This is a genomic window from Nocardia sp. NPDC004604 (genome assembly GCF_040609795.1).
GTDB lineage: Bacteria > Actinomycetota > Actinomycetes > Mycobacteriales > Mycobacteriaceae > Nocardia.
The window spans coordinates 1-57671 of sequence record NZ_JBEXLC010000003.1; the positions used below are offsets into that span (position 1 = coordinate 1).

The following is a 57671-nucleotide window of genomic DNA, read 5'->3' on the forward strand; positions in this document are numbered from 1 at the left end:
CGCAAGGGCGTCAAGCCCGGCACCGAGGTGCCGCCCGTACGCGACGGTGCGATCTGGGATGCGCTTGCCCGCTGCGAATCCACCGGTAACTGGGCCATCAATACCGGCAACGGCTACTTCGGCGGCATCCAATTCGACCAGAGCACCTGGGAACGCCAGGGCGGATTGAAATACGCGCCCCGCGCCGACCTCGCCACCCGCGAAGAGCAGATCGCCATCGCCGAAGTCACCCGCGCCGGCCAGGGCTGGGGCGCCTGGCCCGCCTGCACCAGCCGCCTCGGCATCGGCTGAGCCCGACTCGCAACGGGTTGATACGTTGTCGGACGTGTCCGAACCCGATATTTCCGCTCGTGGGAGCGCTGCGCTACTCGGACCCGCCGAGGTGCGGGCACTGGCCGAACGGCTGGGCGTGCGCCCGACCAAGCAACTCGGGCAGAACTTCGTGCACGATGCCAATACGGTGCGGCGCATTGTCGCGGCCGCGGGGGTCGGGCGCGGGGATGCGGTGCTCGAGGTCGGGCCCGGGCTCGGCTCGTTGACATTGGCACTGCTCGATGTGGTGGATTCGGTTGTCGCGGTCGAGATCGATCCGGTTCTCGCGCGGCATCTTCCGGTGACCGTCGCGGACCGTGCGCCGGAACTGGCCGGGCAGCTGAGCGTCGTCGAGGCCGATGCGCTGCGGGTGCGCGCGCGGGACCTGCCGGTATCGCCGTCCGCGCTGGTCGCGAACCTGCCCTATAACGTGGCAGTGCCGGTGCTGCTGCATCTGCTGGCCGAATTGCCCAGCATCACAACCTCATTGGTAATGGTGCAGGCGGAGGTGGCCGATCGCCTGGCCGCCGAGCCGGGCGGCCGCATCTACGGCGTTCCCAGCGTCAAGGCGGGCTTCTTCGGCACCGTGCGCCGCGCGGGCGCGGTCGGCACCCAGGTCTTCTGGCCGGTGCCGCGCGTCGAATCCGGTCTGGTCCGCATCCAGCGCTACGCCGAACCGCCATGGCCGATGGATGAAGTGCACCGCCGCCGCGTCTTCGAGGTCATCGACGCCGCCTTCGCCCAACGCCGCAAAACGCTGCGCGCCGCACTCGGCACCTGGGCAGGCTCCCCCGCCGAGGCCGAACGCCGTCTACTGGCCGCCGGAATCTCCCCGACCGCCCGCGGCGAAACCCTCGACACCGCAGCCTTCGTCCGCCTCGCCGCCCAGGTGTAATTCCGTCATGGGCAGTGCGTTCGGTTGATCGGATGACGTTCGGCCGAATCGTAATGGGCGGACTGGTCGGTTTCTGTTGCTGGTGTGCAAGAGGGTGCTCGGTGCGACCGACGCCGCCAGCTGCATATCAGCTGCCCTGTCGAAACAGATTGTGGATAACGAACTTTTGTCTTTGCTGGGGCGAATGTGGTAGCCGCCGTGACCCATCGAATTCGGCCAAGCCGTCACACCGCATACACCGCATGCGCCGCACAGATTGCGCAGGTCAACGCACCGATTGTCGGCTCGATCGAGGCCGGTCGGCAGCTGCGGTCATGGGTGACCGCCATCCGGATGGTGTGCACCGCTGGATGTGGATGGCGCTGTGGATGATTCGACGCGCACGGTGAATTCCGCGGTGTGCACGACGCCGCCGTGGGAGAAGTCTAGATACAGCCGATATGGGCCCGCGCTCGGGGCCTGTGCATGGAAGGTGACCTCCGGACCGGCTGGCGTGCGGCCGATTTCGCCTTGCGGATGGACGTGCAGGTAGGCGAGGTCGTTGGCGCGCAGTGCGACCAGATGTGCGTACGCACCGAGGTACGGTTCGAGATCGGTCACCGGCGCGCTGTCGCGCGTCACGGTGAAACGCAGTTCGCTGCCCGCGGTGCGCAGCTCGCCGGTCATGCGCACCTGGTAGCCGTCCACCGTGGCCGACCGCGATTCGGGCGGAAGCGGTTGTGTCGTAGCCGCTCCCGCGACGGTGAAGGTGCGGCTCAGAACCAGATCGCCCGGACCTTGTTCCGGGACGAAATCGGCGAAGACGCGATAGGCGCCGGGTGCCGCCCAGGTCCAATCGATCGACCAGGTGCCCGTGTCGTCCATGGTCGGATGCACATGCCGGTATTCGGTGGCGTCCGACCGGACCACGATCAGGTGCAGCTTCTTATCGTGCTGTGTGGTGAATCGGGTGACCGGCGTCGCGTCCGGTCCGGTGATCCGAAAACGCAGGGCCCCGGCTCGATTCGGCTCCGCGGGTGCGGTCAGGTCGGCCAGGGTGTAGCCGGATCGTGAATCCGACAGCCCGGTTTCCTGTTCGGTGTGTGCCATCGCGCCGTGGTCCGGTGCCGACCCGGTCGGCTCGCCCACCAGGGCGCCGATTCCGAGTGCGACACCGAACAACGCGACCAGTCCGCCACCGACCGCGGCGAACCTCAGCCGGTCCTGCATCAGACGGCGACCTCGTACCCCGCCTCGTCCACGGCGGCGGCAATATCGGCGGCGGCGAGCGGTGCGGCGCTGTCCACCCGGACGGCACCGGTGGCGAGGTCGACATCCACGCTGGTCACGCCATCGATCTTGCCGATCTCCGTCTTGACCGAGCTGACGCAGTGTCCGCAGGTCATCCCCGTGACGGTGTAGGTGCTGGTGGCCATGTCCGACTCCTTCGCTCGCATTCGATCATACGGTGTGGGGGTATCCCCGACGCAAATGAAACATACCCCCCAAGGGTATTGGGCGCAAGTGTGGATCGTCCTGCCATCGACTGGTCGTTCCGGAAGTTCGGATAGTTCCCATCGTCCAGCTGTTTTCGGAATATGCCCGTGACTCGGATGTCGACGAGCTCCACGGCAGATCTCGTTCCCTATGCCGGCGACGTGTTCACGCGCGAACGGTGGAAGGCCAACCGTGCATGGCCATTTCGGCGACCTGCTCCAGCTGTGCGGGACTCGCACCGTCTCGGGCTGCCTGTGACATGCCCTGCATGACCGTGCCCACATAACGCGCGAGTGTGGTCGCATCGGTCTCGGGCGACAGCAGGCCCGCATCGATATCCGCCTGAATGTGCGCCGCGAAGCCTGCCACATTCCGATTGCGAATCGTGCGCAGCATCTCGGCGATCTCGGTGCTGGTGGTGTTGAGTCCCGCGCTCATCACCAGGCAGCCGTGCGGGCAATCGGGCCGGGTGTACTCCGTCGCCGCCTCGTGCAGCATGCGGCGCACCGCCGCCTCGGCCGTCGGCTCCTCGGCGAGGGCGCGCGGGATGAATCCGCCGTAGCGGGTGCCGAAGACCTGCACCACCTCGTTGAACAGCGTCGCCTTATCGCCGAATGCGGCGTACAGGCTCGGTGCTCCGATGCCCATCGCCGCGGTCAGATCGCCGATCGAAGTCGCCTCGTAGCCGCGCGCCCAGAACAGTCGCAGCGCCTTTTCCAGTGCGGCATCCCGGTCGAACGAGCGGGGGCGTCCCCTGGTCGGTGCACTCACCCGGTCATTCTATAGCGGTCGCTAGATAATATGCTAACGTCAGTTCTGTAGTGATCGATAGAGAAAGGACTCATGATGGGTGCACAGCTGCAAACCGGTCGGCTCGACGGCAAGACGGCACTGGTCACCGGTGGCAGTCGCGGTATCGGCCGGGCGATTGCGCAACGGCTGGGGCAAGAGGGTGCGCGCGTCGCCGTGCACTACAACGGCAATGAGCAGGCGGCGAAGGAGACCGTCGCCGCCATCGAGGCGGCGGGCGGTTCGGCCTTCGCGATCCGGGCCGAACTCGGCGTGCCCGGCGATGCCGCGGCACTGTGGTCCGCATTCGACGCACATGCCGACGGTGTGGACATCATCGTCAATAACGCGGGCATCGACGGCATCCGCGAACCGATCGGCGGTACCGATGAGACAGCCTTCGACCGGCTCTTCGCCGTCAATGCGAAGGCGCCGTTCTTCGTTACCAAGCTGGGGCTGGAGCGACTGCGCAGCGGCGGACGCATCATCAATATCTCCACCGGCCTCACGCACGGGGCGAGAATGCCGCAGCTGATCGCCTACACCATGACCAAGGGCGCCATCGACACGTTCACCCAAACGCTGGCAAAGGAACTCGGCGCGCGTGGCATCACCGTGAATGCCGTCGGGCCCGGCGTGATCGATACCGATATGAACGCGAGCTGGCTGCGCAATGACGAGACCGAGGCATTGGTCGCCGGGTGGTCGCCGTTGAACCGGGTCGGTCAGCCCGGCGACGTCGCCGATATCACGGCCTTTCTCGCCTCCGACGATTCGCGCTGGATCACCGGACAGTGGATCGATGCCACCGGCGGGGCCCTGTTGTAACCGTCCGACACATGGCCGGTGAATGTCTCATCTCCAGCTGAGCACCTGTCGGACCCACCCGATAGGCTTGAGCACCGTGTTGTCGGTAGTGCCAAGTCCCGTCATCGTGCGCGCCCCGTCGAAGGTGAATCTGCATCTCGGCGTCGGTGACGTGCGCGCGGACGGCTATCACGATCTGACCACGGTGTTCCAAGCGCTATCGCTCTGCGATGATCTGGAACTCGCGCCCGCCGCCGCGCTGTCGGTCCGGGTCAGCGGCGAAGGCGCCGCCGATGTGCCGACCGATCGCACCAATCTGGTCTGGAAGGCCGCCGTGCGCGTCGCGCATCTGGCCGGACGCGCGCCACTGGTGGAAATCGCCATCAATAAGGGCATTCCGGTCGCCGGTGGTATGGCGGGCGGCAGCGCGGACGCCGCGGCCGCGCTCGTCGGCCTGAACGAGCTGTGGGACGTCGGGATGACTCGCGATGAATTGTTCGCGGTCGCCGCCGAACTCGGCAGTGATGTGCCGTTCGCGCTGCACGGCGGCACCGCGCTCGGCACCGGCCGTGGTGAACGGCTGCTTCCGGTATTGTCCCGCAGTACTTTTCACTGGGTGCTCGCGCTGGCCAAGGGCGGGCTGTCCACGCCCGCCGTCTTCGCCGAACTCGACCGACTACGCGAGAACGGCACCCCGCCCCGGATCGGCGAGCCGCAGGCGCTGATGCAGGCGCTGGCCTCCGGTGACCCGAAACAGCTTGCGCCCCTGCTGGGTAACGACCTGCAGGCGGCGGCCCTATCGCTGAAGCCGGAGCTGCGTCGAACATTGCGCGCTGGCGTCGGCGCGGGTGCGCTTGCCGGATTGGTCTCCGGTTCCGGTCCGACCTGCGCGTTCCTGTGTGACAGTGAGGATGGCGCGGTGGCGGTCGCGGCCGAACTCGCCGGTGCGGGTGTGTGCCGCAGCGTGCGCACGGCCAGCGGACCGGTGCCCGGTGCCCGAGTCATCAGCAGTGACACGCCCGGAAAGCGCTGACCTTGGTGAAAGAAGCGTGCACTTCCCGCTGAATCCTGCGATCGCCGGACTCAGCTGGAAAAGTGCGCGCCTGGTTGGGCTGGCGCGGGGTTATGCGATGACGTCGGCGAGGCGGTCGACCTGGTCGGCGTCGCGGCCGTAGCAGTAGAGCATGACCTCGGCTGCGCCGAGATCTTCGAATTGGCCGATGGCCGTGCGGATCTCGTCGGGGGTGGTGAGCATGCCCGCGAGCATGTAATCGGCGCGACCGCTGAATTCGTAGTAGTTGCCCATCGAGGTGCGGGCGTCTTCGATCAGGTCGGGTGCGCCGAGTGCGACATTGACCTGGGCGACGATGCGCGGCTCGCCGTCGCGGCCGTATTCCTTCCATGAGCGACGGGCGGCATCGAAGAGATCACCGGCCCAGGACGGTGCGGCGGCGGCGAGAAATCCACCGCCCCAGCGTCCGACGCGATCGATGGCGGCGGGCTGGAAGCCGCCGAAAAGGATTTCGGGGCCTTCGGGACGCAGCGGCGCGGGGCCGACCGGTCCGCAGTCGGCACCGTGCGGCTGACCGGACCACAGGCGGCGCATGATCGCCATCTGTTCGTCCAGGCGGCGACCGCGAGTACGCAGGTCGGTGCCGGAGGCAATGTGGTCGTCCGCGCGACCGCCGACACCCAGGCCGAGCACGAAGCGGCCACCGGACATGCGGTCGAGGGTTGCGGCCTGTTTGGCGAGCAGCGTCGGCTCGCGCAGCGGTGCGATGAGCACCTCGGTCTGCACCTTGATGCGGTTGGTGGCGCCCGCGATCATGCCGAGCGCGATCAGCGGTTCGGGATTGTCGTAGACGAGCCGGTCGAGCAGGCCGAGGGTGGAGAACGGGCCCGCATCGGCGCGGCGGGCCCAATCGAGCAGAGCCGCGGGATCGGAAATGGGCAGACCGAGACCGATGTGCATGAGAAACCTCCAGGTAAGGGGTAGTTGATCGGTGCCGCCCCTGGCACCTCGACGCGAGGTGGGGCTCCCATTCTGCGGCTGTGCTTCGGAAGCGCCGTCGCTAACGTTGTTCGTAACGAACGCTGTTCGCTGAAGCTACTGTAAACGAACGTTGTTCGTTTCGCAAGTAATGGCGGATTTGGGTATGTGACCACTGATTTCGCGAGGTCACGGGTAACTCGTCGGGTACGCCCAAAACCGGGGTCCGGACCGCGACCGTCGGGCCGTGCGGGAAGGTGGGTAGGCTCTCTCGACGGGAAAATTGCGCGGAGAGGCGGGCTAGCGGGATCCATGTCCAACCTGATCAACCTCGAGCAGGTCTCCAAGAGTTTCGGTATCAAACCGCTCCTGGACAACGTGTCGCTCGGTATCCACGCGGGCGAGCGGATCGGCGTCGTCGGCCTCAACGGCGGCGGTAAGACCACCCTGTTGGAGGTGCTGACCGGTCTCGAACCGCCCGACAGCGGCCGGGTGAGCCGGGTCGGCGGGCTGCGGATGGCGGTGGTTACCCAGCGCGGTGTGCTGCCGCCCGGCGCGACCGTCGGAGCTGTCGTGCTGGCCGGACTCGCCGATGATGCGATGACCGACGATATGGCCGAACACGAATGGGCCTCGAACCCGCGCATCCGTTCGGTGCTGGCGGGTATCGGAATCGACGGCCTCGGCCTGGACACATCGGTCGACAATCTGTCCGGTGGCGAGCGCCGCCGCGTCGCGCTGGCCGCAGCGCTGGTGCGCGAACTCGATCTGCTCGTCCTCGACGAGCCGACCAACCACCTCGATGTCGAGGGCGTGCAGTGGCTTGCCGAACATCTGCTCAACCGCCGCAGCGCGCTGGTGGTCGTGACCCACGATCGCTGGTTCCTCGACACCGTCGCCACCGATACCTGGGAGGTTGTCGGCGGCAAGGTGGAGAGCTATGAGGGCGGTTACGGCGACTGGATTTTCGCACGCGCCGAGCGGGCCAGGCAGGCCGACGCCGCCGAGGCCAGGCGCGCGAACCTGGCGCGCAAAGAGCTGGCCTGGCTGCGGCGCGGCGCGAAGGCGCGCACCTCCAAGCCGCGCTATCGGGTGGAGGCGGCCGAGGCGCTGATCGCCGATGTGCCGCCGCCGCGCGATAGCGTCTCGCTGGCCGCGTTCGCGCGAAAGCGCCTGGGCCGCGTCGTCATCGAACTCGAGGACACCACCCTCACCACACCGGACGGCAGAGAGTTGGTGCGCGACTTGACCTGGCGCCTTGCGCCGGGGGAGCGGGTCGGCCTGGTCGGGGTGAACGGATCCGGTAAGACGACCCTGCTGCGCACCTTGGCCGGTGCGATCGAACCCGCTGCGGGCAAACGCATTCAGGGGCAGACGGTCCAGATCGGCTGGCTGCGTCAGGAACTCGACGATCTGCCGACCGACCTGCGGGTACTGGAGGCCGTGCAGCAGGTGGCGCAGCGAATCGTGCTGGGCGACAAGGAGATCTCCGCAGGGCAGCTGGCCGAGCGGCTCGGCTTCACTCCCGCCCGTCAGCGCACCCCGGTCGGCGACCTATCCGGCGGTGAACGGCGCAGGCTGCAACTGACCCGCATCCTGATGGCCGAGCCGAATGTGCTGCTGCTCGACGAGCCGACCAATGACCTGGATATCGATACCCTGCAACAGCTCGAGGACCTGCTCGACAACTGGGCGGGCACGCTGGTCGTGATCAGCCACGACCGCTACCTGGTCGAGCGCATCTGCGACTCGACCTGGGCACTGTTCGGCGACGGCAAACTCACGAACCTGCCCGGTGGCATCGACGAATACCTGAAAAAGCGTGCCGTATCGAACTCGGCCGCAACACGTTCCGGCACCGACACCAAGCCCGCCGAAACGTCCGCCACCGATTCCGCCGCCTACCGCGCCGCCCGCAAGGAACTGGCCAAACTGGAACGCGCCATCGATAAGCTCACCGAACGCGAGCAGCGCCTGCACACCGCCTTGGCCGACGCCGCCACCGACCCGGAGAAACTCATCACCCTGGGCACCGAGCTGAAACAGGTATTGTCCGAAAAGGAAACTGCCGAGGAGCGCTGGCTCGAATTGGCCGATGGCGCCTGACGTGTAGGCAACGGCGCCTGATCCCTGGGCGACGGCGCTTTAGGCTTTGGCCGATTGCGTCTGCCGTCGGTCGGGCTGCCCCTAGCCGACGGGAGCCTGCCCTCTGGCCGACCTCGACTCGGCCTCGCAGACCGTCCGGTACCAGCGAACCATTAAGGAGCGCACCTGATTCGGTGGGCGCCGCACCACGCGCGACGGATTGTTCGCTGCATCGAGCGGAGTCGAATGGCGCCTCGGTCGTGGGGCAGCCGGTGCGAGAGACTCGGCCGTTCGGTGGGCGCTGCACCACGTGCCCGACTTGGCGCCGCATCGAGCGAGTCGAATCGCGCCCCGATCGTGGGTTAGCTGGTGCCGGAGACGCGACCGTCTTGCACTACGACAGGCAGGCAGGTCTGTACGAAGTCGGCGCCGAAGCCGGTGAGGGTAATGCTGCGGTAGTAGACCTTGGTGCCGAAGCCGGAGCGCTTCAATACTTCTCGGACCGAGGATTGGGCCTCGAGGATCTGGTAGCGGTTCGGGTTGCCGACGGGTTCCTTGACGAATTCGATCAGGCCGAGGCGACGCAGGTTGGGCAGATATTGCTGGATGCGGTTCGGGAAGCGCAGACCCGCGTGTTCGCCGATCAGGTTGAGGCCGGAGATGATCCGCTCGACGCCGAGGCCGCGCGGACGTCCGGTGCGGATGTCGATCGAGGGCTGCGGGCCGTCGAGGTGGAGAAAGCGCAGGATGCGTGCCTCGTCGGGGGTGAGTTCCTCGAGCATGCGGGCGAAGGCGGGATGGGTTTCGGCATGTTCGCCGTGCGTGCTCGCCGAAAGGCGCAACAGCGCGGCACCCTGTTCGCGCAGCGTGGGAACGGCGTCGGAGGTGGGCTGTTCGGGTGTGGCGGGCAGTCGCAGTGCGCGGCGCACTGCGTCACGGACCCCCGCCTCGGCCTCGGCCAGAACCTCGCGCGGTGGATTCCCGGCGATGCTGCCGCGCACCACGGTCGCGCCGACACCGAGTGCGGTATCGATGCCCCAGGCGGTCACCTCGGCGGCGGCGGTCACCGCGACCCGGGCGACGCCGGTGGTCGCGCGGACGGTCTTGCGCACCGACCCGGGCTCCCGCTTGCGGGCTCCGACCTCGGCCGAGCTGATCGGCAGCCGCGCGATTTCCGTTGAGAGCTGGGGTGTTTCGGCCACCTCGGAGTGCTCCGCCGACGCAGAGCCCTGCCCGGCGGCCTGCAGATCATCGCCGCCAGATTCCGTCATAGCCATGATGTCGCCACTCCCGTCCCGAAGATCAGGATGTGAGCGTATCCGGCGAAGAGCCCCAACACGCCGCCATGCAGAAAAAGGAGCCATTCGTCCTGTTTGATGGCCGATCGCAGCATATCCACGAAGTCCGGAGGCTTCAGCGCCGACATCTGTTTGGCGATGTAGTCATTGATTTGCCTACCCTGCTGGACATTGAAGTCCGGATCGGCGAAGGCGATCGGTGCGATGGACATCGCCTCGGTGGTCAGCGTCGATTGCAGCGAGTCGTACTCCCGGCTGCCGAGCATGAACTTCACCGCGGGTCTTGCGGGTCCGAGCGCGCGGTCCGCGGCCGGGCGCAAGGTGTCCTCGAGCATCTGCATGGTCCGGTCCGAGCGCGGGCCGTTGAGCAGTTCGTCACCGATATTGGCGACGGTCATCACCTGGCTGGAGACCAATTCGGCGTAGCCATCGGTGATCTCGGACTGCCGCTTGATCAGCAGACCCTGCCGCCATGGGCACCACCACTTCGGGTAGGCGGGCGCGAAGATCATATTCAGGCCGATCCAGTTGACCACCCAGCCGATAATGACGCCGCCGATCGGCAGCACCACCAGTGTTGACCAGCCGGTCACATGCAGAATCCCGACCAGCACCACACCCATCGGCGCGCCGAAGTAGAAACCGAAGTTCTGCATGAAACGCAGTTCCTTGGCGCCGAGCACCTGGAAAAGGGTGTTGAGCAGGTGCGGGCGCGCCTGGAAATAGCGGATGACCATCTGCTTGACGTCGAGCAGTTGATCGATATTGGCGCCCAATTCCTCGGTCAGCTCACGCAGAATATCGGGCAGCTGCTGGCGGACCCGCGCATGAATCATCTCTCGCACACCGGTCGGCAGGTTGTACCAGAGTTGCGGGTGCTCGCGGCGCAGGATTTCTTCGACGATGTCCTTGATCTGTGCGTCGGCGATATTGGCGAGGTGTTCGGCGAGCTTGTCCGGTTCGAGTTCGCGATAGAAGTCGGCGACGCTGCCGAGTTTCGCCAGGCCCTTGTCGACGGCGATGCTCGCCATTTTGTCCGCGCGTGAGGGCACGATGCCCTGCCAGCCGATTCGGCCGTCGTAGCTCAGTAGCGGAAGCACCTGAATTCGCTTGGGCAGGAAGGGAAACAGCGCGCGCAGCCCCGGTAAATGCACACCGTGGAAGGCGACCGGCTTGAACAGCATGAGGATGCCGGTCCAGTTGGTGATGTAGCCGATGATTCCAGTGAAAAGCGGGATAGTCACTAACTCGAGGAGGATCGTCGGGTGAATCCCGAAAACACTCTCCAACACGACACCCTCCTGCCGATATACCGGTGACCGCCGCCTCACCGGCATCCCAAACTAGCACCCAGTCGGCAGACGGACCCTACTGTGAGATCGAGAAGCCGGTCCACCGCGAGTGTCTCGAGCCACAGCGGATTGTCTGAGACATCAGTCACACTGTGTGTCCAGAATGTCGTACTGTCAACCGGCGCCGGAGACAATGACGACCACCACACGTTCGACAGCAGGGGTCGGCGTGCGTGCTGGCCCACTCGGCTCACGGTTACGCATACCTGGAAAGCTCGAGGGCAATAATCTGTGGGCGTATTCGTTCACTAGGCAATACATCGGAGTAGACGTGACAGACGACAGGACCGGACAGGACCTGGCCCGGGCCGGTTCCCGCTCGGTGGAGCGCAGCTCGGATGTCGAACAGCGGCAGATCAGCAATGAGGCGAGGCTGATTCGCGGCGTGTTCCGGGCGGCGGGACTCGCCGCGGGCTCCGTGGTGCGCGGCAGTCAGTGGGCCGTCGAGACGACCTATGAGGTGACCAAGGAGATCACCCAGGCCGCGCTCGACGGTGAGTCGTCGGCCGATATCGCCGAGCGCACCGGCAATGCGCTGCGCTCCATCGCGCGCAGCGCACTGGGCGTCACCGAGGGGTCGGTGCGCGAAATCGTCAGCTATGTACCGGCTTCCAACGGTGCGTCGCAGCAGCAGGCGATCGGCATCGGCGCGCCGCTGCACTCGGCGAGCAGTGAGGAGCTGCGCCGCCGCGGCGATGCGCTGCTGGCCCGCTCGGCTGATGTCTACTTCACCGATGATGTGCATCCCGCCTATGACCGGATCCTCGACGAGTTGGCGCCGGACGAGGCGCGCATTCTGCGGTTCATGGCATTGAACGGTCCGCAGCCGACGGTCGATGTGCGGACCAATCGTCCGCTCGGCATCGGCTCGGAGTTGGTGACCGGTGATCTGACCTCGGTGCCGGAACAGGCCGGAGTCCGCTACTCGGACCGCTCCCGCACCTATCTGATCAATCTGAACCGTCTGGGGCTGACCCAGGTCTCCGATGATCCGGTGGTGCTCAGCCGGTACATGGTGCTCGAAGTGCAGCCGGTAGTGGAGGCGGCGCTGAAGAAGGCCGGGCGCGCGCCCAAGATCGTGCGCAAGAGTCTGCGGCTGACGGAGTTCGGCAGCGACTTCTGCAATACCTGCTTCACCATCGGCAACTGAGCCGCGCGCCGGGGCGGATTATCGACCACCGGTGATAGCAATCTGATACAAATCTCCCAATTCGTGTAGCGCGGCGGCTTCGAATGGGATTGTTGAGGTTATGGATCAGGATGCTGTGTCAGCGATCAGTCGCCTGAAGTTCCGGTATCTGCGCACCCTCGACACCAAGTCGTGGGATGAATTCGCGGATACGATGGTTCCCGAGGCGACCGCCACCTACAGCGAATACCTGCAGTTCGAGTCGCGGGATGCGTTCTTGGCTTTCATGCGCAACACCCTCGGTCCGCATGTCATCACCGAGCACCGATGTGATCATCCGGAGATCGATGTCGTCGGTGATACCGCCACCGGCACTTGGTATCTCGCCGATACCGTGCTGATACCGGCGCACAATATGCTGCTGCGCGGCGCCGCGTTCTACTCCGATCGCTATGTGCGCTGTCAGGACGGTCTGTGGCGGATCGCGCACACCGGCTACGAGCGGACCTATGAGGTGGTGCTCTCGCTCAGCGATCTGCCCAGCCTGCGACTGACATCGAGTCGCTGGGGGATGATCGCGCGCGAAGATGGCATCGCGGACATCGAACGCGAGCCCACTACTCCGCTGCGCCGCGAGCCCGAACCGGCGACGGAAGCCGAACCCGAAGCCGGATAAGGGCGGGCGTTCAGTCCGCAGCCGCGACCAATGGCTCGAGTGTGAGCTTCGGATGCTCCTTCTCGATGTACTGCAGCCGCCACTTGTCGCCGAACAGCGCGAGCAGCACTCCGTCGGAGCGGGTGAACACCTCGACCCCGCGCTGCCGGTCGAGTTCGGCCATCGACTCCGCATCGGTGCGCCGGGCCAGCGTGTACGGCAGGTGCTCCATATGGGTTTCGACGTTGAACTCCGCCAGCATTCGCGCGGTGACCACCTCGAACTGCATCGGGCCGACCGCCGCGAGCACGGGGGAGGCATCGCCGCGCGTGTCATTGCGCAGCACCTGCACCACGCCTTCGGAATCGAGCTGATCGATGGCCTTGCGGAACTGCTTGTACTTGCCCGCACTCTGCGCGCGCAGCACCGCGAAATGCTCCGGTGCGAAGGACGGGATGGGCGGGAACTCCACCTTCTTGTCCACGAACAGGGTGTGCCCCGGCGCCAGCGCGGTCGCGTTGACCAGGCCGACCACATCACCCGGGTAGGCGGTGTCGACGGTCGAGCGCTCCCGGCCGAAGACGGTGAGCGCGTATTTGGTCGCGAACGGCCGACCGGTCTGGGCGTGCGTGACGACCATGCCGCGCTCGAATTCGCCGGAGACGATCCGCATGAACGCGAGCCGATCCCGGTGTGCCGCATCCATTCCCGCCTGCACCTTGAAGACCACCGCGCTGAACGGATCGGTGGTGTCGCGCGGCGTGCCGCCCATATCGGCACGCGAACCGGGCGCGGGCGCCAGCGCAACCAAGGTCTCGAGCAACTGCCGCACACCGAAGTTCAGCATCGCCGAGGCATAGATGACGGGGGAGGTCTGCCCGGCCAGGAACATTTCCTGATCGTGGTCCTGTCCGGTGGCCGAGAGCAGTTCGCTCTCCTCGGCGGCGGTCGTCCACGCCTCGCCCTCGCGAGCCTCGGCGGCTTCGGGGTCGATCGATTCCTCCGGCGCGATGGTCGCGCCGCCCGCGGTGCGGGTGAAGTGGATGTATTCGACGGCCTCGCCCTCGGCGCCGCGACGCAGCAGGCCACGGAAGTCGCCGGCGATGCCGACCGGCAGGAACAGCGGCGTCGGGGTGAGTCCGATCCGCTCGTTGATCTCGTCGAGCAGTTCCAGCGGCGCGCGGCCGGGGCGGTCCCACTTGTTGATCACCGTAATGACCGGGATGCCGCGGTGGCGGCACACCTGGAACAGCTTCAGTGTCTGCGGCTCGAGACCCTTGGCGGCGTCGATCAGCATGACCGCGGCGTCGACGGCGGTGAGTACGCGGTAGGTGTCCTCGGAGAAATCCGAGTGGCCCGGGGTGTCGACCAGGTTGATGACGTTATCGATATCGGAGCCCGCGGCGCGGTAGTTGAACTGGAGTGCGGTCGAGCTCACGGAGATTCCGCGCGCCTTCTCCATTTCCATCCAGTCCGATACGGTCGAGCGGCGCCCGGCCTTACCGTGGATCGCGCCCGCCTCGGAGATCATTTTTGCGTGCAGCGCGAGCGCCTCGGTCAGCGTCGACTTGCCCGCGTCGGGGTGGGAGATCACCGCGAATGTGCGCCGCCGAGCGACCTCGGCGGGCAACCCACGCGGGGCGGGCGCGACGACACCCTCAGTGGAGGCGGTCAACTTCAACAACCTTTCAGACAGCCGATCGGCAACCGCTCCAGCGTACGCGACCCGGGTGACGACAATTCGGCGAGTACGACGACCCGATTCAGGGAGAGATAGACAGTTGCGCTATGGTGTTCGGGTTGTCTCGGCGAGGGTGACCGCAGACTTGATGCGTTCACCGTGATCGACGCGGCTCGGCTCTCTGCCGTCCTCGTTCGGTCTTCGCCCGACGAATAGACCAACCTTTGCCAGGGCGGAAAACAGTTCCTGGCGCACTGTTGACAGCCCGGAAGAGCCGTAGGGAGTACATCCAGTCATGTCCGACGCCAACCTTCTCGAAGCCGCCGTCCGCACGGAGTTCGGCAAGGGCGCGGCCCGCCGCACCCGCCGCGCGGGCAATGTCCCCGCCGTGCTGTACGGCCACGCCGCCGACCCGCAGCACCTCTCGCTCAACGCCCAGGCCTTCGCCGCCATCTTGCGCGAGCACGGCACCAATGCGGTGCTGAACCTCGTCATCGACGGCAAGAAGCAGCTGGCGCTGACCAAATCCGTTGTGGTGCACCCGATTCGCCGTTACATCGAGCACGCCGACCTGCTGATCGTCAAGCGCGGCGAGAAGGTCACCGCCGATGTGAACGTGACGCTGGCCGGTGAGGCCGGTCCGGGCACCCTGATCACCCAGGAATCCACCACGCTGTCCATCGAGGCCGACGCGTTGAACATTCCGGAGGCCATCGAGGTCTCGATCGAGGGCGTCGAGGCCGGCACCCAGATCACCGCCGGTGCGATCGAGCTGCCGAAGGGCGTCACCCTGGCCGGTGACCCGGAGGCCTTGATCGTCAACATCATCGCCGCCCCGGCCTCCGCGCAGGAGACCGAAGAGGCCGCCGCGGCCGCCGCCGCTGCCGAGAGCGCCGAGTAGGAACTCTTCGGGTCGGTTATCCGCATGACCGAATCCTCGACCGGGCCCGCGCTCGTGGTCGGACTTGGCAATCCTGGTCCGGAATACGAGCGCACCCGGCACAATATCGGCTTTCTGGTCGCCGACGTGCTCGCACAGCGCGTCGGCGGCCGTTTTGCCGTGCACAAGAAGTCCGGCGCCGATCTGCTGCAGGCCCGGCTGGACGGGCGGCAGGTGCTGATCGCCAAGCCGCGTTCGTTCATGAATCTGTCCGGGCGTCCGGTCGCGGCGCTGGCGAAATTCTTCTCGGTACCGCCGACCGAGGTGATCGTCGTGCACGACGAACTGGATCTGCCATTCGGTCAGGTTCGGCTCAAGCGCGGCGGCGGTGAGGGCGGGCACAACGGGTTGCGCTCGGTCTCCAGTGCCTTGACCACCAAGGACTATCTGCGCACCCGCATCGGCATCGGCCGCCCGCCCGGCCGCCAGGATCCGGCAGACTATGTGCTCAAACCGTTTTCGTCGATGGAGCGCAAGGAAGTTCCGGTCATCGTCGAACAGGCCGCCGACGCAGTCGAATTGCTACTGCGCGTCGGGCTCGAACCGGCCCAGAACCAGCTGCACTGATCGGCACGGATTGGCCGAGGCGGCCGTCCTGATCACGAAACATAAAGCCGCCGAACACAATTGCACTCACCACGGTGCCGCGAATCGGTTGCCGATCTCCGCTCGGTCGCGGGTCGCGGTGCGCAAAGACCCTGCGCCCGAGCGGAATTCGTAGGTTCAGCGCAGGTGGATGGCGGTTGCAGCGCGGCGGAGTTTGCCGGAGGAGGTCTTCGGGAGGGCGCCGGGGCCCAGCACGGCGACGGTGCGGGGGCGGGCACCGACCTCGGAGAACACCGAGTGCACGATCTCGCGTTCGATGCGTTTGACCTCATCGGCGTTCTGGTGGTCATTGCTTTCCACCACCACGGCGAAGCTTTCGCGCTTTTCCCCCGCGTCCAAACGGACCGCGACGGCATTGCCGGGGCGCACACCTGCCACCCGCATCGCGGCGCGCTCGATATCGGTGGGATAGATATTGCGGCCGCCCATGATGATGACGTCCTTGATCCGGCCGCACACCACGATCAGTCCCTCGTCGGTGAAGTAGCCGATGTCACCGGTGTCGAGCCAGCCGTCCTGGTCCTGCGCGCTACGGAACCCATTGACCGTGACATAGCCCGAAGTCACTGCGGGACCGCGTAATTCGATCACACCGACGGAACGGGTGGGCAGCGGTTGGCGCTCCGAGTCGACGACCCGGCCCTCCAGATTGTCGACCAGATAACCGAGTGTGGGCAGGCGGCGCACATTGCCGTGGTGGCCGTGCGGATCGTGGACCGGCACCGCCTTGCCGAGGGCCTCCAGCAGGTCGGCATCGATGACATCGAGTATCTGCCCGAGTCCGGGATCCGGAATCGACACCGCCAGTGTGGTTTCGGCCATGCCGTAGACCGGGGTCAGCGCCATCGGATTGAGCCGGAAGCGTTTTCCGGCGGCGGCGAGTGCCTCCATGGTGTCCGGGTCGACGGGTTCGGCACCGTTCCACATGTACCGGACGCTGCTGAGGTCATAGGCGCCGTCCTCGGCCTGCTTGAGCCTGCGGGCCAGCAGCGAGTACGCGAAATTCGGTGCCGCCGTGACGGTTCCGCGATATTTATCGATCAGCTCGGCCCACAGCAGCGGGCGCATGAGGAAGTCGATCGGCGTCACGCAGACCACTTCGGCGCCGAATTGCATAGGGACGCTGAGGAAGCCGACCATGCCCATATCGTGGAACAGGGGCAGCCAGCTGATCATCACATCCTCGTCGAGCTGGAACTTCACCCGATCGAACATGGCGTAGGCATTGACGTAGAAGTTGCCGTGCGTGATCCGCACCGCCTTCGGCGATCCGGTCGATCCCGAGGTCAATTGCTGCAATGCGATATCGGTCTCGACGGTCGGCACCGGATCGGCCTCCGGGCCGTCGCGGAGCTGGTCGATGCGCACCACGGTGATGCCGCGTTCGCGCAGCAGCGGTTCGGCGGCCTCGAAGGGCGCGCCGAGCACCACTGCCCGCGCATCGATCATCGACAGGACGGTCTCGGTATCGCGGGCCCAGACCACCAGATCGGTCCGCGGCGTCGGCTGATGCAGCATGGTGATGGATGCGCCGCGCATCCAGATGCCCTGACAGGCCGGTGCGATATCGACCGGCATCCCGGCCAGCACGCCGACCGCGTCGCCGTGTCCGATTCCGGCCGCCGCGAGGCCGCCCGCCATGCTGCGGGCGATGCGGTGGATCTCGCCCCACGTCTGCCGCAGCGGCGCATTCGGCTCCCCCGTCACCAGCCCGCGAACCGAGGTTCGTGCCGTCGCGTACATCTCATCGGTGAACCTGCTCAAGTTCAACTCCCTGATCACCACGGTGCGGTGGCCGGACGTTGTGCACCGGCCTGCTTCCAACTATCCCGCCAATTCTGCGCCGCGTTAACGCTTCGGCCTGTAGTCCGCGGACTTGTCCGATCTGGGCGGCGAATCGGGGGCGGAAAGCTACGAGCGGTTCGAACCGAAAGTGGCGGCGTAGCGGTCGACGTAATTGCGGCCGGATCGCGCGGCCAACTCCCGCATCAGCTCGTCGGTGGCGGCGCGGACCGGGGAGGTGGCCGCAGTGTCGGTCGCGGTGTGGATCGCGCGGCTCGGGGGAACATGCGGGTAGTAGCGCGGCGTGCCGAAGCTGATGCGCACCTTGCCGAAACGCGGCAATTTGGCACCGCGCGGATTCACCTTGTCGGTACCGGAGAGCACCACCGGAATCACCGGCGCGCCGGTCGCCATGGCGACGCGCAGTGCACCGGTGCGGCCGCGGTAGACGCAGCCGTCCGGGGAGCGGGTGCCCTCCGGGTGGATCGCCCAGATATCACCCGATTCCAGGATCTTGGTGGCGGCGTTCAGTGCGTCCGCCGCGGCGGTGCCGCCGGTGCGGTTCACCGGGACCTGACCCAGGACGGTGAAGAACCAGCGCAGGAACCGTCCCTTGAGTCCGGTGCCGGTGAAGTACTCCTGTTTGGCCAGGAAGGTGACGCGGCGGGGCAGCACCAGTGCGAGGTAGAGGGAATCGAGCACTGCGAGGTGGTTGGCGGCGATGATCACCGGTCCGGTGCGTGGCACGTGCCGCCGACCCTCCACTGCGGGCCGACCGAGCAGTCGCAACAGCGGGCCGACCAGCACGTACTTGAAAAACCGGTACCACACATGAGCCTCCGAGAGAGTTGCCGTAGACACTGTCTACCACGCGAGTGTAGACAGTGTCTACTATTGTTGGTAGAGGATTCTGCTTATGTGACGCAGTCGAGGTACCGGTGAGGAGCGATTCGATGGCTGACGTAGACAATGTCTCCATGGTCGGAAATGAGCCCCTGCGCGAACGGTTGGTCGGCGCCGGGGTCGACATGCTCGAAGAGGTGGGCGTCGGGCAGCTCGGTCTGCGGGCGATCACCCGCGCGGCCGGGGTCTCTCATGGTGCGCCGCGCCGTCACTTTCCCACCCACCGTGCGCTGCTGGCCGCCATCGCCGCCCGGGGTTTCGCCGATCTCATCGATCAGTTTGCGAAGGCACGGGAGGAAGCGACCACGCCGCGCGAGCATATGCAGCGCATGTCGGTGGCGTACGTCGAGTTCGCCGGTGAGCGCCCGGAGATGTTCACCCTGATGTTCCGTCACGACCTGCTCGAGGGTTCCGGCGAGAATCTGCGTTCGATCACCCTGCCGCTGTTCGAACGCTTCGCCGCGCTGGTCGCCGAGGCCGCGCCGACCGCCGACGATCCGAGGGCCACCGCGATCGCCCTGTGGACCAATCTGCACGGCATCGCCACCCTCCAGGCCAACCGCAGTCTGCGCCTCGTCATCCCGGGAGCCAGCGCCCCCGCCCTCGTCGCCCAGGTCCTCGCGTTGCACCTGACCTGACAGTCGCACCCCCCACTTGCGATCCGAGCCTGCTCACAGCCGGGTGTGAGCAGGCTCGGACCGCCGTCATGGAGCTAACGGCGTTGGGGGAGTGGGATTCTCGCGAGATCGGTGGCGATGACGATCTCGCCGGTGAAGTACTCGGACGCCTCGTCGAGATGGCCGTCGAGGTCGCGGTAGCGCTGGGAGAAATGGGTCAGCACCAGGGTGCGCACACCTGCCTCGGCGGCGACCCGGGCCGCCTGCCCGGCCGTGAGATGGCCGTATTCTTCGGCGAGGTGGGCGTCGGCGTCCAGGAATGTCGCCTCGATCACCAGCATGTCCACGCCAGAGGCGAGTATCTCGACGCCGGGGCACATCCTGGTGTCCATCACGAAAGCCACACTCTGTCCCGGTCGCGGCTCGCTGATATCCGCCAGAGTGATCGTGCGCCCGTCGTATTCGATGCTGCCCGCGCGTTGCAACTGCCCGATCGCCGGGCCGTGCAGGCCGTGCTCGGCGAGTCGTTCGGGCAGGATGCGCACACCGCTCGGCTCGGTGAGCCGGTACCCGAAGGCCTCGACCGGATGCGACAGCGCGACCGCTTCGAGGACGAACGGTGCGCCGGGCGCGTCCAGCGCACCGGGATCAGCGATCGGATGCGCCCGCAGGTCGATGGTGCGGTAGAACGCGCTGGCATTGCTCAGTCGTTCGAAGAACTGTTCGCCCGAGGCGGGGTAGTACACGTCCACCGGATGGGCGACCTTGTCCAGATTGATCCGCTGGATGATGCCGGGCAATCCGAGGCAGTGGTCGCCGTGGAAATGCGTCACCGCGATCCGGGTGATGTCGGTGACCGAGACGCCCGCATAGGTCATCTGGCGCTGGGTGCCCTCGCCCGGATCGAAGAGGATGCCCTCATCGCCCCAGCGCAGCAGATAGCCATTGTGGTTGCGCTGCTTGGTCGGAACCTGACTCGCGGTGCCGAGGACGACCAGTTCCCTGGGGGACATCAGAGCGCCGCGACCGCGGCCACGAACCGGTCCAGTTCCTCGAAGCCGACGAAGCAGTGCGGTGAGGCGCGCACCACCGAATGGAGTCCGCGCGCGGTCATATCGAGCAGGGTGGAGCTGGCATGGCTGGCTGTCACCGTAATGTTCTGTGCCGCAAGGCGATCACGCACTTCGACGGCGGGAATTCCATCGACGGTGAAGGATACGATGCCGCTGTGCCGGATGCCGATATCGCGCACAGTGACTCCGGAGATTTCCGGCAGCGCTTTGCGTAGATGTTCGGCACGGGCGGCGATCGCGGTATAGACGTCCTCGGGTCCGAGGTCGAGCAGGTACCGCACGGCCGCGCCGAGGCCGAGTCGGGCGGCGACATCGCATTCCCAGAATTCGAAGCGGCTCGCGTCGGGCAGCATGGTGTACGCGTCGGGGCCGGTCCACTGAGCACTGTGCAGGTCCAGCCGCTGCGGTTCCATCGACGCGGCCAATTCCGGTCGCACATAAAGGAATCCGGTGCCGCGCGGCCCGCGCAGCCATTTGCGGCCGGTGACCGAGAGCGCGTCGACACCCAATTCGGCCACATCGATCGGCAGCTGTCCGGCCGACTGGCAGGCATCGAGTAGTACGAGCGCACCGACCGAATGCGCGATCCTGGTGGCCTCGGCGGCCGGGTTGACCAGGCCGCCATTGGTCGGGGCGTGCAGCACCGATACCAGCTTGACGCGCTCGTCGACCAGCTCCGCGAGTGCGTCGAGATCGATTTGACCGCTGCCGTCGCTGGGAATCGGCTCGACCACCGCACCGGTGGCCTTGGCGCGCTGCAGGGCGGCGATCGCATTGCTGGCGTAGTCGGCGTCCGAGATGAGAATGCGGTCGCCGGGTGCGAGCGGGACGGAGTAGAAGAAGTCGGCCCACGCACGGGTGGCACTGTCGCTGAGCGCGATGCTGGTCGGATCGGCATTGATGAGCGCGCCGATATCGGACTTCACGGCGGCGAGGTCGTCGAGTCGCTCGTTCGCCGCGCGGTAGCCGCCGATTTCGGCCTCGCGCCGCAGATGGCCGATCACGGTATCGAGCACGATCCGCGGCGGCAGCGACGAACCCGCGCTATCGAGGAAGACCAGGTCGGATCCGGACTCGTAGCCCGGGGTATCGGCACGTACGCGATTCTCGTCCAGCATGTCGACGACAGTATCGCCGAAACGGGCCCAGCGCGCCGTCGCGCGGGGTCGGTGCAGCTCGGCGGCCGGGCCACGGGTGCTGGCCGGGCGTGACCATGAATTCAGATTCTTGTCACATCTTTTGTCGGTGCCCCTCGTTACCCTGGGTTGGGTCGGCGCACTGGAATACGACGAGCAATCGCGGCGATACAGAACTACCGAGACAACTACCGGCAGACGAACCCCGACTACGGGTATCCGGTTCACATGGTGGAGGTTGGTATGGCGGTTACGCTCGAGCACCCGGAGCGGGTCATCGCGCTGGAGCACGGTGAACTGTCCTCGCGTGCTGCGGCCGAGGCCTATATCGAAAAGATCTGCTTCAAGTTGGGCCCACCGACGCTCATCGGCGCCGAACTCGAGTGGCTCACCGTGCAGGGTGAGTGTTCGCCGTCCGGTCCACTGGCCGCCCCCCGCCCGCAGCTGACTGCACTCGCAGATGCACTCGGACCCTATGCACCGCGGTCCATCGCCCCCGATTCACCGGCACTCTCGCTGCCAGGGGGCAGCCGGGTCACCATTGAACCCGGCGGTCAGATCGAACTCTCCAGCGCCCCGTTCGCCGCTGCCGTGCAGCTGTGCGAGGGTTTGTCCGCTGATGCCAGGATGCTGCGGGATCTGCTCGAATCCCGATCCATCCGCACCGTCTCCGCCGCCGCCGATGCGGACCGCCGCCCCAAGCGGGTATTGCGGTTACCGCGCTATCGCGCCATGGAAGAGTCCTTCGGCGGCATCGGCCCCTTCGGCAAATTGATGATGTGCAATACGGCCGCGACCCAGGTCAGCGTCGATGCCGGTGCCGACCGCGCCGAGGTCACCGCCCGATGGAATGCGCTCTACATCATCGGTCCCACGCTGGTCGCCGCCTTCGCCTGCTCGCCGGAATTGCGCGGTGCGCCCGTTGGCGCATGGGCATCCCAGCGCATGCGGAGCTGGTTGCGCCTCGACTATGCCCGCACCCGTCCCGCGGCGGAGTCCTGGCCCGATCCGGTCCAGGGCTATGCACGCTGGGCCCTGGATGTCCCGCTGCTGTGCGTTCGTGGCCCCGATGGCGTAGACGACGATGGCGAGATCGGCTGGGCCGCGCCGCCGGGCGCGACCTTCGCGGACTGGCTGTCCGGTGCGCTGGACGACGAGATCGGACGTCGCCCTGAGCTCGGCGATCTCGACTACCACCTGACCACCCTGTTCCCGCCGGTGCGGGCCTCGGGGCATCTGGAGATCCGTTATCTGGACGCCCAGCCGGACAACGACTGGACCGTCCCGATCCACGTATTCGACGCCCTGCTGTCGTCCCCGGATATCGTCGCCCAGGCGAGCGCGGTCGCCGCGCCGATCGCGGGCCGCTGGCTCGACGCGGCCCGCTGCGGGCTGGCCGATCCGGAGATCCGGGCCGTCGCGGTGGAGCTGCTGACCCTGGCCGCGGCCCATGCGGCGAGTCCGGCGGCCGCCCGGGAGATCGAGTCCGCGGCCGAGCGATGTCGCAGCGGTCGCACCCCGACCGGCGAACTCGCTTCGCAGCCCGCGGATCAGCACGAGGACCGCCCATGACCGAGGCATCGCGGCGCAGACCGCCGCTTCGAGTCGCTGGCCAGAACGAGTTCCGGAGATGTTCATCGTGACCATTCAGTACCCCGCAACAGATAATTCCGGCACCGAGCGATTGCGTGACCGGATCGCCGAAGTGCTCACCCGCGCACGGGAGCGCACCGTCGGACTCACGAACCTCGACGAGGCGGAACTGGTCGCACAGCATTCGCGACTCATGAGCCCGCTCGTCTGGGATCTCGCCCATATCGGCAACCAGGAAGAGCTATGGCTGGTACGCGATGTCGGCGGGCGCGACGCGGTGCGCGCCGATATCGATGAGCTCTACGACGCGTTCAAACATGCCCGCGCCAATCGTCCCGAGCTGCCGCTGCTCGACCCGACCCAGGCCCGTGGCTATGTCGGTACCGTGCGCGACAAGGTCTGGGATGTGCTGGACACCAGCGCTTTACACGGTGATCCGCTGGTCGACGGCGGATTCGCCTTCGGCATGATCGCCCAGCACGAGCAGCAGCACGACGAGACCATGCTCGCCACCCACCAGTTGCGCACCGGCCCCGCCGTACTGTCGGCACCGGCATCGCCCACGGCGCCGAATCCGGTCGGTGGCGAAGTCATCATTCCCGCAGGCGAATTCACCATGGGCACCTCGACCGACCCGTGGGCACTCGACAATGAGCGCCCGGCGCATCCGGTGCACGTGCCCGCCTTCGCCATCGACACCGCACCCATCACCAATGCGCAGTACCTGGCCTTCATCGCCGACGGCGGCTATGACCGGCCGGAACTGTGGTCCGAACGTGGTTGGGCGCACCGGCAGCAGGCGGACCTGGTCGCGCCGCAGTTCTGGGAGCGCGATCCGGCCGGGCACTGGTGGCGTCGGGTTTTCGGCGTGATGACCCCGGTGCGTCCGCAGCAGCCGGTGCTGCACGTCTGCTGGTTCGAGGCCGAGGCCTACGCCACCTGGGCCGGTAAGCGCCTGCCCACCGAGGCGGAATGGGAGAAGGCGGCCCGCTTCGATCCGGAGACCGGAACGTCGCGCCGCTACCCATGGGGTGACGCCGAACCGGGCGAGGCCACCGCGAATCTCGGTCAGCGCCATCTGGAACCGGCCGATGTCGGTGCGTACCCGGCGGGTGCCTCCCCGGCCGGAGTGCACCAGCTCATCGGTGACGTATGGGAATGGACCGCATCGGGTTTCGAGGCCTATCCGGGCTTCCGTGCGTTCCCCTACGCCGAATATTCCGATGTCTTCTTCGCCGGTGACTACCGGGTCCTGCGCGGCGGCTCCTTCGGCACCGATCCGGTCGCCTGCCGCGGCACCTTCCGCAATTGGGACCATCCCATCCGCCGGCAGATCTTCTCCGGTTTCCGCCTGGCCCGCGATCTGCGAAAAGGCGAGGGCGAGTGAGGATATCGGCACTCGAGTTCCGCGGCCGACAGGTGACCACGGGAGGTGGGTACTGATGTGTCGACAGCTCGGCTACGTCGGTCCCACGGTGCGCGTCGGCGACATGCTGACGCTCGGCTCGCATTCCCTGCGGACTCAGGCGTGGGCACCGAAGGATATGCGCGGCGGCGGCACGATCAATGCCGATGGGTTCGGTGTGGCCTGGTGGCGGGAAGTCGATGACGCGGTGACCGTCAGCCGGTATCGCAATCCGGCGCCCATCTGGACCGACCCGGCGGTGGAAGAGGTACTGCCGCAATTGGAATCGTGGGCGGTGCTGGCCGCGGTGCGTTCGGCCAGCGTGGGTATGCCGGTCGAGCGGAGCGCCTGTGCGCCGTTCACGCACGGCCGCTGGGCGTTCGGCCTCAACGGCCTGATACCGGACTGGCGCCGGGCCCTCAGCGCGGTTGCCGAGGAATTCGGCTCCACCGCATCCGAACTCGGCGCGGGTCAGCTCTTCGAGCCGGTGCAGTTGCTGGAGGCCGAATCCGCGACCGATTCGGCGACACTCTGGATGATTCTGCGCGGCCTGCTGTCCACCGACTCGCCCGATGGTTCATGGGCGGCAGCACCGGCGGCGTTGAGTCTGCTGGTGGCCGCGGTACTGGACCGATCGCCGGACGCCAGACTGAATTTGCTGCTCGGTGACGGTCAGCAGCTGTGGGCGACCACCGTGTCCCACTCACTGTCGGCCCTGGTCACCGACGATTTCGCCATTCTCTGCTCCGAACCCTTCGACGACGATCCACGCTGGCAGCCGATTCCGGATCGGCAGCTGGTCAGCGCCAGCCCCGGCGCGCTGACGGTGGCACCCCTGCTCGCTGTCCCAAGCACGAAAGGCTCACTCCGATGACCGCACCGACGCTGGAGATCCACCTATCCGATGACGACCTGACCTCGGCGTTGCGCGCGGATGCCAGGCTCGGCCTGACCGCGGACCCGAAGTGGCTGCCGCCCAAGTGGTTCTACGACGCCCGCGGCAGTGAACTGTTCGAGCAGATCACCGAGCTCCCCGAGTACTACCCGACCCGCACCGAACGCGCGCTGCTGGAGCAGGTGGTCGGCGAGATCGCCCGCACCGCGCAGGCCGAGGTCCTGGTCGAACTCGGCTCGGGTTCGGCGGCCAAGACCAGGCTGTTGCTTTCCGCGCTGACCACCGAGGGTCCGCTGAAAACGTATGTTCCGCAGGATGTCTCGTCCTCGGCGCTGCGGGCCGCCGCGGCCGAGATCGCGGCCGAGTTTCCCGGTCTCGCGGTGCACGGCGTGGTCAGCGATTTCACCGACACCCTGCACAATCTGCCGGGCGGCGGCCGCCGCATGATCGCCTTCCTCGGCGGCACCATCGGCAATCTGGTGCCCGCCGAACGCGCCGAATTCCTGTCCAGCATCTGCGACGTGCTGGAGCCGGGCGAGCGATTGCTGCTCGGCGGTGGTCTGGTCATCGATCCCGCGGTACTGGTACCGGCCTATGACGATGCGGCCGGTGTCACCGCCGAGTTCAACCGAAATGTGCTGCACGTCTTGAACAATCGGCTCGACGCCGATTTCGAGCCCGATAAGTTCGCCCACGTCGCCATCTGGGATGCCGAGCACGAGTGGATCGAAATGCGCCTGGAGGCAACCGAAGATATGACCGTGACCGTCCGGGAGCTGGATCTCACCGTCCAGTTCGCCCGCGGCGAGCAGATGCGCACCGAGATCTCGGCCAAGTTCCGCATCGACGGACTCGACGCCGAACTGGCCACCGCTGGTTTCAAGACCGAACAGGTCTGGACCGATCCGGATGACCGATTCGCCCTCGTGCTCGCGGCGCGCAGCTAGAACCGGTCGGGCGCGCCGCCGACCACCGCGCCGAGCCATTCGATGAAGGGCCGCATCGTCTCCCAGGCGGTGCGGACCTCCTTGGCGGCCCGGGGCTTGTCCAGCCAGGCCGGTGCGCCGAATTCCTTACTGCAGGTGAGCGATTTGTGCCGCAGCAGATCGATGCGCGGATGGTCGGCGTCGTAGCCCTTCGGCTTGGTCTTCAGCTGCTCGCCGCCGATGGTGAACTTGGCCTTGGTGAGCTTCGCCAGGATCGCCGCCAGCTCCGCGCCGCGCACCTCGTCATCGATGGTGGTGCGCAACTGGGCGATCTGGGCGGGCGAACCCGCATAGAATCCGCCGCCGACGAACAATCCGGCCGCGCTGATCTGCACGTACCAGCCGGTACCCGGTGCGACGCTGACCACCGCGCCCTGGGCCGTCTTGTAGGGCACCTTGTCCTTGGCGAAGCGCACGTCCCGGTACGGCCGAAAGATCTTGGCGGTGCCGAAGTCCGCCTCCAACTCCGCGGTCAGCGCGACCATCGGCGCCTTGACCGCTTCCTCGTACACATCCTTGTGCGCGGTCCAGAAGGCCTTCGAGTTATCGGCCTCCAGATCCTCGTAGAAGTCGAGTCCCGCCAGCGGGAAACCAGTGAATCCGCTCATGCGCACAACCTAGCGTCAGAGCACAGTCCAGAGCTTGGACGGCGCCGGTCCGGTGCGAGATCCGCGTAGCAGTCCAGGCCCGCGAGCGGGAATCCGCCGAATCGACTCATGGGTACAACGCTACGACGCGCGTCCGATGCATCGAGACGGTGGTCGGTCAGTCGGAGTCCGGGACCATGCTGCCGCTGAAGACGGCGTAGACCATGATCAGTCCGACAACCAGGGAGATCGCCGATGCGATGGCGGCCCACTTGCCGAGGGATTCGCCCTTTCGGTGGCCGATGATGCCGAGAACGATGCCCATCGGACCGAACAGGTACGGGCAGAACAGCAACGAGATGCCCGCGCAGACGAAGCCGATGATCGATAGGGTCTGACTATCGGACCGTGCGCCCGTCTTGCGGTACGGCTCATACGGCTGCTGGGTGTAGGCGCCGGGATAGCGGCTGTACGGTAATTCCGGCGCGGTGTCCCCGATCGGCGGATAGACGGTGCCCGGCGGATAGGGCTGCTGGTCGTATGGTGTTCCGGCCGCGGTGTCCCACGGTTGCGGCGGTGTGGGCGATTGGTTCGGTGCGCCCGTGCTGTCCGAGGGTTGGCCCTGCTGAGCACTCTGTCCCAACTCTTGTCGGGGGTGACCCGCGGGGCCCGATGGCTGAGGCTGCGAGAGATCGCCGGCCGCCGCGCTCGACGGCTGCGGTTGCGTCGCCAGATCGGGTGCGGTTTCGGCGGCCGCGCGCTGAGCCGGTGTCTGCGCGTTCTCCGGGTGCGCCGCGGAATCCGGCGCGGCGGATGGGGGCGGAACCACTCCGGCAGGCTCGGCCTGCGGTGACTCCCACGGCCCGGTTGCCGCCGGTGTCGCCCGGTCCGTATCCGTGGACTCGACCGGCTCGGGCGCGCTGGCCGCGGGTTTATCGGCCGCCGGTTGCTCGGGCGGCTCGGCATCGCGCTCGGGATCCTGCGGAGTGGTCATCGAACTCTCCTCGTGTCGGCGGCTGCGGGATGCCACGCCGGGGCGGTGCGCTACAGGTCGATGTCGCGGACGATCTCCATCGCTGCCGCCTCGGCAGGCCGTTCGTCCTCCTCGGCGAGTTCGGCGGCCTGCTGCTGCGCGGTCCACTCCTGTTCGAGTTCGTCGCCGATGCCGAGCCAGCCGTCATCGTCGTTTTCGCGATAGCGAATGTGCAGGTCATCGGGCGGATCCTCGATATTGCGCCGATACGCGCGGATATCGTCTTCCTGCCTGTCGTCCCCCATATCCAAGTCGAGTGGGTCGCGGTCCATACCCCCAGTATCCCCCGTGACCTCGGTGGCAAAAGGGGATCCGATGGTTGCGAGCGGCGATCGGCAAACGCTCAGCTGACGGCGCCGAGCAATCCGACAAAGGCGATGACCAGGATGATCGCGTTCGCCAGCAGCGCGCCGTTGGCGGTGGCCGCCCATTTGCCAAGGGATTCGCCCTTGTTGTGGCAGATGATGCCGAGGACGATGCCCGCCGGTCCGGTGATCACGATGGGGAGCCGCAGAACATCACGACCGACAGCACAGTGGCGGCCAGACAGGCGAGAAGATCGGCGCCAACTGGCACAAGGGTATACACCCGAACGACAATGGCGGCTCGGACATCGTCCGAGCCGCCATGACCTTCATGCGCAATGCCTGATTTCGTGAGCACATGGGTAACTCACCGGGCACGCCCAGAACGCAGCCGAGCACCTGACGCAGGACCTGAACGCAGGCCGTGCGGCTCCCAACTGGTATGGCCTAAATATTCGGGGAGGCGGTCAAGCGTTGCCGTTGAAAAGTCCGGTGACCGAACCGTTCTCGAAGACCTCGCGGATGGTGCGCGCCAGCAGCGGTGCGATCGACAGCACGGTCAGCTGCGGGAACTTCTTCTCCTCGCTGATCGGCAGCGTATTGGTGACCACGACCTCCTTGGCGCCGCAGCTGGCCAGGCGCTCGGCGGCCGGATCGCTCAGCACACCGTGCGTCGCGGCGATGACCACGTCACCGGCACCGGCGGCCTTGAGCACATTGACCGCGCCCGCGATGGTGCCACCGGTGTCGATCATGTCGTCGATCAGGATGCAGGTGCGGCCCTCGACCTCACCGACCACGCGATTGGCCTTGATCTGGTTGGGCACCAGCGGGTCGCGGGTCTTGTGGATGAATGCCAGCGGCGAGCCGCCCAGCGAGTCGGCCCACTTCTCGGCGACGCGCACGCGACCGGAGTCGGGGGAGACCACGGTGATGTGCTCGAGGCTGTAGTTGTTGCGCACATATTCGGCCAGCTGCAGCTGGGCGTGCATGTGATCGACCGGGCCGTCGAAGAAGCCCTGGATCTGATCGGTGTGCAGGTCGACGGTGATGATGCGGTCCGCGCCAGCGGTCTTCAGCAGATCGGCGACGAGGCGGGCGGAGATGGGCTCACGGCCGCGGTGCTTCTTGTCCTGACGCGCGTACGGGTAGAACGGCAGCACGGCGGTGATGCGCTTGGCCGAACCGCGCTTGAGCGCATCGATCATGATGAGCTGTTCCATCAGCCACTGGTTCAGCGGTGCCGGAAAGCTCTGCAGCACAAAGGCATCCGAGCCGCGGACGGATTCCTCGAAGCGGACGAAGATCTCGCCGTTGGCGAAGTCGCGCGCGGTCTGCGGAGTGACGTGGACGTCGAGTTCCTTGGCGACCTGCTCGGCCAGCTCAGGATGAGCGCGTCCCGAGAAGAGCATCAGGTTCTTCTGGTTGTCGATCCATGACGCGGTCACTGCTGTTTGCCATCCTTTTGCTCGATTGCCTGACCCGACATCTCTTTGGCCGCGATGGCTTCCGCCGCCGCACGCGCCGCGTCCGTCCCTGGACGGTGTCGCTGCACCCAGCCCTCAATATTTTTCTGCGGTCCGCCCGACACCGCCAGAGCCCCCGGCGGAACGCTTCTACGCAGCACAGTACCCGCCGCCGTATAGGCCCCGTCACCCACGGTCACCGGTGCGACGAACATGGTGTCGCTGCCGGTCCGCACATGCGAGCCGACCACCGTGTGATGCTTTTTCACACCGTCGTAATTGACGAAAACGCTCGAGGCGCCGATGTTGCTGTGCTCGCCGATGGTGGCATCGCCGACATAAGTGAGGTGCGGCACTTTCGAGTGCGCGCCGATCGAGGCATTCTTCGTTTCGACGAATGCGCCGAGCTTTCCGGAATCGCCGACCACGGTGCCGGGGCGCAGATAGCTGAAGGGCCCGATATTCGCGCCGGGACCGATCACGGCCTGATCACCGTGGGTCCGAACAACGCGCGCGCCGTCACCGACGACCACATCGGTGAGTGTGGAATCCGGTCCGACTACCGCATCCTCACCGATCACCGTGCCGCCGAGCAATTGCACGCCCGGCCGGATTTCAGCGTCCCTGGCGATCTGCACGCCCGCGTCCACCCAGGTGGTTGCGGGATCGATAATGGTGACCCCCGCGCGCATATGCCGTTCCAGGATGTAGCGATTCAGGGTGCGCGCCGCCTCCGACATCTGCACCCGGTCGTTGACGCCGGTGACCTTGGCCGCGTCCAGCAGCCGGGCGCCGTGCACCGGATGTCCGGCCTCGCGGGCCAGCCGCAGCACGTCGGTCAGGTACAGCTCGTGCTGGGCATTGGCGGTGGACAGGCGCCCGATCATGGTGCGCAGCACCGCCGCGTCGAAGGCGTAGACACCCGAGTTGACCTCGGTGATCGCCGACTGCTCCGGGGTGGCGTCGGCGTGTTCGACGATCTCGATGACCTGGCCCTTGGCATTGCGGACGATGCGGCCGTAGCCGTTCGCGTCGTCCGGCACGAAGGTCAGCACCGTGACCGCGGAGCGTTCGGGATAACTGCGGTGCTCGTCGAGCAGCGCGGACAGGGTGTGCCCGTCCAGCAGCGGCACGTCGGCGGAGGTAACCAGCAGGTCACCGGTGAAATCTGCCGGAACCGACGCCAGCGCGCACTGCACCGCGTGGCCGGTTCCGAGCTGTTCTTCTTGGATGGCGGTGGTGATGTCGCGGCCCAGTTCGGCGGCGACGTCGGCGACCGCTGCGCCGACTTGTTCGCGGTCGTGCCCCACCACGGTAATGAGGAACGCGGGGTCGATCTCGTTGGCCGCATGCAGCGCGTGCGCGAGCATGCTTCGACCGGCCAGCGAATGCAGCACTTTAGGAGTCTTCGACCGCATTCGCGTCCCGGCACCGGCTGCGAGAACGACGACGGCGGTCTGCTGTGGCATGGATCTCCCTCGGCTGCCTGTCATCGTGCCAGTGATGTGCGCGGCCAACGATAAGCCATCGTGCCGATGTGCTCCGCCGCCAGGACTCGAACCTGAACTATCTGAACCAAAATCAGAGGTGCTGCCATTACACTACGGCGGATTGTCACACCGGCGGATCTTGCGAAACCCGCCACTGTGCCAGCGGCACGGCATGAATCCTCGCATGCGGACCGCCGATTCGTCGAACTCCCGGGTGGAATTGGCTCCGTACGCCACTGATAACGTCTGGGACGGGGCCGACTGATTTCGCACGTACATGGGTAACTCGTCGGGGACGCCCAGAACCTGGCTCCGTACGCGACCTTCGGCCCGCAGCGAAAGCCTGGTTGCGCTCGACGACCGGCAAGAGACGCGGAGAGGCGGAGGAGCACGGTGTCTTCGGGTGAGCCGCCCAAGGTGTCCCGACCGCGGATGACGGGAACGCAGCGGCGGCAGCAGTTGATCGAGATCGGTCGTGCGCTGTTCGCCGAACGAGGGTACGACGCGACATCGATCGAGGAGATCGCGCAGCGGGCCCAGGTGTCCAAACCTGTGGTGTACGAACATTTCGGCGGCAAAGAGGGGCTCTACGCGGTGGTCGTCGACCGCGAGATGTCGATGTTGCTGGATATGATCACCTCCTCGCTGACCCAGAATCGGTCCCGGATCCGGCTCGAACAGGTCGCGCTCGCGCTGCTGACCTATATCGAGGAACGCACCGACGGATTCCGAATCCTGGTGCGCGACCAGCCCGCAGCCACGGCCGAGGGTCGCTACTCGAGTCTGCTCAATGAGGCAACCAATCAGGTCGCGCATATCCTCGCCGGTGATTTCGAGCGTCGTGGATTCGATACCAGCCTGACCGGTCTGTACGCACAGGCATTGGTCGGCATGGTGTCGACCGCCGCGACCTGGTGGTTGGACGAGCGCAAACCGTCGAAAGAGGTTGTGGCGTCACACCTGGTCAACCTGTGCTGGAACGGGCTCAGTCATTTGGAAGCCGATCCGCAGCTCAGCTCCGAATGGCGCGCCGGTACGGGAGACTGACCGCATTGGTAGCCAGTGAATTGCGCAGTGTGCCCGTCCGAATGCTCGAATTCGCTGGCGGGCGCCCACCTGGTGGTACGGTTCACCCATCCTCTGGGTGCTGTTCGGGCGGTAAGTCGGTCTACTTCGGGATGTCGGTCTACTTCAGGATGGCTGGTTTTAGGGATGACAGGCGGATCTGATGGCTAGGCAAGCGCGCGCGGAGATCACCCGCGATTCCGTCCTTGCGGGTGCTGCCGATGTCTTTCTGCGCTTGGGATATGCGAATGCGAGCCTGAGCGAGATCATCGCGCAGTCGAACGTGACCAAGGGCGCCTTGTACTTTCACTTCGGTTCGAAGGAAGAGCTGGCGCGCGCCGTGGTCGACCAGGGCAATGAGCGCCTGGTCAGTTCCTGCCAGGGCTTCTTCGATCCGAGGGTGCCCGCACTCGAGGCATGTATCGGGATCACCTATGTCGTCGCGGACCTATCCATGAACGATCCGATGGTCGGCGCGATGCTCAAGCTGACCCATCAGATCGGCGACTATCGCGGCGCCCAGGGTGACAATATCGCCAAGACCTGGGGCGATACCTACCGAGTTCTGGCCGAGCGGGCCATTGCCCAGGGCGATCTAGAGCCCGATCTGGACGCCGAGGTGATCGGCCTGCTGCTCCAGGAGATGACCGCGGGCGTGCACATCACGGCGGTCGGCACCGATTCCATGGATCAGATGGCGACCCGGATGGAACGGGCCTGGTACTTCCTGCTGCCCGCGATCGTGCCTCCGGAGAAACTCTCTTACTTCCGCGAATTCGCCGCCCGTCGCCTACGCCGCTACGTCCCGTAGGTCGGTCCGCACCGGTCCAGGCCGCGAACGGTGTCACCCTGCATTGGTAGGTTGTCTGGTGCCGACTGATTTCGTGAGCACATGGGTAACTCGCCGGGTACGCCCAGAACTCGACCACTCGGTTGGCCATCCGGAAACCCACCTGAGCTCAGGGAGTGTTTGATGCCCACCCACCGTCCACCTCTCGCGGGACTGGCCGCGGTGGCCGGGGCCGATTCCGCCTTGCGAACCGTCGCTGACCTGGTCGGCAAGTCGCCGGTCGAATTGGTCGGCCCGTCGGCGGTGCGACCGTTCGTCGCGGCGACCATCGCGGCGCAGCGGCCGCTGGTGGTGGTGACCGCGACCGGGCGCGAGGCCGATGATCTGACCGTCGAACTCGAAGAGATACTCGGCGCGGCGGTCGCGCAGTTCCCGTCCTGGGAGACGCTGCCGCATGAACGGCTGTCGCCGGGTGCGGACACCGTGGGACGCAGGCTGGAGGTTTTGCGGCGGCTTGCGCATCCGGAAGATGCGGTGTTCCCGGTGCCGTTGCGGGTCGTGGTGACCACCGTTCGTTCCCTGATGCAGCCGATGGCGGCGGGCCTCGGCGATATCGAGCCCATCGTGCTGCGCGTCGGCGCCGAATTCGATTTCGACGAATTGCTCATGCGCCTGGTCGAATTCGCCTATACCCGCGTCGATATGGTCGGCAAGCGCGGTGAGTTCGCGGTACGCGGCGGCATCCTCGACGTCTTCCCGCCGACCGCGGATCACCCGGTGCGCGTGGAGTTCTGGGGTGATGAGGTGACCGAGCTGCGGCCCTTCGCGGTCGCCGACCAGCGGTCGCTGACCGATGTGACGGTAGACGTCGTCGTGGCGCCGCCGTGTCGAGAACTTTTGCTCACCTCGGCCGTTCGCGAGCGCGCCGCCGAGGTCGCGGTGGCGAATGCCGCCGATGCCGCGCTGGTCGAGATGTTGGAGAAGCTGGCCCAGGGCATTCCGGTCGAGGGGATGGAGGCTCTGCTGCCGGTGCTCCAGCCCGGCGAATTGCGGCTGCTCACCGAGGTTTTGCCGGACGGAACCCAGGTGCTGCTGTGTGATCCGGAGAAGATCCGCACGCGGGCGGCGGATTTGGTGCGCACCGGCGAGGAGTTCCTGGAAGCCTCGTGGACCGCCGCTTCATTCGGTGGTGCGGCCCCGCTCGGCGGGCACGGGCTCGATCTGGCCGCCTCCGGCTACCGGGCGCTGCCGGAAATCCATGACAGCGCAAACCAGCACGGCCTGCCCTGGTGGAGTCTGAGCCCGCTGACATCCGGCGATCCCGCCGAGGTGGTGTTGCCGGTGCTGGCCGGTCCGGCGGCGCGCGGTTCCGATGAACTGGTGGCGACGATCTTCGCGTCCCTGCGCGCGCATGTGCTCACCGGCGGACGCGCGGTGGTGGTCGTTGCGGGTCACGGTACGGCGCAACGCATTCTGGAACGGCTCGCCGATGCCGAAGTGCCCGCCGCCGCATTGGCGGTCGCAGCCGAGCCGACGCCAGGACTGGTCGGTGTGCTGTGTGGTTCGCTGCACGACGGGTTGATCTTCGATGACGCCGGGCTGGTCGTGGTCGCCGAATCCGACCTCACCGGCAATCGGGTCACCGCACCGGCGGAGGGAAAGCGACTTCCGGCCAAGCGCCGCAACCAGGTCGACCCGCTGGCGCTGAGCGCGGGCGATATGGTCGTGCACGATCAGCACGGCATCGGCCGGTTCGTGGAGATGATCGAGCGCACCGTCGGCGGGGCCCGGCGCGAATACCTCGTCATCGAATACGCGCCCGGTAAACGCGGTCAGCCCGGCGACCGGCTGTTCGTGCCGATGGAATCGCTCGATCAACTCTCGCGCTATGTCGGCGGCGAGATGCCGAGCCTGTCCAAACTCGGCGGCTCCGACTGGGCGAATACCAAACGCAAGGCGCGCAAGGCGGTTCGCGAGATCGCCGGTGAACTGGTGCAGCTGTACGCGGCGCGCCAGGCCGCGCCGGGGCATGCGTTCGGTCCGGATAGTCCGTGGCAGAAGGAGATGGAGGACGCGTTCGCGTTCACCGAGACCGTTGACCAGATGACCGCCATTGCCGAGGTGAAATCGGATATGGAGAAGCCGGTCCCAATGGACCGCGTGGTCTGCGGTGATGTCGGCTACGGCAAGACCGAAATCGCCGTGCGCGCCGCGTTCAAGGCGGTGCAGGACGGTAAGCAGGTCGTCGTGCTGGTGCCGACAACCCTACTGGCGCAACAGCATCTGCAGACCTTCGCCGAACGCGTCGCGGGATTCCCGGTGACGGTGAAGGGACTGTCGCGTTTCACCCATCCGGGCGAATCCCGCGCGGTGCTGGAGGGGATGGCGGACGGGTCCGTCGATATCGTGGTCGGCACGCACCGCCTGCTGCAGACCGGCGTGCGGTGGAAGGATCTCGGCCTGGTCGTCGTCGACGAGGAACAGCGCTTCGGTGTCGAGCACAAGGAGCACATCAAGGCGCTGCGCACCCATGTGGATGTGCTGACCATGTCGGCCACCCCGATTCCGCGCACCCTGGAGATGAGTCTGGCTGGCATCCGCGAGATGTCGACCATTCTCACCCCGCCGGAGGAACGCCATCCGGTGCTCACCTACGTCGGCGGCTATAACGATAAGCAGGTCACCGCGGCCATCCGGCGCGAACTGCTGCGGGACGGCCAGGTCTTCTATGTGCACAATCGGGTCTCCTCGATCGACAAGGCGGCCAAGCGAATTCGGGATCTGGTGCCCGAGGCGCGGGTGGTGGTCGCGCACGGTCAGATGAACGAGGACATGCTAGAGCAAACAGTGCAAGGGTTTTGGCAACGTGAATTCGATGTGCTGGTCTGTACGACCATTATCGAAACCGGTCTCGATATCTCGAATGCGAATACCTTGATCGTGGAACGTGCCGACGCCCTCGGTCTTTCGCAGCTGCACCAGTTGCGTGGTCGGGTCGGCCGCAGCCGAGAGCGCGGGTACGCGTATTTCCTCTACCCGCCGGAGAAGCCGCTCACCGAGATGGCCTACGACCGGCTCGCCACCATTTCCCAGAACTCCGATCTCGGTGCGGGTATGGCCGTTGCCATGAAGGACCTCGAAATTCGCGGTGCGGGAAATGTGCTCGGCGCCGAACAGTCCGGTCACGTGGCCGGTGTCGGATTCGATCTGTACGTGCGACTGGTCGGTGAGGCGGTGGAGGCGTATCGCGCCGCCGCCGACGGAAAGCCGATCCTCACCGAGGAGGTCAAGGAGGTTCGCATCGACCTCCCGGTGGACGCGCATATTCCGCCCGACTACATCACCAGTGACCGGCTCCGGCTGGAGGCCTACCGGAAACTGGCTGCCGCACAGGATCATCCGGCGCTGGAGTCGGTTGTCGAGGAGCTCGTCGACCGCTACGGCCCGCTGCCGGTCGAGGTCGGCAGGCTGGTCTCGGTGGCCAAGCTGCGGCTGCTCGCGCGCGAGTACGAGGTCACCGAAATTGCGGTCACCGGAACCACCTTGAAGGTTTCGCCGCTGAGTCTGCCCGATTCCAAGCAGATGCGTTTGAAGCGTCTGTACCCCAGTGCGGGCTATCGCGCCGCCAGTGGTGTCGTGCAGCTGCCGCTGCCCCGGGTCGAGGACAGTGTCGGTGCGGACCGGGTCCGCGATCTGGTGCTGCTGCAGTTCGTGGCCGACCTGCTGCTCCAGTTGGACGGAAAGCCGAAGGGATTCGTCGATCTTCGGGTTGCCACCGAGGTCGCGGCTCGATGAGTTCGGATCGTGAGGAGGCCGTGCTGCGCGCCGCTCGATATGCGGCGGCGGCGGCGGGCAAGGCGAACGGTATTGATCACCGGGAGTCCGAGGCAGTTAACGGCAATGGTTCCGCCGACTCGGGACAAATGGATGACGGCGATCTGGGCACCGGATCGGCCTCCGATGAATCCGGCCGCACCGATGCCGCTGTGGTGGCGGCCGGTTTGGCCGGAGCCGTCGAGGTCATGGATCGCCTGTGGAAGTTCGGCGGTTGGGAGGTAACCCAAACCCACGATTCCCTGCGTCCCTACCTGCTCGAGGAAACCTACGAACTCCTCGACGCCATCCAGCACAACGACGCCGAAACCATCAAGGAAGAACTCGGCGATCTGCTACTGCAGGTCTTGTTCCACTCCCGAATCGCCCAGGCCGCAGGCGAATTCACCGTCGACGATGTCGCCGCCGCGCTTGTCGCCAAACTCGTCAACCGCAGCCCCCACCTGGTCGACGAGCCCATCGATCCAACGGCGACCGTCGCCGAAAAGATCGCCGCCCAGGAAAAGGCTTGGGAAGAGCGCAAATCCGCCGAAAAGTCCCGCCGCTCCTGCCTCGACGGCATAGCCATGGCCCAACCCGCCCTCGCCCTTGCCGAAAAAATCCGCTCCCGCAGCCTCAAGGCAGGCCTCCCCGAAGACCTCATCCCCGGCGAACTGCGCGTCATCCACCTCGGCGGCGCCGACAGCGCCGAAGAACGCCTCCGCAAGGCAACCCTGACCTTCGCCTCCGAAATCCGCGCGGCGGAAGATGCGGCCGAGGCCGCGCGGGGTGAACGTGCCCCGCTGTCCGACGACGACTGGCGCGATTACTGGCCGCGATAGACGGGGTTTATGCGCTCGGCTGAGTCAGGCTCGGCCTCGAGTGTGCCGACAGCACCCAGAGATCGTCGGCGCGACTGCTGATCGGAGTGATCGAAAAGGGTGGGCAGGTCGGTCGACACAGGAGCCAGCTCCGGATCCTCGGTCACTTCGTCGGTCTATGAAGTCCAGCGACCGCGGCCAGCCCGTTCCAACCGTGCCGATGTTTCATCGGCTCAACCGAGGCCGGAGCGGATGTCGTGCGCGTAGCGTTGCCCATACGAGCGGCTGTCGGGCAGCGGGTGGTGTGCGGGCGATTCGGCGCTATCGACGGTGCCCCGGATCGGGAGGTGGGCCAGATGCTGAGTGTGTTTTCTTCGCCGGGGCATTACGTGCAGGGGCGGGATGCTACTGCGGCGCTCGGGGCGGAGATGACGAGGTTGGGGATCGGGGGGCCGGTGACGATTGTGGCGGGGGGTAGTGCGTATCGGTTGTTGGCCGATGCGTGGCGGGAGTCGCTTACCGAGGCGAAGATCGAGTACTCGGTGCATCGGTCCGGGGGTGAGTGCAGTCGGGCGGAGATCGCGCGGGTGACCGCGGCGGTGCAGGAGAGTGGGAGCACCGTGGTGTTGGGGGCGGGTGGCGGCAAGGTGCTCGATACAGCGCGGGCGGTGGCCGATGATCTGGATCTGCCGATGATCAGTTGTCCGACGGCGGCGTCGAGTGATGCGCCGTGCAGTGCGCTGTCGGTGATCTACACCGACAGTGGGGAATTCGAGGCTTATCAGTTGGTGCGGCGGAATCCGGCGATGGTGCTGGTGGATACCTCCGCCATCGCGCAGGCGCCGGCCCGGCTGCTCACCGCGGGGATGGGTGATGCGCTGGCGACCTGGTTCGAGGCGCGGACCTGCAGTGCCGCACGGGTGCGGAATATGCGCGGCGGTGCCTCCACCCGCAGCGCCACCGCATTGGCCGAACTCTGCTACCGCACCTTGCTCGCCGACGGTTTCCAAGCCCTGACCGCGGTCCGCAATCACACCGTCACTCCGGCACTGGAGCGCATAGTCGAGGCGAATACCCTGCTCTCCGGCCTCGGCTTCGAATCCTCCGGCCTCGCCGCCGCCCACGCCATCCACAATGGCCTCACCGCCGCCCCACAGACCCACCCCTACCTACACGGCGAGAAGGTCGCCTTCGGCGTACTCACCCAACTGGTGCTGGAAGGCGCACCCGCCGAAGAGATTTCAACGGTTCTCGACTTCTGCACAACGGTCGGCCTACCGACCACCTTGGCCGCACTCGGCCTGGCCGACGCCGATCCCCGGACCCTGACCGCGATCGCCGAACGCACCATCGCCCCCGGCGAAACCATCCACAACGAGCCCTTCACTGTCGACGCCCCAATGGTCCTCGACGCCCTCCGCACCGCCGACGCCCTCGGCACCCACTGAGCACCAAAATCATGACAGCGACGGCCTACCTGCTCGAGGGGCGCTGTCGGTGATCGACACCGAACTCTCACCTACCCGCAAGCATGTTGTCACCGTGCGTCGGGAATTCTGTCAATAGGTCGTCGCTATCCTGGCGATGGAACCCGAAGCCAATGGCGGGCAAATCCGCCGGGGAAGGACGTTCGGTTCGGTGCCCATCAGCAGAGTCGCGGAGCACCCGCGACCGAATCATGTGCTGTTCCACTTCAGCGATACCCACTTGATCGGCGGTGACAGCGCGCTCTACGGCGACGTGGACGCTGATCAGCGATTGCGACAGTTGCTCGACCAGGCTGCGGCCAGCCGGATCCGGCCCACCGCGCTGGTATTCACCGGTGACCTCACCGATCAGGGCGAACCGGACGCCTACGCGAAGTTGCGCGCCATGGTCGAGCCCTTCGCGCGCCAATTGCGCGCGCCGATCGTATGGGTCACCGGCAATCATGACGATCGCGGTGAGCTGCGCCGGACCCTGCTCGGTGAGCACCCGTCGACGAAGCCGCTGGACCGGGTGCACATGATCGACGGCTTGCGAATCATCGCCCTGGACACCACCGTTCCCGGCCACCACTACGGCGAGATCCGCGACGAGCAGCTGGCCTGGCTGCGCTCGGTACTGGCCGAACCCGCTCCGTTCGGCACCATCCTGGCCATGCACCACCCGCCGGTGCCCTGCGTTCTCGATCTCGCGGTCACCGTGGAACTACGCGATCAGCGCAGGCTGGCCGATGTGCTCGACGGCAGCGATGTACGCGCGATTCTGGCTGGGCATCTGCACTTTTCGACCAGCGCCACGTTCGCGGGCATTCCGGTTTCGGTCGCCTCGGCGACCTGCTACAGCCAGGATCTGGCGGTTGCCGAGGGTGGGCTGCGCGGCCGCGACGGCGCGCAGGCCTTCAACTACGTGCACATCTACCCGGACACCATTGTCCACTCGGTGGTCCCGATCGATCGCGGCCCGACCGTAGGCTCCCCGGCCACCCCGCAGGAGGCGGCGCGGAAGCTGGCCGAGGAGGGCATCGTGATTCCGCCGGCCGCGCGCATTCCGCGGGTTATGCGGCGCCCGGAGCAGAGTCCGGAATCTGATGACGAGGCTGTGCACTGACCTGTTCCCATGGCGCGCGATCCGGGAAGTAGGCGGACAGGAACTCCGAGACCGCGCGCACCCGGTCCGCCTCGGTGACCTCGGGAAAGCTGCCGTCGTTGAGGCAGAAGAAGTCGACGTCGCGATGTTCGGCGAGTCCGTCCAGCAGCGCGAGCCCGCGTTGGCTCGTGGTGTCGACGTAGCGCATCCGCACCATCTCCTGGGGCACGGCCCGCCCGGTGAGCATCGCGTAATAGTGATAGAGCGAGTTGGTCACCGAAATATCGGTGGCCGCCCGGAATCTGCTGGCCCGCGTCCGCGCGAAATCGGCCGCGAATTCCTGCTCCATCTCGAGTAATACGCTGCGCCGCAATGGAACCGGGGTGTGCTCCAGATGCCGGGCGATGACATGTCCGAACCGCCCGGCCAGCAGTTCCCGATTCACCCGGGCGGCATTCTCGAAACCGCTGCGCCGGTCGTTATTTCGGCCCGGTCCGATCCGGGTGCCCGCCTCGATGAAGCGGCTCACCCCGGCCGGGGTGAAGAACGTCGAGGGACGCACTGGCCGCGCGAAGAACATATCGTCATTGGAATACAGGAAGTGCTCGCTGAGTCCATCGATATGCTGCAGTTGGCATTCCACCGCATGGGAATTGAAGGTGGGCAGCCCGCTGGTATCGCTGAAGTGATCGACCGCGCGCACCACCGTCACCCGCGGATGTTCGTCGAGCCAGTGCGGCACCGGCGAGTCGGTGGCGATGAAGATCCGGCGGATCCACGGCGCGTTCTTGTTTATCGAGCGAAGCGCGTACTTCAATTCGTCGATCTGGCGGATTCTGGCATCGGCGTCATCGCCCTCGCCGACCACCACCTGGGCCAGCATGCCCGCACGGCGGGCCCGGAATTCGGGATCGGAGCCGTCGACCCAGGAGAACACCAGGTCGATATCGAATCCGATATCGGTCGGCTGCGGTGCGAACATATCGGTCAGCGTCGGCCACTGGCGATCGAACAGCCGGATTTGCGTGCGCTCGACATCGGCGAGGTCGAAGACATTGCGGGTGAAGGCATTCGGGCGCGGGCATTCGACCGTGTCGCCGTGGTACTCCCACAACTCCAGATCCACATAATGCGCCGGATCGGCATCGCGACTGAAGCGGAGAACGTTGTGCAGCACTTCATTACAGACGAAACCCGTGGCGATCGCGGCGGCCGTCACCCGGCGCACCATCGCCCGGTGCGCCGCATCCGCGGCCAATGCGAGCCGATGTTCGCTATCGCGGATGAGCAGGAACGGCACCTCCGCGGCCGCCAACTCACCCCGCAGATATCCCAGGTCGTCCAGCATCGCGGGCGAGACGACGAGATTGCCCGCCGTCGGCCATGCGACCATGTCGACCGCTCCGGAATCCATTGCCCCCATATCAACCATGTGTCTGCTCCGCGTCCGAATTTGTGCCGAATGTCCCGTGGTACCGCGCTACAACCCGGGCTGTGCTCCGGGCGGCGCCATCGACGCCGTCCTCGGATGCCGCGCCCGGCGCGGCCGAATTCAGAAGTTCGGGACCAGGCCGTAGTGCAGGAACGAAGTGATCAGCCGAGTCTCAGACGATCGGTACACCATGTCGTTCTCACCTCACTCACGGCCGGACGCCATCGCGTCTATTGGGGGGAGTGCTGTCGGTACGAGCACGGCACGGCGGCCGAGCGTGATCGGAAACAGCACACCGGCCGGACAGTCATTGGCCGACGGATGGAGAAGTCCCTGATGAACAAGGGGCTGTCAGAAATGATGCATCGACCGTGTCGACCCGTCAATCCGGACACAACGCTGGTGTCCCGGACGGACTATTGGGTACGATTGTCCCATTGAAATTAGGGTAGCCTTACCGCATAATCCTCGAGGAAGGAGCGCGGAAGTGCGGGTAGTCATTCTGTTCGGTTCGGAGATGGGCACGGCCGAGGCTGCCGCGGAGTGTGTGGCGGATGAGCTAGCGGCCGCGTATGACGTGTCGGTCCACGATATGGCCGACTTCGATATCGACGAGCTGGACGCCGGTGACTTCCATGTCGTCATCTGCTCGACCTATGGCGACGGCGAATTGCCGACCGGCGCCGAACCCTTCTTCGATGCACTCGAAGCCCGCAAGCCGGACCTTACGGGACTGAACTTCGCGGTCTTCGGCCTCGGCGACTCGGTTTACGGTGACACCTTCAATCGCGGTGGTGAGATCGCCGCCGAACTGCTCGCGGCTCGCGGAGCGGCTCAGATCGGCGCGCACGGTCGACATGACGCGTCATCGGAGATTCGCGTCCAGGATATGGTCCGCGACTGGGCCAAGGCGCTGCCCATCCCCAGCCCCGCCGCACTGGCGTCCTGAGAGGTGCCTGAGAGCACTTCGGACAAAGGTCGCAGCGCCAGCGGACAAGGGACACAGCGCCTTAGACTTGCAAGCGACGCGGCACAGCCCGCCGCGTTGCATCGATCCATGAGGTGACGAAGATGGCAGCCGGAGCCAGCCCTGTGCAACGTCAAGACCACTCGACCGATCATCCCGAACTGGACGTGCTCCCGGAATGGCCCCAGGAGACGATCGCGGTGCTGGTCACCACCGATCCAGCGCCGCATGCGATTCCGGTCTCCTGGCCGGTGCGCGCGGGCGACCGGCGCATTCTGATCAGCCTCAAATTCGATCGCGGTTCGCTGGCCCGGTTGCGGGAGCAGCCCGATGTCGCCCTGCTGATTCTCGGCGGCGGCAATGTCGCGCTGTGCGCGCGAGGTCGGGCGAAGGTCATCGCCGAGGAAATGCCCGGCGCGACAGACTATGTGGCGGTGCAGATCGATGTCGAGGTGATCGACGATCACCGGCAGTCGGCATTCGCGGTTGCGAACGGTATCGAGCGCACCGTGCTCGATGCGAGCGAACTGCATGCGCTCGAAGGGCGCGTGCAGACGCTGCGCGCGTGGGCCGACTAGCGACTTGCTCGCGGGTCGCTCGAAAGGTGTCACTGGTGGTCGCTCGTAGGTCGTTCGACCAGGCTGCTGGCGACCGCTTGCAGGTTGCTCGAAAGGGTCGGCCTGCCAGAACTGAACCGGCGCAACACGTCCGGGACAGAGTAATAATCGTGCAGATGAAAGGCGGCGCGAACGCGTCGAATGGAAGGGGATCATGAGCGTCACATTGGCCAAAGGCGGAAATGTCTCGCTGTCGAAGCAGGCGGCCAACCTCACCAAGGTAGCGGTGGGGCTGGGCTGGGATGTGCGAACGACCACCGGGGCCGACTACGACCTCGATGCGAGTGCGCTCGCCACCGGGCCGAATCAGCGGGTGCTTTCCGATCAGCATTTCGTGTTCTACAACAATCTGCGTTCGCCCGAGGGCACGATCGAGCACACCGGTGACAATCTCACCGGCGAGGGCGAAGGCGATGACGAGGTGATCAATGTCGACCTGGCGGCGACGCCACCGACGATCACCAATATCTTCTTTCCGGTCTCCATCCACGACGCCGATGCGCGGGGACAGTCGTTCGGCCAGATTCGCAATGCCTACATTCGCGTGGTGGACGCGACCACGGGCGCCGAGCTGGCCCGGTATGACCTCACCGAGGATGCGTCCACCGAGACCGCCATGGTGTTCGGGGAGTTGTACCGGTACGGCAACGAGTGGAAGTTCCGCGCCATCGGTCAGGGATATGCCTCCGGACTCGCGGGTATCGCCCGCGATTACGGCGTCAACGTCTGATAGGCCTGCGGGTGGTCGGGATCGGAACCGGCCGCCCGCTCGGCCTCGAACACCGCGATGGCGGCACGGGTCTTGCGCTTGATCGCTTGCAGCACATCCAGATCCGGCAGCTCCGCGAACTGGTCACCCAGCAGTTCGGGGAGGTCGGAATAGTGCAGTACGCATTCGTCGACGCCGAGGTTCGCACAGGCCGCGACCAGGTCCGGATGCAGATAGCCCGCCACCGCGGTCCGCACGCCCGCGGCCGCGGCCACCATGGTGACGCGTTCGATCGCGCGCAGCAGCGGCGGAACGGGGCGCACCGGTTGCAGTGTGGTGCGGTCTTGGCCGAGTAGCAGCGAGGACAGATCGTTGCAGCCGATCACCACCCGTGACACCCCGGTGGTGACGACACGATCGACCTCGAGCAGCAGCGACGGGATCTCGATCATGGTGGCCATCGGGCACTCGCCGATTACGGCCCTGGTTTGCTCGATGGCCCACTGCAATTCGTCGACATAGGTGACGAAGGGGAACAGCACGCCGATATCCGCGCCCTCGTCGCGCACCTGTGCGATGCCCTCGAGTTCCGCGATGAATGCCTCGGGAAAGCGGCGGGCCCGGCGAATGCCGCGCAGGCCGAGGAGTTTGTTCGGCTCGATGATGATCTCTTCGACGCCGTCGAGGATGTTGCATTCGGCGGTATCGGCTTCCATGGTGCGATACCAGATGGTCCCGGTCGCACGTTTGGCGATATGGCGCAGATAGGGCACCAGATAACCCGAAACGGATTCGGGCGTCGGGTATTTCCCGGCGGCGCGGAATACGTACTCGCCGCGCACCATGCCGACGCCGTCGAAATGGTCCAGCAGTTCAGCGGAGACCCGCTCACAACTCAATGCCAGGCTCTGCCGCATTCCGGCACGCTATCAGGTTGCTGCACAACACTTTCGGCCGCCCGCCCAAAAGCCCCGCGGCTGCCCTTGCTGTCGGGGTTCGCACCGCTTCGATGCCGCTGCAAGCGGTGCGAACTCCGCGAAAGTGCGGCATCTCGCACGATCGTGAGTGTGCGCGATGGCGAGCCGGCTGCTGGGTGGTCGAGAGTCGCACCCTTGTCGGTATCCGCACCCTCGGTGGCGCTGATCCCGGGTGCGGATTTCGTCGGGGCGATCATGTGGGGGTGGGCAGGGATTGGGGGAGGGGGTGGGGGCTGGCCTGTTCGGCGGTGTCGAGCAGGGTGAAGTAGCGGCGGAGCATGAGGGCGGCGGTGGTGGCCAGGCCCGCGGTCAGGCCCCACCACACGCCAGCGGCCCCGAGGCCGACGGGGAAAGCAAGCAGGAGGGCGGTGGGCAGGCCGACGAGCCAGTAGCCGACCAGGGACAGGCGGAAGCCCGCCTTCGTCTCCTTCAGGCCGCGCAGCAGGCCGGTGCCGATGTTCTGTGCGGCATCGAAGAACTGGAGCACGATGCCGATGAGCAGCAGCGAGCGGGCCAATTCGATTGTCGCGGTGTCACCGGGTTCGAGGAAGGGGCTCAGCACGAGCCTCGGCGCGACGATATAGGCCACGCCGGTGACCGCGGCGACAATGCCCGCATGTTGCAGCGCCAGCCAGGCCAGTGCGCGGGCGTGGCCGAATTCGTCGCGGGCGACGGCATGGCTGACCAGGATGGACGCGCCGTGGGACAGGCCGATCGCGATCTGGAAGACGATGTAGATGATCTGGTAGACGACATTGTGCGCCGCCAGCGCGGCCGGTCCGATACTGCCCATCACCAGGGCGAGCACGGAGAACATGCCCGCCTCCGAACCGTAGGTGAGCGCGATCGGCGCACCGAGCTTCAATTCGGCCCGGATGGTCGGCGTGTGCACCGGCCATGGGCGCAGCGGCAGGGTGGCGCCGAGTTCGGTATCGGCGCGCACCATCGCCAGGAAGCTGCCGAAGGTGATCAGGAAGACCAGTGAGGTCGCGATGCCGATGCCGGTAAGTCCCAGCGCGGGCAGTCCGGCCCAGCCGTGGATGAAGGCAAGGGCCAGTACCAGATTCAGCGCCACCGAACCGAGGGTGACCAAGAGCAGCGCCTGTGGGCGTTGCATGCCGACGGTGTACTGGCGCAGCACCTGGAACCACAGGCAGGGCAGCAGTCCCGGCGCGAGTGCGATCATCAGCGGTCGCGCATCGGCCAGCACCCCGGCGTCCTGACCGAGCCATTGCAGCGCCCAGCCGAGTCCGACCAGCACCGCACCGCCGATGATTCCGGCGACGGTGGCGATCAGAAAACTCGACCGCACGATGTCGCGCACCTCCCGATCCGCGGACTCACCACGCTTATCGGCCGCGCTCACCGAGCCCGCGATCTGATTGCCGGTCCCGGTGATCAGGCCGACGCACATGGTGCGAATCTGGTTGAACAGCACCATCGCGAGTCCACCCGCCGCGACCGCGCGCACACCGAGAGTGCCCATCAACGCGATATTCGTGGTCGACACGGCAATCTGTGCCAACTGTGTCAGTGCAATCGGCGCCGCCAACGCCGTGAGCTGCCGTCCGTCGGCACGGAAGGCGGACAGATTCACCATTCGAACTCCATCGGTCGACTCTCGGAACCGATCGTCACGGGTTGCATCCCGACTCTTCCCTCTCGGAAAATTAGGCTACCCAAACCTAAATGCGTGATGATCATTTCAGGAGAACGGCGTACTGCGCAACGGTGACCGAGTGCATCCGGTGCCGCCTCGATGGCCCCGCACCCGAGCGCGGTGCGCAGGTACGTCATCGCACCTCGACCAATTGCCCTTGGCGCGCGGCCGGAGCGTAGCGGTCGAGCATCTCGCGCACTTCGCGTTCGGTGGCGGCGTCGAGGAGGTCGCGATCGCGCATCCAGTCGTCGTCGAAGACGGTGTCCAGGTACTTCTCGCCGCCGTCGCAGACGAGGGTGACCACGGTCGAGCCGGGCGGGAAGTCTTCGAGACGGGTCAGTGCGGCGTGCACGGAGCCACCCGCGGAGCCGCCGATCATCAGTCCGAGTTCGGCCGCGATGGCGCGGGCGGTGGCGAAGGCCGCGATATCGGAAACCTTGACGCCCTCGTCGAGCAGCGAATAGTCGACGGCGGTGCCGATGGTGGCACCGGGCGGGGTGCCGGTGCCGGACTGCCAGTAGGGCCCGCCCGGCCCGCCGAACGCGATCGAGCCGACGGGTTCCACGCCGATCACCCGCGGCGTGCAGCCGAGTTGGCGCAGCCGGGTCGCGGTACCGAACAGCGAACCTCCGGTGCCCACCGCGGAGAGCAGGATATCGACGCGGTCCACATCCTCCAGCAATTCCTCGGCGACCGCGTAGTAGCCGACCGCATTGGCGTCATTGTTGTGCTGTTCGGTGAAGTAGGCGCCCGACTGCGCGGCGGCCATCGCCTCGGCCAGGTCCTCCCGCGCCGAGGTGGCCAGATTGTCGTCGCCCTCATCGGCGACGAATACCAGTTCCGCACCCATTGCTCGCATCGCGCGCAGCTTGTCCTTGCATGCGTGGTGATCGACCACCGCGGTGAAGCGATACCCACGTTCGGCAGCTACTACCGCGAGGCCGAGCCCGGTGTTTCCGGATGTCGACTCGATAATATGCCCGCCAACGTTCAGCAAACCCCGGCGTTCGGCGTCGTCGACCATCGCGCGCGCCATCCTGATCTTGGCCGCACCCGTCGGATTGAACTGCTCGAGCTTGAGCAGCAGCCGGGTACCGGTCGCGGTGGTCGCGAGTTCGAACAGCGGGGTGCGGCCGATCAGATCCGTCACGCGCGTGACGAGCGGCATGGAGGTCTCCTCGTTCGGGGCCGTAAGAGTGTGGGTTGAAGGGTGCTGGATCATTCGGCGTCGAGCGTCCAGCGGAGTCGATCGCCGGTGTCGTGCAGGATCACCTTCGGCGGAATCGGCAGTTCGTGAAATGCCGACTCATTCGAATCCATTTGGTAACCAGCGGTATTCGGGTAGATCAACAGATCGCCGACCTCGGCCCGCCGTGGCAGCGGGATGCGCCGCCAGCTGAGCATGTCCGATTCCAGACAGCTGGCCGCGCCGACGCAGGTCGGAGTGGGCTCGCCGGGGCGCGGCGGCCACAGCGTCGGATCGGGCAGGTACTCGCTGTCGAACCACTGCTCGGACAGGCTCAGACTGGTGCCGTCCACGGTGAGCAGTTGGTAGGGGTGCCCGTCCGCGTGGCGGGTCTTGCTGCCCTGTACCCGGAACACCGTGGATCCGGCCTGGTCGAGCAGTGCTCGGCCGGGTTCGATGGCGAGCCGGATATCGTTGTCGCGCAACCGCACTGCCAGTGCGTCATGCTCGAGTATCGCGGTCAGCATGGCCGGGCCGGGCGCGGGAAAGTGGTAGGGGTAGTACGAATCGAAGGACTTGCCCGCGTGGAACCATCGCTGGTTCGCGCATTCGGTGAATTCGGACCAGGCCGTGGCCGCGACATAGTCGACGCCGAATCCGCCACCGATGGAGATGGTGGTGGCCGGATGTCCGAGGGTGCGCGCTTCCGAGCAGCGGGCGATCAGATCGTCGGCCTGTTCGGCGCGGGCGATCGCGTCATAGCCGGAGAGATGGAAGCTGAAGCCCTGCAGGCGAATCGATTCGTGACCGACCGTGCCGGAAGCGCCGATCATCGAGATCGCGTGGTCCAGTTCGTCGGCGGTCATGCCGAACCGGCTGACCGATCCATCGGGCAGCACCCGGAGCAGTACCCGGGCCGCCGCGGCCGGGGTGGTGAACGCGGCCAATCGTTCGAGCTCGCCGAGACTGTCCATCGCGATCAATGCGCCGTGCCGGACCGCCAGCCACAGCAGATCATCGGATTTGGCGGGCCCGGTCACCATCAGCTCGTCGCCGCGAATACCTTGCGCCAGCGCCGCCGTCAGCTCGCCGATGCTCGAAACATCCACGCCCGCGCCATTTTCGGCGCAGGCGCGGGCGACACAGGCTGCCTTGTTCGCCTTCTTACCGTAGTAGATCGCGCCATCCACCCCGGCCCGCTCGAACGCCTGCCGGAATCCGTTGATATTCACCGTGACTCGCGCGGGATACATGACGTGGAACGGTCCACCGACCGCAAAGGCGATATCGCCCAGCAGATTCGGATCGGCGAGCAACCGCCGCTCCCAGTCGTCGGTGTGTGCGGGCAGCGGTGTCGCGCAGATGTTCAGCAGCGCCCGCACCGTCGCCAGCACCGCAGGATCAGCGGATCCGATTGTCTCCGCGGGGTGATCACCCAGCTTGATCTTGTCGCGGGTCGAGCCGTCGTCGAACGCCAGCGTGCCGTCGGGTTCGGCGGTGCCGAGGGTGGGCACCGTCTTGTCGAACTCGACCGCGCTGATATCTAGTCCCACAGGGGCACCTCCGTGCCGCGCCCCTCAGCGATGGCCCGTTCGGCGAGTGCGTGCGCGACGGCGATATCGGTGAGCACCAATCCGCTGTTGTAGACGAAGATCCGTTCGTCGTCGGAGCGGCGGGCGATCGCGCGGCGGGTGAGGATCTGCGGCAGCTCGGCATCGACCGGTCGCAGCCTGCCGTCGGGGCCGACCATATCGGTCCCGGTCAGCGCCATTTGCTGAGCGCTGGTTGCGACTACGCGGTCGGCGTGGACCAGGGTGGACGGCGCCAGTCCGTAGCCGACGAGTACGACGGTCGATCCCGGTGCGAGATCTTCGGATTCGATCGCGACCTCGGTGCCCGGCCCCGCGGTGGCCAGCACCACATCGGCGGCGCCAGCGGCCGCGCGCGGATCCTCGACGGTCTCCAGCAGCACGTGCGGGTTGTATGCGGCGAGATGGTCGCGCACCGCCGCCAGGCCCTCCGGATGCGTCCCGTAGAGCATCAGCTTGCGCAGCTGCGGATTGGCGGCGAGCAAGTGCGGCAAGGCATTTCGGCCCTGGGTGCCGGTGCCGATCAGCAGTACGCTCTCCGCACCGCGGCGTGCGGTCTCGCGCACGAGCAGCGCCGAGACCGCCGGGGTGCGCAGCGCACCGACCCTGGCGCAGTCCATCATCGCGATCGGCGCGCCGGTGGTGTCGTCGTAGAGCGTGATGGTCGTGTAGTAGCGCTTGGTGCTGCGATCGTGGCCGGGATCGAATTTGTAGGAGGTCTTCATCGCGACCACGCGGCGGCGACCATCGCGCCCGAGCATGGCGTAGGCCACCGACCAGCCGTCCGGATTCGCCACGCTGAGTTTGCGCGGATTATCCGAATCGCCCGCGGCGAAGGCGAGATACGCCTCCTCCACCGCGCGCACCACATCGGCGGGCGTGATGGGCACGTCCGCAAGATCGCTGCGGCTCAGCACGCGCAGTGGTGTGCTCCGGTCACGAGTGCTCAACGGTTCCTCGATCATGTTCTGTCGTATCCAGCCTCACTGCGGTCCGGGCGGTGGCCCGGGCCGGTACACCAGCGCTCGCGGGCGGGTTGCTCACCGCTCGGAACGGGGCGACGATCCGTTGCCCATAACCATCTTCGTCGGCCTCGGCGGCTCGCCGTTGTCGTTCTGGCAGGCGGATATTGACGCGCTTGAGCCAGCGGTCGGTGCCGTCGTAGCGCGCGGTGAACGGTACCCGACCGTGTACCGCGACGTCATTGTCCACCAATAGGAGTTCGCCAGGGGCGAGCGCGGCGGTTGCGCAGACGCGCTCGAGCTCCGCGGTGAGGCGCGCGTAGGCCAGCCGGAATTCCGTGTCGGCATCGTCGAGCGGGGTGTATGCCGGATCGTAGCGCAGCGTCAAATCCGCTGTGTCGCCGTCTGATTCGGTGCTCCACAGGGTCGGCAGCGGGGTGGCGCGGTAGTGCTCGTGGCCGGTGCCGTAGGAGACGTCGGGCAGGATCGGCAGCGTCGGCGTGCGCAGCAGTCGGCGCTCGTCGTCGGAGAGTTCGGTCCGGCGCACCGAGGAGACGGTGGTGCCGACATGGTCCGGGTTGCGCAGGCATGCCAGCATCAGCAGATTGGCCCGGTCCGGGTGGAATGCGTCCTCGGTATGCGGGCTGAGCAGGGTTCTACTGCTCGCACCCGACTGTTCGTGCTCATGGCCGGGGGAGGGCACGATGTTGTTGACGAGACGTCCGCCCTGCTGGCCCTGCCAGCCGAACGGTTCACCCGCGCTGCGGGCGAGCAGCAGCATGACGACATCGAGTTCGAATGAGCTCGCGCGACGTTCGGCGTCACCGCTCCAGCGGGCCGCCTCGACCCAACTCGGTGGTGTCGGGCCGAATTCGGCATCGGTCAAAGGCAGTGTGCCGACGATGGTGGCACCCGCGGCGGTGGCGGGCGGGCGCATGGCGACGCGCACCGCATCGGGCAACTCGCCGACTCGGGCATCGATTTGCTCGAGCAATGCCGGATCGGTCAGCGTGCGCGCGGTATCGGCCGTGCCATCGGGCCAGGAGTCGATTGTGATACATATCTCACGGGCGAGCGCGCGTACCGCATATCCGGCGGCGGTTGGTAGCTCGCGGCGTTCGATTTCCAGTGGGTGAAGCGTCTTACGTTCGGAGAGAACGCCTTTCACCAGGAATCCCTTCTTCGCATCGGTCGAAAAGCGGGGTTGTGACGATTCGATCTGCGAAGCTAGCGCCTCTGGGTGACTTAAGCAAGCCTTACCTAAGCGAGTCGTGAGAAATAGCAAGCGCGCATGACTGAGGTTAAGACTCGGCGTTGCTGGGTGTAGCTAATTTGCGGCATCGTTCTCGGGGGGCGCCCGAGTCTTGCGGCGGAGCAAAGTCCAACGACTGGACCGCTCTTAGGCTAGCCTGTCCTAGCTCGATTGGCTACGGTTTTGCGATCGCGCGGTAACTCGAATGCTCGAGGAGGGCGGCACCATGGAATGGAATCGACGACAACTCCTGCGATCGGGACTGGGCGTCGGCGCGGTGCTGTTGGCTGCCGCGTGCTCGGACGGCGGCGATTCCGGTGGGCCCGCGCGTCGCGGTGGCACCCTGCGGGTCGGTGCGCTCGGCAGCGCGGCGCGCATCGAACGCGATCCGCACGCGAATCTCAGCAATGACAGCGACTTCCTTATCGCCTCGCTGGTGTACGACGCGCTCACGGTACCGGGCGCGGACCCGAATGTTGCTGCGCGCCTTTCCAACCGGTGGGAATCCGATGCGCAGCGCCGCCGCTGGAGCTTCAGCATTGCCGACGGTGCGACCTTCCACGACGGATCCCCGGTGACCTCCGAGGATGTCGTGTGGTCGCTGCGCAGGCTGCGCACCGTGGGTGGTGCGTCGAAAATGCCTGCCGCCGTGGCGGACATCACCGCCGACGGCCCGAACCGGGTGGTGATCGCGCTGCCCGAATCGAATTCCCAACTGCCGCTGCTGGTTCGGCTGATGACCTTCACCGTCAAGAAGGACACCACCGATTTCACCAAGGCCATCGGCACCGGTCCGTTCCGGTTGGAGTCCTATCAGAGTGGCAATGCCCGGCTGGTGCGCAATGACCGCTGGCACGGTCCGGTACCGCTGCTGGATGCCATCGAGGTCACCATGTTCGACAGCGTGACGTCACTGGGGAATGCGGTGCTCGGCGGGCAGATCGATCTGGCGTCCAATGTCGGTGCGATCGCGGGACGCACTGCCGATGGGCGCGGCGATCTGCGGGTGGTCCGGCGGCCGAACGACACCATGGTCGGGGTCGCGATGCGGACCTCCGACGGGCCGTTCGCCGATGCTCGGGTGCGTGAGGCAATTCGGTTGGGGGTCGATCGGAAGGCCCTGGTCGATCAGGTGCATTCGGGTTACGGCACGATCGCCAACGACGTCCTCGGCACCGGGGATCCGTTGTACGACAACACCATTGCGCAGCGGACCCGCGATGTGGAGCGTGCGAAGACGCTGCTGCGCGATGCCGGGTTCGATACCGCTCGCGGCTACCAGCTGCGCACCAAGGCCGAGGCCCCCGGTGAGGTCGAATCGGCGAAGGTGATCGCCACGCAGTTGGCCGATATCGGACTGCGCCTCGAGGTCCTGACCCAGGAGCCGAACACCTTCTACGACGAGACCTGGTTGAAGGCGCCGCTGTACACGGTCTCCTGGGGCACCAATGATTCCGCGCTGTTCTTCGCGACCAAGCTGATGTCCTCGGGCTCCGATCGCAACGAAACCGGTTTCAAGGATGCCGAATTCGATGCTGCCACCACCAAAGCCCTGGCCGCGCCCGATGATTCGGAGTACGCGACGGCTTGTCGCGAGGTGCAGCGGATCGAATACGCGCGCGGCGGCTATCTGGTCTGGGGCATGGCCGACGGTATCGATATCGCCGCGTCCCGGGTGCGCGATGTGCCGACGCTCGGCGGCTTCGCCAGGGTGCAGTTGGAACGGGCCTGGCTCGCGCAGTGATGTCGTTCGCCCGACTCCTCGTCCGGCGGGTCATCCTGCTGATCGCGCTGCTGGCGACGGTGTTCGTGGCCGTCGACCTGCTGCCGGGGAGTGCGGCCAGCGCTGTGCTCGGCCGCGACGCCACCGCGGAGCGGATCGCGGCGAAGGAACACGAACTGGGATTGGATCGTCCGCTGCCCGCTCGCTTCGTCGAGTGGCTATCCGGTGTGGCGACCGGCGATTTCGGCCGGACTGCGCGTGGGCGATCTATCAATGAGCTACTAGCCGACAAGTTCCCGCCGACGCTGCTGCTCGGTGGACTCGCCCTCCTGCTAACGGTGGTGGCATCACTGTTGCTCGGCAGCTGGTGGGCGGCCCGGCGAGATATCTCGACCCGGTTCCTGCAACCGACTACCACAGCGGCCGCGGCGATTCCGGAGTTCGTCATCGCGACATTGCTGATCCTGGTGTTCTCGTTGGGCGCCGGATGGCTGCCCGCCGTCACCATCACCGGTCGCTCGGGCTTTCCGGCCAGCCCCGACATGTTGGTGCTGCCGGTGCTCGCGCTGGCGATACCGCAGATCGGCTGGAACACCCGGGTGGTGCGCGCGGCGCTGCTGGACGCGGCTGGGGCACCGCATGTGGAAAGTGCAGTACTGGACGGACTTTCGACCACAACGGTATTGACCCGGCATGTACTGCCGTTCGCCCTGCCGACCATCGTGGCGAGTTTCGCGACCACGGTCGGCATGCTGCTCGGTGGTGCGCTGGTGGTCGAGACCATCTTCAACTATCCGGGACTCGGTGCGGTGCTGGCGAGTTCGGTGGCCGATCGGGACTCCTCGCTGATCGCCGCGGTGGTCGCGCTGACCGGCGTGGTCATTATGGCGATGTTGGCGGCGGCGGATGGTATTCGGGCTTGGGCATTGCGAGGGCGGATATGACGAAAATTCGGCTGCTCACCGTGGTGCCCGCGCTGCTCGTGGTAGTTGCCGCCGCGCTCGGGCCGACGCTGGCGACTCGGCCCGCTGAGCAGGCGGTCGGCATTCCGTTCGCCCGGCCAGGTGCGGATGCCCCGTTGGGAACGGATCGGATCGGACGCGATGTGCTCACCCAATTGCTGTATGGCGGTTGGGGTCTGCTGTTGCTGGCCGCGGTGATCGCGGTCGCGGTGACGGCACTGGCCTGCGTGCTCGGCACCATCGCGGCGCTGCGTCCTCGGGTCGGCGCGGTGATCGAAGGTGCCGCCGACTTCGCGATCTTGCTCCCGGCCGTCCTCGGCATCCTGCTGGTGCTCACGTCCTGGCCGGACGCGGGTGTGTACGGCTTGATCGTGGTGGCCCTGCTCTTCGGCACCCCGTACTGCGCAAGGGTTTTCGCGGCTGCCGCGGCTGGCGTGGCCGCCAGTGGTTATGTCGAAGCTGCCCAGGCCAGCGGCGAGACGCTGCCGCATTTGGTGTTTCGCGAGGTGATCCCGAATCTGCGCGAAGTGCTGGCCGCTCAACTCGGCCTGCGCTTTGTCGAGGGCGTTTATGTGGTCAGCACCGCTTCATTTCTGCAATTGCCGACCACGCTCGGCGCGAGCAACTGGGCCGTCATGGTGCGCGAGAACGCCTCCGGCATGCTGCTCAACCCCTGGTCGGTGCTGGCCCCGAGCCTGGCGATCGCGGTGGTCGCGGTGAGCGTGAATGTCGCGGTCACGAGCTTCGAGCACCGCGGGCCGGGCGCGCCTCGGCGATGGGCTACGCGGCGTCCGCGCAGTGCAGACGCCATCCCCGATGTGCTGGAGGGACGAGGATGAGTGACCCGGTCGTCGTCGAGGCACTGATGGTGCGCGGTTCGAATGGTCAGGAGTTGTTCGGGCCCACCACATTCCGTATCGCCGCGGGCACGGTCACCGCACTGACCGGTCCCTCCGGATCGGGCAAGACCACATTGATGCGCGCCCTGCTCGGGCACCTACCGACGGGAGCCATCCGCTGCGCGGGTTCGGCCACGGTCGCCGGGTTTGATGTGTTGGCGCTGAATCCCACTACACTGCAACGATTCCGGCGTACCAACGTTGCCTATGTCGGACAGGATCCCGGTTCCGCCCTCAATCCGTTGATGCGGGTGCGCACCCTGCTCGATGAGGTGAGCCATTCAAAGGCGGCCGTATCCGAAACCCTGGAACTGGTCGGCCTGTCCGCCGAACACCTGCGCCGCCGCCCCGGCGAACTCTCCGGCGGTCAGCAGCGCCGAGTCGCGCTCGCCCGTGCCCTGGTCCGCAATACCGGAATACTCATCCTCGACGAACCGCTCGCTGGTCTGCACGGCGCCCTGCGCACCGAAATCGCCCGCCTGCTGGCCGATATCGCCGCCGAGCGCGCAGCGGCCATCCTGCTCTCCGGACACGACACGGCGACCATTCACGCCATCGCCGATAACGTGGTCGAACTCGGCGCGACCGGCATCGGCGGTGTTGCTGGTCCGATCCGTTCGGTAGCGTCGAACTCGCCGCAGCCGAACGAGATCGGCGCTTCGTCGAACGATCGTGTCGAGCTGTCGGTGGCACGACGCCCGGTGCTCGATACCTGGCTGGACCTGCCCGCCGATCTTGCGGAGGGGATCGGCGACGCGGTGATCGATTCGACTACGGTGCACAAGCCGGCTGGCTCGCCGAGCCAGGTGGACGCGGCGGCGCACCGGTATCCGATGTCTGACACGAAGGCGGAGTCCGAGTCGGTGGCATCGGCCGGATCTGACGTCGCAGTGGTTCGGGCGGGCGCTGTCGAAGTGCTCGAGCGGCCCGACCCGGATGCGCAGGATGCGGTGATACTGCGCTCAGGAGATAGTCCGGAACCCCTGCTGCGTGCACGGGATATCGGCGCATCGATCGACGGGCAGCAGGTGCTGGCGGGTATCGATCTCGTCCTGTCCGGCGGCTCGGCACTCGCGGTTGCCGGGGCTTCCGGCGCGGGTAAGACCACTCTCGCGCGGGTGATCGCCGGTCTGCACCACGCGGCGACCGGCTCACTCGAGCTTGCCGGTGAGCCGATTCCGGTCGGTCCGCGCCGACGAACACGTCACGGCCGCAATGGTATTCAGCTGGTCACCCAGAATCCGCGGTCCGCGCTCAATCCACGCCGAACCGTCGCCGAGACGCTCGGCCGCCCACTGCGCCGTATCGGCAAGGTACCGAAACGATCACTGGCGCAACGTGTTATCGATCTGCTGGACTCGGTCGAGCTCGCGCCGGAATTGGCGACCCGCTATCCCCACGAACTCTCCGGCGGTCAGCGTCAGCGTGTTGCCCTGGCCAGGGCGCTCGCGGCCGATCCGGCGGTGCTGGTCTGCGATGAGATCACTTCCGCCCTTGACCACGACACCGCCGTCGCCATCATGATGCTGCTGGACCGCATCCGCGCCGAACACCGCACCGGCCTACTCGTCATCACCCACGACGTGGCCCTGATCACCGGCCACTGCTCGCACGTCATCGTCCTCGACCAGGGCCGCATCGTCGAATCCGGCTCGGCGACAAAGGTGCTCACTACTCCGGCGCACCCCGCGACCCGCGAACTTCTTGGTTAGCCGCCGACCCCGGCGCAGCATATGCATGATGCGCATTAGGTATGCGAGGGCTTTTCGCGACAGCTCCAACGGCGGTTTGCTCGGTACTCTCGGATCACGGAGCGCGTGACGGCTGGGGCATGCGCCATCGGAGGGGGGCAATATGGCGCTCGGCTGGCCGCGATGCGCGTACCGCGGGTGTGGTCGTTCGGATCTGGATGATGGAGGGGTGCTCGCGAAGCTGACCGGCGTATTGGCCACCGCAATGGTGACCCTTGTGCTCGCCGGTTGCGGCACCGAACGCACGTTGCCGCCCATTCCCGAGGGCATCCCGCCCGGTCCGGGTACGCCGTTGCCGGTGATCGACCTGGACGCCCCCGGCCGCACCGCCGTGCAATTGCGCGACTGGGCCGAGGAGCAATCCGACAAACTCGGCATTCCGAGCGTCGCGCTGGAGGCCTACGGCTATGCCGCGGCGATTATGGGCAGGTCCCGGCCCGATTGCGGGATCGCATGGACCACCATTGCGGGGATCGCCAGCGTGGAGAGCAAACACGGCAGCCATCGCGGTTCGGGGGTCGATGCCGACGGCACCGTGCGCCCGCCGATCATCGGTATCCCGCTGAACGGTTCGCCGGGTGTGGCCCTGGTCCAGGACACCGATGGCGGCAAGCTCGACGGCGATCCGGACTACGACCG

52 protein-coding genes and 1 tRNA gene (1 of these 53 running past the window's edge) are annotated in these 57671 nt (G+C 66.3%); 28 read left to right on the forward strand and 25 right to left on the reverse strand.

The window, feature by feature from the left end; translation table 11 throughout:
* The coding region (locus ABZW16_RS02315; RefSeq protein ID WP_354951305.1) for a transglycosylase family protein at positions 1 to 291 on the forward strand (291 nt) is incomplete at its 5' end.
* Positions 292 to 325: 34 nt separating this feature from the next.
* Entirely contained in the window at positions 326 to 1207 is an 882-nt protein-coding gene (gene rsmA / locus ABZW16_RS02320; RefSeq protein WP_354951307.1) for a 16S rRNA (adenine(1518)-N(6)/adenine(1519)-N(6))-dimethyltransferase RsmA, read from the forward strand.
* Positions 1208 to 1519: 312 nt separating this feature from the next.
* On the opposite strand, the gene ABZW16_RS02325 is transcribed toward rsmA, so the two are convergent.
* The 3 genes from ABZW16_RS02325 to ABZW16_RS02335 all read right to left on the reverse strand — a co-directional run bounded on the left by ABZW16_RS02325 (position 1520) and on the right by ABZW16_RS02335 (position 3454).
* Positions 1520 to 2416 (reverse strand): hypothetical protein, encoded by an 897-nt coding sequence (locus ABZW16_RS02325; protein ID WP_354951309.1) that lies wholly within the window; start codon positions 2414 to 2416, stop codon positions 1520 to 1522.
* Positions 2416 to 2622, reverse strand: a complete 207-nt coding sequence (locus tag ABZW16_RS02330; protein WP_330250356.1) for a copper ion binding protein — start codon at positions 2620 to 2622, stop codon at positions 2416 to 2418. Before ABZW16_RS02330 ends, ABZW16_RS02325 begins: the two co-directional genes overlap by 1 nt.
* A 226-nt stretch (positions 2623 to 2848) precedes the next feature.
* Positions 2849 to 3454: a TetR/AcrR family transcriptional regulator gene (locus tag ABZW16_RS02335; protein WP_354951311.1), complete on the reverse strand. Its 606-nt coding sequence runs from the start codon at positions 3452 to 3454 to the stop codon at positions 2849 to 2851.
* Between the two features lie 75 nt (positions 3455 to 3529).
* Between ABZW16_RS02335 and ABZW16_RS02340 the strand changes: the two genes are divergently transcribed.
* Entirely contained in the window at positions 3530 to 4300 is a 771-nt protein-coding gene (locus ABZW16_RS02340) for an SDR family oxidoreductase (protein WP_354951313.1), read from the forward strand.
* Positions 4301 to 4376: 76 nt separating this feature from the next.
* The gene (locus tag ABZW16_RS02345; protein WP_354951594.1) at positions 4377 to 5312 is read left to right on the forward strand and encodes a 4-(cytidine 5'-diphospho)-2-C-methyl-D-erythritol kinase; all 936 of its coding nucleotides are present in this window, start codon (positions 4377 to 4379) and stop codon (positions 5310 to 5312) included.
* A gap of 90 nt (positions 5313 to 5402) precedes the next feature.
* Here ABZW16_RS02345 and ABZW16_RS02350 read toward each other — a convergent pair whose 3' ends face one another.
* Positions 5403 to 6251, reverse strand: coding sequence for an LLM class flavin-dependent oxidoreductase (locus tag ABZW16_RS02350; RefSeq protein ID WP_354951315.1), 849 nt, complete (start codon positions 6249 to 6251; stop codon positions 5403 to 5405).
* A 330-nt stretch (positions 6252 to 6581) separates the two neighbouring features.
* Between ABZW16_RS02350 and ABZW16_RS02355 the strand changes: the two genes are divergently transcribed.
* Entirely contained in the window at positions 6582 to 8375 is a 1794-nt protein-coding gene (locus tag ABZW16_RS02355) for an ABC-F family ATP-binding cassette domain-containing protein (RefSeq protein ID WP_354951317.1), read from the forward strand.
* A 341-nt stretch (positions 8376 to 8716) separates the two neighbouring features.
* Here ABZW16_RS02355 and ABZW16_RS02360 read toward each other — a convergent pair whose 3' ends face one another.
* Together ABZW16_RS02360 and ABZW16_RS02365 are read right to left on the reverse strand one after the other, a co-directional pair.
* Positions 8717 to 9625, reverse strand: a complete 909-nt coding sequence (locus tag ABZW16_RS02360) for an Abi-alpha family protein (RefSeq protein WP_354951319.1) — start codon at positions 9623 to 9625, stop codon at positions 8717 to 8719.
* Entirely contained in the window at positions 9622 to 10896 is a 1275-nt protein-coding gene (locus ABZW16_RS02365) for a hypothetical protein (protein ID WP_354951321.1), read from the reverse strand. Before ABZW16_RS02365 ends, ABZW16_RS02360 begins: the two co-directional genes overlap by 4 nt.
* 379 nt (positions 10897 to 11275) lie before the next feature.
* Between ABZW16_RS02365 and ABZW16_RS02370 the strand changes: the two genes are divergently transcribed.
* Together ABZW16_RS02370 and ABZW16_RS02375 are read left to right on the forward strand one after the other, a co-directional pair.
* Positions 11276 to 12154: an Abi-alpha family protein gene (locus ABZW16_RS02370; RefSeq protein WP_354951323.1), complete on the forward strand. Its 879-nt coding sequence runs from the start codon at positions 11276 to 11278 to the stop codon at positions 12152 to 12154.
* Positions 12155 to 12254: 100 nt separating this feature from the next.
* Positions 12255 to 12809, forward strand: a complete 555-nt coding sequence (locus ABZW16_RS02375; protein ID WP_354951325.1) for a nuclear transport factor 2 family protein — start codon at positions 12255 to 12257, stop codon at positions 12807 to 12809.
* A gap of 10 nt (positions 12810 to 12819) precedes the next feature.
* Here ABZW16_RS02375 and ABZW16_RS02380 read toward each other — a convergent pair whose 3' ends face one another.
* Complete coding sequence (locus ABZW16_RS02380) at positions 12820 to 14418, reverse strand: peptide chain release factor 3 (RefSeq protein WP_354951596.1); 1599 nt, start codon at positions 14416 to 14418, stop codon at positions 12820 to 12822.
* 346 nt (positions 14419 to 14764) lie between these two features.
* Between ABZW16_RS02380 and ABZW16_RS02385 the strand changes: the two genes are divergently transcribed.
* On the forward strand, positions 14765 to 15370 hold the full coding sequence (locus ABZW16_RS02385; RefSeq protein WP_354951327.1) for a 50S ribosomal protein L25/general stress protein Ctc: 606 nt from the start codon (positions 14765 to 14767) through the stop codon (positions 15368 to 15370).
* A 24-nt stretch (positions 15371 to 15394) separates the two neighbouring features.
* Positions 15395 to 15976, forward strand: coding sequence for an aminoacyl-tRNA hydrolase (gene pth / locus ABZW16_RS02390; protein WP_354951329.1), 582 nt, complete (start codon positions 15395 to 15397; stop codon positions 15974 to 15976).
* 156 nt (positions 15977 to 16132) lie between these two features.
* Here the strand turns inward: pth and ABZW16_RS02395 are convergent, their stop codons facing one another.
* Positions 16133 to 17779, reverse strand: a complete 1647-nt coding sequence (locus tag ABZW16_RS02395) for a fatty acyl-AMP ligase (protein ID WP_354951331.1) — start codon at positions 17777 to 17779, stop codon at positions 16133 to 16135.
* Between the two features lie 147 nt (positions 17780 to 17926).
* Positions 17927 to 18628, reverse strand: coding sequence for a lysophospholipid acyltransferase family protein (locus ABZW16_RS02400; protein ID WP_354951332.1), 702 nt, complete (start codon positions 18626 to 18628; stop codon positions 17927 to 17929).
* A 122-nt stretch (positions 18629 to 18750) separates the two neighbouring features.
* Between ABZW16_RS02400 and ABZW16_RS02405 the strand changes: the two genes are divergently transcribed.
* Positions 18751 to 19338: a TetR/AcrR family transcriptional regulator gene (locus ABZW16_RS02405; protein ID WP_354951334.1), complete on the forward strand. Its 588-nt coding sequence runs from the start codon at positions 18751 to 18753 to the stop codon at positions 19336 to 19338.
* A 74-nt stretch (positions 19339 to 19412) separates the two neighbouring features.
* On the opposite strand, the gene ABZW16_RS02410 is transcribed toward ABZW16_RS02405, so the two are convergent.
* Both ABZW16_RS02410 and ABZW16_RS02415 read right to left on the reverse strand, forming a co-directional pair.
* On the reverse strand, positions 19413 to 20330 hold the full coding sequence (locus ABZW16_RS02410; protein WP_354951336.1) for a ribonuclease Z: 918 nt from the start codon (positions 20328 to 20330) through the stop codon (positions 19413 to 19415).
* Positions 20330 to 21508, reverse strand: a complete 1179-nt coding sequence (locus ABZW16_RS02415) for an aminotransferase class V-fold PLP-dependent enzyme (RefSeq protein WP_354951338.1) — start codon at positions 21506 to 21508, stop codon at positions 20330 to 20332. The genes ABZW16_RS02410 and ABZW16_RS02415 overlap by 1 nt, the downstream gene beginning before the upstream one ends.
* Positions 21509 to 21769: 261 nt before the next feature.
* On the opposite strand from ABZW16_RS02415, the gene egtA reads away from it, so the two are divergent.
* From egtA to egtD, 4 genes are all read left to right on the forward strand, one after another.
* Positions 21770 to 23098: an ergothioneine biosynthesis glutamate--cysteine ligase EgtA gene (egtA, locus tag ABZW16_RS02420; RefSeq protein ID WP_354951340.1), complete on the forward strand. Its 1329-nt coding sequence runs from the start codon at positions 21770 to 21772 to the stop codon at positions 23096 to 23098.
* 67 nt (positions 23099 to 23165) lie between these two features.
* Positions 23166 to 24506: an ergothioneine biosynthesis protein EgtB gene (gene egtB / locus ABZW16_RS02425; protein WP_354951342.1), complete on the forward strand. Its 1341-nt coding sequence runs from the start codon at positions 23166 to 23168 to the stop codon at positions 24504 to 24506.
* 55 nt (positions 24507 to 24561) lie between these two features.
* Positions 24562 to 25398: an ergothioneine biosynthesis protein EgtC gene (gene egtC, locus ABZW16_RS02430; protein ID WP_354951344.1), complete on the forward strand. Its 837-nt coding sequence runs from the start codon at positions 24562 to 24564 to the stop codon at positions 25396 to 25398.
* A complete protein-coding gene (gene egtD, locus ABZW16_RS02435) occupies positions 25395 to 26366 on the forward strand; it encodes an L-histidine N(alpha)-methyltransferase (protein WP_354951346.1) in 972 nt (323 codons plus the stop codon). The genes egtC and egtD overlap by 4 nt, the downstream gene beginning before the upstream one ends.
* Here egtD and ABZW16_RS02440 read toward each other — a convergent pair.
* The 7 genes from ABZW16_RS02440 to ABZW16_RS02470 form a co-directional block, all read right to left on the reverse strand.
* A complete protein-coding gene (locus tag ABZW16_RS02440; RefSeq protein ID WP_354951348.1) occupies positions 26363 to 27013 on the reverse strand; it encodes a DUF2461 domain-containing protein in 651 nt (216 codons plus the stop codon). The genes egtD and ABZW16_RS02440 overlap by 4 nt on opposite strands.
* Before the next feature lie 157 nt (positions 27014 to 27170).
* Positions 27171 to 27986 carry a hypothetical protein gene (locus ABZW16_RS02445; RefSeq protein ID WP_354951350.1) on the reverse strand — a complete coding sequence of 272 codons (816 nt, stop codon included), beginning with the start codon at positions 27984 to 27986 and terminating at the stop codon, positions 27171 to 27173.
* Between the two features lie 50 nt (positions 27987 to 28036).
* On the reverse strand, positions 28037 to 28297 hold the full coding sequence (locus tag ABZW16_RS02450) for a hypothetical protein (RefSeq protein ID WP_354951352.1): 261 nt from the start codon (positions 28295 to 28297) through the stop codon (positions 28037 to 28039).
* Between the two features lie 71 nt (positions 28298 to 28368).
* A complete protein-coding gene (locus ABZW16_RS02455; RefSeq protein WP_354951354.1) occupies positions 28369 to 28524 on the reverse strand; it encodes a hypothetical protein in 156 nt (51 codons plus the stop codon).
* A 273-nt stretch (positions 28525 to 28797) separates the two neighbouring features.
* Positions 28798 to 29778, reverse strand: coding sequence for a ribose-phosphate diphosphokinase (locus ABZW16_RS02460; protein WP_354951356.1), 981 nt, complete (start codon positions 29776 to 29778; stop codon positions 28798 to 28800).
* Positions 29775 to 31265 carry a bifunctional UDP-N-acetylglucosamine diphosphorylase/glucosamine-1-phosphate N-acetyltransferase GlmU gene (glmU, locus tag ABZW16_RS02465; RefSeq protein ID WP_354951358.1) on the reverse strand — a complete coding sequence of 497 codons (1491 nt, stop codon included), beginning with the start codon at positions 31263 to 31265 and terminating at the stop codon, positions 29775 to 29777. Before glmU ends, ABZW16_RS02460 begins: the two co-directional genes overlap by 4 nt.
* A gap of 71 nt (positions 31266 to 31336) precedes the next feature.
* Positions 31337 to 31407 (reverse strand) — tRNA-Gln (locus ABZW16_RS02470).
* 311 nt (positions 31408 to 31718) lie between these two features.
* Between ABZW16_RS02470 and ABZW16_RS02475 the strand changes: the two genes are divergently transcribed.
* From ABZW16_RS02475 to ABZW16_RS02500, 6 genes are all read left to right on the forward strand, one after another.
* On the forward strand, positions 31719 to 32333 hold the full coding sequence (locus ABZW16_RS02475; protein WP_354951360.1) for a TetR/AcrR family transcriptional regulator: 615 nt from the start codon (positions 31719 to 31721) through the stop codon (positions 32331 to 32333).
* 181 nt (positions 32334 to 32514) lie between these two features.
* Positions 32515 to 33162 (forward strand): TetR/AcrR family transcriptional regulator, encoded by a 648-nt coding sequence (locus ABZW16_RS02480; protein ID WP_354951362.1) that lies wholly within the window; start codon positions 32515 to 32517, stop codon positions 33160 to 33162.
* A 162-nt stretch (positions 33163 to 33324) separates the two neighbouring features.
* Positions 33325 to 36936, forward strand: coding sequence for a transcription-repair coupling factor (gene mfd / locus ABZW16_RS02485; RefSeq protein WP_354951364.1), 3612 nt, complete (start codon positions 33325 to 33327; stop codon positions 36934 to 36936).
* Between the two features lie 227 nt (positions 36937 to 37163).
* The gene (locus tag ABZW16_RS02490; protein WP_354951598.1) at positions 37164 to 37796 is read left to right on the forward strand and encodes a MazG family protein; all 633 of its coding nucleotides are present in this window, start codon (positions 37164 to 37166) and stop codon (positions 37794 to 37796) included.
* Positions 37797 to 38131: 335 nt separating this feature from the next.
* The gene (locus tag ABZW16_RS02495) at positions 38132 to 39223 is read left to right on the forward strand and encodes a glycerol dehydrogenase (RefSeq protein ID WP_354951366.1); all 1092 of its coding nucleotides are present in this window, start codon (positions 38132 to 38134) and stop codon (positions 39221 to 39223) included.
* Positions 39224 to 39413: 190 nt separating this feature from the next.
* Positions 39414 to 40367 carry a phosphodiesterase gene (locus ABZW16_RS02500; RefSeq protein ID WP_354951368.1) on the forward strand — a complete coding sequence of 318 codons (954 nt, stop codon included), beginning with the start codon at positions 39414 to 39416 and terminating at the stop codon, positions 40365 to 40367.
* On the opposite strand, the gene ABZW16_RS02505 is transcribed toward ABZW16_RS02500, so the two are convergent.
* Positions 40315 to 41739: a stealth family protein gene (locus ABZW16_RS02505; RefSeq protein ID WP_354951599.1), complete on the reverse strand. Its 1425-nt coding sequence runs from the start codon at positions 41737 to 41739 to the stop codon at positions 40315 to 40317. The genes ABZW16_RS02500 and ABZW16_RS02505 overlap by 53 nt on opposite strands.
* Before the next feature lie 526 nt (positions 41740 to 42265).
* On the opposite strand from ABZW16_RS02505, the gene ABZW16_RS02510 reads away from it, so the two are divergent.
* From ABZW16_RS02510 to ABZW16_RS02520, 3 genes are all read left to right on the forward strand, one after another.
* The gene (locus ABZW16_RS02510; protein ID WP_354951369.1) at positions 42266 to 42727 is read left to right on the forward strand and encodes a flavodoxin domain-containing protein; all 462 of its coding nucleotides are present in this window, start codon (positions 42266 to 42268) and stop codon (positions 42725 to 42727) included.
* 122 nt (positions 42728 to 42849) lie between these two features.
* The gene (locus ABZW16_RS02515; RefSeq protein WP_354951371.1) at positions 42850 to 43323 is read left to right on the forward strand and encodes a hypothetical protein; all 474 of its coding nucleotides are present in this window, start codon (positions 42850 to 42852) and stop codon (positions 43321 to 43323) included.
* A gap of 193 nt (positions 43324 to 43516) precedes the next feature.
* Positions 43517 to 44092 carry a TerD family protein gene (locus ABZW16_RS02520; protein WP_040695304.1) on the forward strand — a complete coding sequence of 192 codons (576 nt, stop codon included), beginning with the start codon at positions 43517 to 43519 and terminating at the stop codon, positions 44090 to 44092.
* Here ABZW16_RS02520 and ABZW16_RS02525 read toward each other — a convergent pair.
* The 6 genes from ABZW16_RS02525 to ABZW16_RS02550 all read right to left on the reverse strand — a co-directional run bounded on the left by ABZW16_RS02525 (position 44074) and on the right by ABZW16_RS02550 (position 51613).
* Complete coding sequence (locus tag ABZW16_RS02525; RefSeq protein WP_354951373.1) at positions 44074 to 44988, reverse strand: putative PEP-binding protein; 915 nt, start codon at positions 44986 to 44988, stop codon at positions 44074 to 44076. The genes ABZW16_RS02520 and ABZW16_RS02525 overlap by 19 nt on opposite strands.
* Before the next feature lie 253 nt (positions 44989 to 45241).
* A complete protein-coding gene (locus tag ABZW16_RS02530) occupies positions 45242 to 46648 on the reverse strand; it encodes an MATE family efflux transporter (protein ID WP_354951375.1) in 1407 nt (468 codons plus the stop codon).
* Positions 46649 to 46841: 193 nt separating this feature from the next.
* Positions 46842 to 47876 (reverse strand): cysteine synthase family protein, encoded by a 1035-nt coding sequence (locus ABZW16_RS02535; protein ID WP_354951377.1) that lies wholly within the window; start codon positions 47874 to 47876, stop codon positions 46842 to 46844.
* 50 nt (positions 47877 to 47926) lie between these two features.
* Positions 47927 to 49447, reverse strand: a complete 1521-nt coding sequence (locus ABZW16_RS02540) for a Y4yA family PLP-dependent enzyme (protein WP_354951379.1) — start codon at positions 49445 to 49447, stop codon at positions 47927 to 47929.
* Positions 49438 to 50448 carry an ornithine cyclodeaminase family protein gene (locus tag ABZW16_RS02545; RefSeq protein WP_354951381.1) on the reverse strand — a complete coding sequence of 337 codons (1011 nt, stop codon included), beginning with the start codon at positions 50446 to 50448 and terminating at the stop codon, positions 49438 to 49440. Before ABZW16_RS02545 ends, ABZW16_RS02540 begins: the two co-directional genes overlap by 10 nt.
* Entirely contained in the window at positions 50420 to 51613 is a 1194-nt protein-coding gene (locus ABZW16_RS02550) for a TauD/TfdA family dioxygenase (RefSeq protein ID WP_354951383.1), read from the reverse strand. The genes ABZW16_RS02545 and ABZW16_RS02550 overlap by 29 nt, the downstream gene beginning before the upstream one ends.
* Before the next feature lie 310 nt (positions 51614 to 51923).
* On the opposite strand from ABZW16_RS02550, the gene ABZW16_RS02555 reads away from it, so the two are divergent.
* The 5 genes from ABZW16_RS02555 to ABZW16_RS02575 all read left to right on the forward strand — a co-directional run.
* Complete coding sequence (locus tag ABZW16_RS02555) at positions 51924 to 53441, forward strand: ABC transporter substrate-binding protein (protein ID WP_354951385.1); 1518 nt, start codon at positions 51924 to 51926, stop codon at positions 53439 to 53441.
* The gene (locus ABZW16_RS02560) at positions 53441 to 54364 is read left to right on the forward strand and encodes an ABC transporter permease (protein WP_354951601.1); all 924 of its coding nucleotides are present in this window, start codon (positions 53441 to 53443) and stop codon (positions 54362 to 54364) included. Before ABZW16_RS02555 ends, ABZW16_RS02560 begins: the two co-directional genes overlap by 1 nt.
* Positions 54361 to 55221: an ABC transporter permease subunit gene (locus tag ABZW16_RS02565; protein WP_354951387.1), complete on the forward strand. Its 861-nt coding sequence runs from the start codon at positions 54361 to 54363 to the stop codon at positions 55219 to 55221. Before ABZW16_RS02560 ends, ABZW16_RS02565 begins: the two co-directional genes overlap by 4 nt.
* On the forward strand, positions 55218 to 56993 hold the full coding sequence (locus tag ABZW16_RS02570; RefSeq protein WP_354951389.1) for an ATP-binding cassette domain-containing protein: 1776 nt from the start codon (positions 55218 to 55220) through the stop codon (positions 56991 to 56993). Before ABZW16_RS02565 ends, ABZW16_RS02570 begins: the two co-directional genes overlap by 4 nt.
* Before the next feature lie 244 nt (positions 56994 to 57237).
* On the forward strand, positions 57238 to 57671 hold the 5' portion of the coding sequence (locus ABZW16_RS02575) for a lytic murein transglycosylase (protein WP_354951603.1). 256 nt of this gene lie beyond the right edge of the window; the window shows 434 of its 690 coding nt (coding positions 1-434); it begins with the start codon at positions 57238 to 57240; the stop codon falls past the right edge of the window.

Bases quoted from the DNA above. Each gene is read 5' to 3' on its own strand.
- ABZW16_RS02325 (WP_354951309.1), bottom strand. From the start codon at position 2,416: ATGCAGGACCGGCTGAGGTTCGCCGCGGTCGGTGGCGGACTGGTCGCG.
- ABZW16_RS02330 (WP_330250356.1), bottom strand. From the start codon at position 2,622: ATGGCCACCAGCACCTACACCGTCACGGGGATGACCTGCGGACACTGC.
- ABZW16_RS02340 (WP_354951313.1), top strand. From the start codon at position 3,530: ATGGGTGCACAGCTGCAAACCGGTCGGCTCGACGGCAAGACGGCACTG.
- ABZW16_RS02350 (WP_354951315.1), bottom strand. From the start codon at position 6,251: ATGCACATCGGTCTCGGTCTGCCCATTTCCGATCCCGCGGCTCTGCTC.
- ABZW16_RS02355 (WP_354951317.1), top strand. From the start codon at position 6,582: ATGTCCAACCTGATCAACCTCGAGCAGGTCTCCAAGAGTTTCGGTATC.
- ABZW16_RS02360 (WP_354951319.1), bottom strand. From the start codon at position 9,625: ATGACGGAATCTGGCGGCGATGATCTGCAGGCCGCCGGGCAGGGCTCT.
- ABZW16_RS02375 (WP_354951325.1), top strand. From the start codon at position 12,255: ATGGATCAGGATGCTGTGTCAGCGATCAGTCGCCTGAAGTTCCGGTAT.
- ABZW16_RS02385 (WP_354951327.1), top strand. From the start codon at position 14,765: ATGTCCGACGCCAACCTTCTCGAAGCCGCCGTCCGCACGGAGTTCGGC.
- pth (WP_354951329.1), top strand. From the start codon at position 15,395: ATGACCGAATCCTCGACCGGGCCCGCGCTCGTGGTCGGACTTGGCAAT.
- ABZW16_RS02405 (WP_354951334.1), top strand. From the start codon at position 18,751: ATGGCTGACGTAGACAATGTCTCCATGGTCGGAAATGAGCCCCTGCGC.
- ABZW16_RS02410 (WP_354951336.1), bottom strand. From the start codon at position 20,330: ATGTCCCCCAGGGAACTGGTCGTCCTCGGCACCGCGAGTCAGGTTCCG.
- ABZW16_RS02415 (WP_354951338.1), bottom strand. From the start codon at position 21,508: ATGCTGGACGAGAATCGCGTACGTGCCGATACCCCGGGCTACGAGTCC.
- egtA (WP_354951340.1), top strand. From the start codon at position 21,770: ATGGCGGTTACGCTCGAGCACCCGGAGCGGGTCATCGCGCTGGAGCAC.
- egtC (WP_354951344.1), top strand. From the start codon at position 24,562: ATGTGTCGACAGCTCGGCTACGTCGGTCCCACGGTGCGCGTCGGCGAC.
- egtD (WP_354951346.1), top strand. From the start codon at position 25,395: ATGACCGCACCGACGCTGGAGATCCACCTATCCGATGACGACCTGACC.
- ABZW16_RS02440 (WP_354951348.1), bottom strand. From the start codon at position 27,013: ATGAGCGGATTCACTGGTTTCCCGCTGGCGGGACTCGACTTCTACGAG.
- ABZW16_RS02445 (WP_354951350.1), bottom strand. From the start codon at position 27,986: ATGACCACTCCGCAGGATCCCGAGCGCGATGCCGAGCCGCCCGAGCAA.
- ABZW16_RS02450 (WP_354951352.1), bottom strand. From the start codon at position 28,297: ATGGACCGCGACCCACTCGACTTGGATATGGGGGACGACAGGCAGGAA.
- glmU (WP_354951358.1), bottom strand. From the start codon at position 31,265: ATGCCACAGCAGACCGCCGTCGTCGTTCTCGCAGCCGGTGCCGGGACG.
- ABZW16_RS02475 (WP_354951360.1), top strand. From the start codon at position 31,719: ATGACGGGAACGCAGCGGCGGCAGCAGTTGATCGAGATCGGTCGTGCG.
- ABZW16_RS02480 (WP_354951362.1), top strand. From the start codon at position 32,515: ATGGCTAGGCAAGCGCGCGCGGAGATCACCCGCGATTCCGTCCTTGCG.
- mfd (WP_354951364.1), top strand. From the start codon at position 33,325: ATGCCCACCCACCGTCCACCTCTCGCGGGACTGGCCGCGGTGGCCGGG.
- ABZW16_RS02490 (WP_354951598.1), top strand. From the start codon at position 37,164: ATGGATCGCCTGTGGAAGTTCGGCGGTTGGGAGGTAACCCAAACCCAC.
- ABZW16_RS02495 (WP_354951366.1), top strand. From the start codon at position 38,132: ATGCTGAGTGTGTTTTCTTCGCCGGGGCATTACGTGCAGGGGCGGGAT.
- ABZW16_RS02505 (WP_354951599.1), bottom strand. From the start codon at position 41,739: ATGGTCGCATGGCCGACGGCGGGCAATCTCGTCGTCTCGCCCGCGATG.
- ABZW16_RS02515 (WP_354951371.1), top strand. From the start codon at position 42,850: ATGGCAGCCGGAGCCAGCCCTGTGCAACGTCAAGACCACTCGACCGAT.
- ABZW16_RS02520 (WP_040695304.1), top strand. From the start codon at position 43,517: ATGAGCGTCACATTGGCCAAAGGCGGAAATGTCTCGCTGTCGAAGCAG.
- ABZW16_RS02525 (WP_354951373.1), bottom strand. From the start codon at position 44,988: ATGCGGCAGAGCCTGGCATTGAGTTGTGAGCGGGTCTCCGCTGAACTG.
- ABZW16_RS02530 (WP_354951375.1), bottom strand. From the start codon at position 46,648: ATGGTGAATCTGTCCGCCTTCCGTGCCGACGGACGGCAGCTCACGGCG.
- ABZW16_RS02535 (WP_354951377.1), bottom strand. From the start codon at position 47,876: ATGCCGCTCGTCACGCGCGTGACGGATCTGATCGGCCGCACCCCGCTG.
- ABZW16_RS02545 (WP_354951381.1), bottom strand. From the start codon at position 50,448: ATGATCGAGGAACCGTTGAGCACTCGTGACCGGAGCACACCACTGCGC.
- ABZW16_RS02555 (WP_354951385.1), top strand. From the start codon at position 51,924: ATGGAATGGAATCGACGACAACTCCTGCGATCGGGACTGGGCGTCGGC.
- ABZW16_RS02560 (WP_354951601.1), top strand. From the start codon at position 53,441: ATGTCGTTCGCCCGACTCCTCGTCCGGCGGGTCATCCTGCTGATCGCG.
- ABZW16_RS02565 (WP_354951387.1), top strand. From the start codon at position 54,361: ATGACGAAAATTCGGCTGCTCACCGTGGTGCCCGCGCTGCTCGTGGTA.
- ABZW16_RS02570 (WP_354951389.1), top strand. From the start codon at position 55,218: ATGAGTGACCCGGTCGTCGTCGAGGCACTGATGGTGCGCGGTTCGAAT.